The organism is Caulobacter sp. 05L422, assembly GCF_056397765.1.
This window is the reverse complement of sequence record NZ_JBFTOB010000021.1, coordinates 53,689-107,449: the sequence shown is the minus strand read 5'-3', so window position 1 is coordinate 107,449 and position 53,761 is coordinate 53,689. Positions and strand designations below refer to the sequence as shown.

Here is a 53,761-nt window from a genome sequence, read left to right as displayed (position 1 = left end):
CGCCTTCCTGTCGCCGGCCTCCAGCGCCATGGGACCGATGCTGGTGCCGCGCCCGCTGTTGCCGCGCGCCATCGCCTGGAACTCGCTGTCCTGGCAGAGCGCCTCGATCATCGGCCCGGCCCTGGGCGGCCTGCTTTGCGCCGTCTCGCCGGCCACGGCCTTCGGGGCGTCGGTGGGCCTGTTCCTGCTGGGCGGCCTGCTGCTGACCTTCATCCGCCAGTCGACCAAGCCAGTCGTGCAGCCGGGTTCGCGCTGGACCCTGATCAAGGAAGGCCTGGCCTATACGTGGCACAACAAGATCGTCTTCGGCTCGATCTCGCTGGACCTGTTCGCCGTGCTGCTGGGCGGGGCCACGGCCCTGCTGCCGGTGTTCGCCCGCGACGTGCTGCACGTCGGAGCCGAGGGCTTCGGGATCCTGCGCGCAGCCCCTGCCGTGGGCGCGACCCTGGTGGCGATCGTCCTGGCCAGCCACCAGATCCGCCGCCGCGCGGGCCTGCTGATGTTCGGCGCGGTGGCGGTGTTCGGCGCGGCGACGGTGGTGTTCGGCCTGTCGCAATGGGTCTGGCTGTCGGTGGCCGCCCTGGTGGTGCTGGGCGGGGCCGACATGGTCTCGGTCTATATCCGCCAGACCCTGGTGCAGCTGGTCACGCCCGACCCGATGCGCGGTCGCGTGGCCGCCGTCTCGGGCCTGTTCATCAGCGCCTCCAACGAGCTGGGCGAGTTCGAGAGCGGCGTCGCGGCGCGGTTCCTGGGCCCGGTCGGCGCGGCGATATTCGGCGGCGTCGGGGCGCTGATCGTCACCGGCGCGTGGGCCAGGATGTTCCCCGAGCTGCGCAAGGCGGACCGGCTGGAATAGGGCTCAGGCCCCCGCCAGCTTCCGCAACGCCTCGCCCGTCATCCGACGCACGATCCACTCGTCCATCGCCGCGGCGCCCAGGCTGTCGTAGAAGGCGATCGACGGGGTGTTCCAGTCGAGCACGGCCCATTCCAGCCGGCCCAGGTTCTCGTCGACGCAGCGCTTGGCGAGGTTGGCCAGCAGCGCCTTGCCCGCGCCGGAGCCACGCGCGTCGGGCCGCACGAACAGGTCCTCCAGATAGATCCCGTGCCGGCCGACGAAGGTCGAGAAGTTGTAGAACCACAGCGCGAACCCCACCGGCGCGCCGTCGATCTCGGCGATGTCGCAGAAGGCCTTGGGATTCTCGCCGAACAGCGCCACCGTGACGTCGTCTTGCGTCGTCCGCACGTCGTCGAGCATCTTCTCGTACTCGGCCAGGTCGCGGATGAACCGCAGGATCAGGGCGCTGTCCTCGGGGACGGCCGGCCTAACAGAGACATTGGCGGCGACGGGCATATGGCGGTCTCTTCGGACTATCTGGATTTCGTGCTCGAACAGCTGGCCCCGGTCGGGCCGCTGACCTCGCGCAAGATGTTCGGCGGAGTCGGGCTCTACGCCCAAGGCCTGTTCTTCGCCCTGGTCGACGACGACACCCTGTACCTCAAGGGCGACGAGGCGCTGCGGGCCGACTTCGAGGCGGCCGGCAGCACCCAGTTCGCGCCGTTCGGCATGAGCCCCATGGCCTATTGGACCGCCCCGGCCGAGGCCCTGGACGATCCCGACCTGATGGTCGACTGGGCGCGGAAATCGATCGCGGTGGCGGCGGCGCGGAAGGCTCGACCGCCCCGCTGATCGGTCAGCCGATCACCACGCCCGGCGGCGGGACGCTGTCCTCGGGCACGAAGAAGTCCGGCATCAGGGTGGCGGTGGGATCCACGCGGTATTTGTCGAAGTCGCGCTCGCCCTCGCCGTACAGGAACGTGTCGTCGATCACGAACTGGCCGGTGAACTCGCGCGAGGGCTTGAGGAACATCGCGTGGGCCGCGTCGGCCATGATCTCGACCGTGCGGCAGTGCTTGAGGCCTTCCTCGCCGGTCAGCGCGAACTGGATGGCGGCGGTGGCGATGGCGGTGCGCGGCCACAGGGCGTTGCAGGCCACGCCGTCGGCGCGGAACTCCTCGGCCATGCCCAGCATGCACAGGCTCATATTGTACTTGGCCATCGAGTAGGCGACGTGCGGCGCGAACCAGCGGGGCTTGATGTCCAGCGGCGGCGACAGGGCCAGGATGTGCGGATTGGCCGACTTCTTCAGGTGCGGCAGGCAGATCTTCGAGGTCAGGAACGTGCCGCGCCCGTTGATCTGGTGCATCAGGTCATAGCGCTTCATGTCGGTCGACAGCGTGCCCGTGAGCGAGATCGCCGAGGCGTTGTTCACGCAGATGTCGATCCCGCCGAACGTTTCGACCGCCTTGTCGACGGCCGACTGGACGCTGGCTTCCTCGCGCACGTCGACCACCAGCGGCAGGGCCTTGCCGCCGGCCGCCTCGATCTCGGCGGCGGCCGTGTAGATGGTGCCCGGCAGCTTGGGATGGGCCTCGGCGGTTTTGGCGGCGATGACGATGTTGGCCCCGTCGCGGGCCGCGCGCAGGGCGATGGCCAGGCCGATGCCGCGCGAGGCGCCGGTGATGAAGAGGGTCTTGCCAGCTAGGCTGCTCATGCTTCTGCTCTCGATGCGGTTCTGGCCGGAACGGCGCCGGCCCGGGCGATCACACGGTGGACGGGACCCTGATCCTTCGGCGTGGACCCGGCAAGGCGGATGATCGGCGTCAGCCCCCCGCGCCCGTGGTCTCGGCCGACAGGGTCCAGAGGCGGTCGGCGGCCTCGGGGTCCAGGGCGTGGGGCATGACGCCTGACCAGGGATGCTCCTTGCTCCACGGAACGGCCTGGGCCAGGTCCTCCAGATAGAGGCCGCCGGTCCCGTCCAGCTCCGCGCCGACGGCCGCCCAGACGCTGGTCGAAGCGCCCTGGGCGGGGGTCTTGAAGCCCTCGCGGGGATTGCCGTCGTCGTCGAGCCAGCCCATCGCCTTCTGCTCCTCGAGCGGCAGGTGACGCTGCAGCGGCGTGAAGATGCCGCCGGGCATCACGGCGAAGGCGCGCACGCCCTGATCATTGAACCGCTTGTCGAAGCCGACCGCGAACAGAGCGTTGGCGGTCTTGGCCTGGCCGTAGCTCTCCCACTTCTCGTAGGGGTGCGAGCGGAAGTGCGGGTCGTCGAAGTTCATCGGCGCGCGGCGGTGGCCGATCGACGACAGCGACACCAGCCGTGAACCCCAGCCCGACCTGGCCCCAGCCACCAGGTTCGGGGCCAGCAGCACCGACAGCAGGAAGTGGCCGAAATGGTTGGTGCCGATCTGCATCTCCAGCCCGTCCTCGGTGTAGGCGAGCGGGCAGGCCATGACCCCGGCGTTGTTGATCAGCAGGTTCAGCGGTCGGTCGCCCCACCGCTCGGCGAAGGCCCGGATCGACTTGAAGCTGGAAAGGTCCAGCATCGACCACGACACCTTGCCCCCATTTGGGCCCTTGGCGGTCTTGGCGACGTCGGCCACCGCCGCCTCGGCCAGATCGGGCTTGCGGACGGCGATCACCACCTCGGCCCCAGCCTCGGCCAGGGCGCGGGCGGTCTCGATACCGATGCCGGTGGCGCCGCCGGTGACGATGGCGACCTTGCCGGTCAGATCCTGGCCGGCCACGACCTCGCGAGCGTCGGTGTAGGGCCCGAAGGGCGACTTGATGCGATCGGCCATGATGTTTCGCTCCCGTTCGATTTTTATCGTTGTGTCGGACGCTACAGCTGCAGAACCAAAATCCCCGAGGCGATCGCCAGGCACAGCGGCCCGTAGGCGCGGCGATTGAGCGTCGCGAACGGCGTGCCCTCGGCATAGCGGAAGACGGGCGGGACGTAGGTCGCCAAGCCCCGGCCGGAGAAGACCGCGAACAGCAACCAGCGCGCGGCTTTCAGCAGTGGGTCCCAGGGAGTCGAGACCAGGGTCGCGGCGACCAGGGCGCCGCCCACCGCCAACGCCAGGGCGACCCCGACCGAGGCCAGGAGGCCCGGCGCGCGCATGCCGCGGTTGCGCCCCACCACGTGCTCGACCATCGAGGCCTCGTCATGGCCCGGCCAGCGACCACCCAGCCCCCAATAGAGGTGGACGCCCGCCAGGGCGAACAGGGCCGCCGCCACGATCAGGGCCAGGGCCACCTCACCCGACCTTGCTGAAGTCCGGCGCGCGGCGCTCGGCGAAGGCCATGAAGGCTTCCCGCGCCTCGGCGGTTTGCAGGCGCTGGCCGAACAGCTCGCCTTCCCGGTCCATCAGGGCCGCGATCGTCTCGGCGTCGCGCATCAGTGACTTGGTGGCCGTCAGGGCGCCCAGCGGACGCTTGGCCAGCTGGTCGGCGGCGGCGCGGGCCTTGGCGCGCAGGTCGGCCAGCGGCACGCAGGCGTTGGCCAGGCCCCAGGCGACGGCCGTCTCGCCGTTGACCGCCTCGCCCAGGGCGAACATCGCGTAGGCGCGGGCGTGGCCGATGCGGCTGGGCAGCAGCAGGCTGGAGGCGGCTTCGGGCACCAGGGCCAGGTTGACGAACGGCACGGTCAGCTTGGCGTCGGGGCTGGTGAACACCAGGTCGCAGTGCAGCAGCATGGTCGTGCCCACGCCCACGGCCTGGCCCTGGACGGCGGCGACCAGCGGCCGGTTGGCCTTGGCCAGGTTCTTCAGGAACCGCATCACATGGCGCTCGCCGGTGAAGGCGCCGGTGGCCTGGGCGGTGAAGTCCTGCAGGTCGTTGCCGGCGCTGAAGCTGTCGCCGTCGGCCTGGAACACCACCACCCGCACGGCCGGATCGCTCTCGGCCCGCTCGAGGCTGTCGGCCAGCACGCCGTACATGGCGTTGGAGAGCGCGTTCTTCTTGTCCGGACGGGCCAGGGTGATGGTCATCACGCCGGCGTCGACGGCGACCTGAACGTGATCAGTCATGAGGGGTCTCCTTTGGGGAACTTCGATTGCAGGCTGGTCAGCCAGCGCGACACCACGGCGATCTCGTCGTCCGTGAAGCCTTCGGTGAGATGGGCGTTCAGGCCCTCGACCCCGGCCTTGGCCTCCTCGCGGGCCGTCTCGCCATGGGGCGTCAGGTGCAGGCGGAAGGCGCGGCCGTCCTTGGGGTCGGGCCGGCGCTCGACCAGTTCGGCGCGGACCATGCGGTCGACCAGGCCGGTCATGGCCGAGGGGGCCAGGTCCAGCGCCTCGGCGGCCTCGCCGATCAGGGCGCCGTCCTTCTGGCCCAGCACGAACAGGGCCCCGGACTGGGCGGCGGTCAGCCCGCCCTTGGCGGCCATCTTGGCCTCGACATAGCGCTGCACCCTGCGGTGCGCGACGTTGAGCAGGAAGACGAGGCGGCGATCGGGCGGGGTGCTCATGGCGGGCGAGATTATAGTTCGCGCACGAAATATCAAACGATTGTTTTGGCCTCATGGAGAAATCATTCAACCAGACGGTTGACTCTTTGCAGGCCGATCTACACATTCAACCACATGGTTGAATTACTTGCCCCTCAGTTGGACACCGTCTTCCACGCCCTCGGCGACGCCACCCGTCGCCGGATGCTTCGCGAACTGGCGAACGGCGAACGGACGGTGGGCCAGCTCGCCGAGCCCTTCGCGATCTCGCTGGCGGCCGCCTCCAAGCACATCAAGGCCCTGGAGAACGCCGGCCTGATCCAGCGCGAGGTCCGCGGCCGCACGCACCTGTGCCGCCTCGAGCCCGGCCCGCTGGCCGGCGCCCACGAGTGGCTGAACTTCTACGAACACTTCTGGACCAGCCGTCTCGACGTGCTCGACCGGCTCCTCCGCGAGGAGGACGCCCGCAAGACCCCGCCCACCAGACAAGGAGACGACCAATGACGGAACTCGCGACCCTGGACGCCTATGGCGAACTGATCGAGCCGATGACCCTGAAGATCCAGCGCCTGCTGCCCGGGCCCGTCGATCGCGTCTGGGCCTATCTGACCGAGAGCGAACTGCGCCGCCAATGGCTGGCCTCCGGCCAGATGGACGTGAAGGCCGGCGCGCCGTTCACCTTCACCTGGCGCAACGACGAGCTCAGCGACCCGCCCGGCCGCCGCCCCGACGGCTTCTCCGCCGAGCACAGCCTGGAAAGCCGGATCCTCGACCTGGAGCCGGGCCGCAAGCTGACCATCGCCTGGAACGCCGGCGAGGTGTCGTTCGAGCTGGAGCCCGCCGGCGACAAGGTGCTGCTGACCGTCACCCACCGCCGCGCGCCCGACCGCACGACCCTGCTCAACGTCAGCGCGGGCTGGCACACGCACCTGGACGTCCTGGCCACCAAGATCAGCGGCAAGCCGCAGACGGGCTCGTTCTGGGACGCCTGGACCCGCCTCAAGGCCGAGTACGACAAGCGCCTGCCGGCCTGAGGCCGACACAGGTCGGGACTACGAATGGGGACAGGCGCATGCGCCCGTCCCCATTCTAGTGTCCGGCGGACCGGTACCAGTTCACCCCGTCCGCGTCCGCCTCGCGAACCGCCGTCCCCCGCCCGATCAGGCAGTTGAGGTGGGCCAGGGCCTCGCCGGTGGCCATGCCCAGCAGGTCGGGCCCGATCGGCCGCGCGAACAGGGCGCCGAACACGTCGACCGCCCGCTTGGGTTCCGAGAGCTTGCCCTCCAGCCGCCCCAGCCCGCGCTCGTGGCCGCCGATCAGGTGGTCGATGCGGGCGTGCAGCCCCCGGAACGGGTCGTTGTGGGCCGGCAGGACCAGCACCGTGTCCGGCACGGCCGCCTTCACCTTGGCCAGCGAGGTGATCCAATCGGTCAGCGGATCGGCGTCCGGCTCGGTCGGATGCACCGAGACGTTGGACGAGATCCGGGGCAGCACCTGGTCGCCGGAGATCAGCACGTCCAGCTCCGGGCACCACAGGCAGGCGTGGTCGGGCGAATGGCCCTGGCCCGTCACCACCCGCCAGTCGTGGTCGCCGATGCGGAAGGTCTCGCCGTCGGTCATCCGGCGATAGCTGTCGGGCATCTGGTAGATCGCCTTGCCGAAGCCCCCGAACCGGGCCTTGTAGTTCTCGATCGCGTCGTCGTCCCAGCCGGCGGCGTGGAAGAACCGCACCCCGTCCTCGGGCGCCTCGCGGCCGGTGTCGGCCACCAGCATCCGGCACTGGAAGTATTCCAGCCGGGTCATCCACAGCCGGACGTCGAACTTGCGGGCGATCCAGCCGGCCAGGCCCACATGGTCGGGATGGAGGTGGGTGCAGATCACCCGGGTGACCGGCCGGCCGTCCAGCGCGCCGGCGAACGCCGCCCGCCAGGCCTGCGAGGTCTCCTTGGTCTGCAGGCCGGTGTCGACCACCGCCCAGCCCTCGCCGTCGGCGATCGCCCAGACATTGATGAAGCCCAGAGAGCCGCCCAGCGGCTGGCGCAGCCAAAGGACGCCCGGCGCGACCTCGACGGCCTGGCCCGAACCCGTCTCCGGCGCCGTTTCGAACGGATAGACCAGCCGTGGACGGCGTGGTTCGGGCGTTTCGGGCGCGTCTTCCTCGATCCCGTCTCGCATCTGCGTCCTCCGGTCACAGCCATCGTCATGATTGCGCCCCCGTCGGACGACATCTTGACCCTTGATGCAAGCGGGCCTTAAGTCCGCCGCGAGGAATTTACCCCAGGAGACATCCCCCATGAGGCCTATCGCGATCGGCTTGACGGCCGCCCTCGCGCTCGCCGCGCTTATCCCCGCCACCGTGATCTCGGCGGCGAAGGAAAAGGAAAAGCCGGCAGCCGTCGACGCCAAGGCCCGCGAGGCCGGCATGAAGGCCACGCCGGACCTGATCAAGGCCGCCGGCGTCTCGTGCACCGTCACGGACGCGCGCCTGATCGGCAACGACAAGAAGTCGGCCACCGACTACTACGAAGTCGCCTGCCAGCAAGGCATGGGCTTCGCGGTCGTGGCCAAGAAGGACACGCCGCCGCAGACCTACAGCTGCCTGGAAACCGCCGGCGCCGGCGCCGACGGCAAGCCCAGCGCCCTGCTCTGCGTCCTGCCGGGCAACGCCGACCCCAAGGCCGGCCTCGCGCCCTACCTGGCCAAGACCAACACCGCCTGCGAAATCCAGAACGCCCGCGCCATCGGCGCCGGCGCCAAGAACGCCTATTTCGAAGTCGCCTGTAAGGGCGGCGTCGGCTACGTCATCCAGACCGCCAGCCCGGTCAACATCGACCAGGAAGTCGTCGCCAACAGCTGCCTGCTGTACGAAGAAGGCGGCACCGTCAGCTGCAAGCTGACCGACAAGGCGACCCAGCTGGGCATCGTCGACACCTTGAACACCGCGGCCGCCAAGAACTGCGCGATCAAGGACAAGCGCTACATTCTCAGCACCAAGACCGACAACTACTTCGAAGTCGCCTGCCAGGACGGCAAGGGCTACGTCTACCAGCAGACCGCCACCACCGGCGCGTTCGCCAAGGCCATCGACTGCGCCCAAGCCGGCTTCGTCGGCGGCGGTTGCACCCTGAGCGACGCCGTGGCCGCCCAGACCGAGCAGGCCGGCCTCTACACCAAGCTGGCCACCAAGGCCGGCTTCGACTGCAAGGTCGAGAAGTACGGCATGCTGCCCAGCAACGATCCCCGCAAGGAGATCGTCGAACTGAAGTGCTCCAACCGCCCCGACGGCGGCATCGGCATCTTCACCGCCAGCAGCAACATCGTCTACGACTGCATCACCTCGGAAATGAACGGCTATCGTTGCAGCTTCACCAAGCCGGACGCCGCCTTCTCGCGCCTGACGAACGACCTGAAGTCGCTGGGCAAGGGCAGCTGCACCGTCTCTGGCGCTCGCATCATCGGCCAGACCGCCACCGACGGCTATGTCGAAGTGGCCTGCTCGGACGGCCTGCCCGGCTGGGTGATGGCCTATCCGCTGAACACCACCGCGCCGCACGCCAAGGAAGTCCTGTCCTGCCTGCAGGCCAAGGGCGTGGGCGGCGGCTGCAAGTTGCCGACCAACGCGACCAAGAGCTGATCGGGCGCATAGCCTGAACGAAAGAAGCCCGCCGGGAGCAATCCCGGCGGGCTTTTTCTTTGTCGCGAATTCAAAGGCGGCTCAGAGGATCAGAACCCCGCCCCGACCTTCTCCAGGCTCGAGGCCATCTGCTTCAGGCGCTTGTCCAGCTCGGCCATCGTGCGGTTCAGCGCCCCTTCGTCGTCGCGCCAGACCTGCAGGGTGCGGCCCCAGACCGCCGACATCGCGGTCAGCCGAGCCGGCGTGGCGTCGACGCCGGCGGCTTCCAGGACGGCGCGGGCGGTCCGGGGGAAGCGCAGGGCCGAGACCACCAGGCTCTCCGAGCGGCTGATGGCGATCAGGGCGGCGCGGTGCGGCTCCATCGCCTCGATCCGGGCCATGGCGGCGTCGAACAGGCGGTCGTGGGTGGTGGCGTCTTCCGCCGAGGCGGTGGCGAGGGCGGCGCGGTCGAAGCGGGTCGCTAGGTGGTTCAGCACCGCCCCCTTGCCGTCGGCCCGCGAATAGAGCTCGGCGAACGGAACCTCGGCCTTCAGGGCGATGTCGCGCAGGGTGATCTGGGTCCAAGGCCGATCGGCGGCCAGGGACAGGGCCGCGGCGGCGGCGCGATCGAGGATGTCTTCGGCGGCGGTCATGGAGTGGAAATGGCGGGTTCTGGCCCCGCTTACAAGAACCCTCTCCCAGGGGGAGAGGGCACATGTGCCTGTCCCCAATCCGGGCAAGGATTTACCCGCCCAGTTCCACCGACCGCTTCACCGCGGCGTCCAACGCGCGTGGCAGCAGGTCTCCAAACCCGCCCTCGCCCATCAGCACGCCCAGCGCCGCGGCGGTGGTGCCGCCCGGCGAGGTGACCTGCCTGCGCAGTTCGGCCGGCTCTTCGCCGCCCCGGCCCAGCAGGGCCGCCGCGCCGACGATGGTGGCCCGCGCCAGCTGGGCCGAAGCGGCAGGGTCGAGACCCTGGCCCGCGCCCGCCGCCTCCAGCGCCTCGATGAACGCGTAGAGATAGGCCGGGGCCGAGCCCGACACGGCGGTCGCGGCGTGCATCAGTTCCTCGTCGTGGAGATCGACCGTCGTGGCGACCGGGTCGAGCAGGGCGTGGGCGCGCGCCCTGGCCTGAGCCGTTTCGGCGAAGATGCTGGCCGTGCCCAGGCCGATGGCGACGGCGGTGGTCGGCATCACCCGGGCCACGGCCCGGCCGCCGAACGCGGCGGAGATGTCGGCGGCGCGCACCCCGGCGGCGATCGAGACGATCACCGCGTCGGGAGCGAGGTGCGGAACGACGTCGGCCACGGCCTCGCGCCAGATCTGCGGCTTGACGGCCAGCAGCACGGTCTTGGCGACGGACAGGGCTTCGAGCGGCGGATTGACGGTCGCGCCGGGAAAGGCGCCGGCGTCGACATGGGGATCACGGACGATCAGGTCGGCGGCGGCGAAGGCCCCCGCCTTGGCCCAGCCCTCGATCAGGGCCCCGCCCATGCGTCCGGCGCCGAGGAGGAGGATGGGGGTCATGCAGGATCTCCGCTCTACCTGATCCTTCTCCCCCTGCGGGAGAAGGTGGCTTGCGTAGCAGGTCGGATGAGGGGTCGCACCTGCCTATCGGAGGGGGAGGCGAAACGCGGCTGCGTCTCCCATCAACCCCTCATCCGTCGGCTTCGCCGACACCTTCTCCCGCAAGGGGAGAAGGGCTTCGTCTAAGCCTGGCCGACGGTCTCGAACATGCAGGCGGCCATGGCCTCGTCGGGGGTCTTGGCGCCGTGCAGCAGGAAGTCGAAGGCCGGATAGAAGCGGTCGGCGGCTTCCACGGCCGCGTCGATCATCGAGGCGGCCTGGGCCATGGTCGGGCGCTCGCCAGCCGGCAGGGCCAAGGCATGACGGAACACGACCTCGCCGTCGTCGGTCCAGACCTCGAAATGGCCCAGCCAGACGCGCTGATTGATCATCGACAGCAGTTCGTAGGCGGCGGGGCGCTTGGTCTTGGTGGCGCGCAGGTCCAGCGACAGGCACAGCTGCAGGCAGTCGGCCTCGGGCCGCCAGGCGAACCACAGCTCGTAGTCTTTCCAGTCGCCGGTCAGGGCGAAGGCCAGGTCGCCGTCCTCGGTGCGGTCGAACGTCAGGTTCTCGGCCGCAAGGACGTGCTCGACGACCTCGAGGGGATCCATCGCCAGCAGGACGTCGTCTTCTTCTGGTTGGGTGTCCATAAGAACCTTTGGCCCCCGGGGAGGGACAGGCCGTGGGGCCCGTCCAAATCACCCACTCGAGGGACTCTAATCTGCTTCGCGGGCGGCGTCACAACCGCCTTCACGCTGAACGGGAACGAAACTCGCCTATTCGGCCGCGTTATCGCTACCAGCGGCGGCCTTCTTGGCGGGGGCTTTTTTGGCCTTCAGCTCGGCGACTTCGGCGCGCAGCGCCGCCACTTCCGCCTTCAGGGCCTCGAAATCGTCGCGCCGGATCAGGTCGAACTCGGCGGCCAGGCGGTCGGCCTGGGCCCGCATCGCGGTCTTGGCTTCCTCGCCGGCGGTCTGGGCGATGCCCATGGCGGCCTGGGTCAGCTTGGCGAATTCGTCGAGGAAGGGGTTTTGGCTGTGCATCGAGATTCCCAAAGCGCCTCGGGGGCGCGGCGCGGTTCGTCGCTGGCCTTATATGGGAAACGAGGGATGAAAGCGAAGTGGGAACGCGGTAGAGGTGCGACCATCTGTCCGTCCGGAGCGCTCGCGGCGTGATCTTCCCCGACATCGACCCCATCGTTCACATCGGCCCCTGGGCGCTGCAATGGGGCCCGCTGGCCCTGCGCTGGTACGCCCTGGCCTATGTCGCCGGCATCCTGCTGGGCTGGCGCTACGCCGTCGTCCTGGTGCGCGACGCCAAGCTGTGGGGCGGCCACAAGCCCACCGCCACGCCAGTGCAGATCGACGACCTGGTGCTGTGGATCACCCTGGGCATCATCCTGGGCGGGCGGATCGGCTACGTGCTGTTCTACATGCTGATGAACGCCGACCAGCGGGCCGGACTGGCGGCCAACCCGCTGGCTGTCTTCAAGATCTGGGAGGGTGGCATGTCCTTCCACGGCGGCTTCCTGGGGGTGTGCGCGGCGATCGCGCTGTTCGCCCGCCAGCAGAAGATCGACATGCTGAAGCTGGGCGACCTGGTCGCGCCCGTCGTGCCGATCGGCCTGTTCTTCGGCCGCTGCGCCAACTTCATCAACGGCGAGCTGTGGGGCCGGGTCACCGACCATCCGTTCGGCATGATCTTCTGCAACCGCACGATCCAAGCGGCGAACGGCGGCTCGTGTCCCGCCGGTCCGGAACCGCGCCATCCCAGCCAGCTCTATGAGGCGGCGCTGGAAGGCGTGGTGCTGTTCCTGATCCTCAGCTTCGCGGCCTACAAGCTGAAGTGGCTGCAGCGTCGCGGGGCGCTCGTGGCGACCTTCCTGATCTGCTACGGCCTGTTCCGGGCCCTGCTCGAGAACGTGCGCAATCCCGATCACGGCATGCCCGACTTCCCGCTGGGCCTGACCATGGGGATGATCCTGTCGATCCCGATGCTGCTGGTCGGCGCCTGGCTGCTGTGGCGGGCCCTGCGCGAGCCGGCTCCCGTCCCCGTCGCGGAAGATCATGAGCCTGCTTGACCGCCTGCGGGCCCAGATCGCCCAGGACGGCCCGATCAGCGTCGCCGAGTACTTCACCCGCTGCCTGCACGACCCGCGCGACGGCTACTACGCGACGCGCCCGGCGCTGGGCGAGGGCGGCGACTTCCTGACAGCGCCCAGCGTCAGCCAGATGTTCGGCGAGCTGATCGGCCTGTGGATCCTGGAGACCTGGACCCGCATGGGCCGGCCCGCGCCGGTGCGGCTGGTCGAGATGGGCCCCGGCGACGGGACGCTGATTTCCGACATCCTGCGGGCCGCCAGGCTGCTGCCCGAGTTCCTGGACGCCGCCGACCTGTGGCTGGTCGAGGTGTCGCCGCCGCTGCGCGCGGTCCAGGCCGCGAAACTGGCGCCCCTGACGCCCAGCTGGGTCGATCGCCTCGAAGCCGTGCCGGCCGGCGCGCCGCTGATCCTGGTCGCCAACGAGGTGCTGGACTGTTTGCCGGCGTATCAGTTCGTGCGGACGGCCGGCGGCTGGGCGGAGCGGATGGTTGGGCTGGATGAGCAAGGCGAGTTGGCGTTCGGCCTCAAGCCGCTAGGCCCTCCCCCTGTGGGGGAGGCGGCCCGAAGGGTCGGTGAGGGGAACCTGCCGAGCCAGCAAACTCCCCCTTCCGTCGATCTTCGATCGACACCTCCCCCACAAGGTGAGGACCTGGAGCCTGGCGTCGTCGTCGAATCCTCGCCCGCCCAGGCCGCTCTAGGCTCCGAGATCGGCCATCGCGTCGCCCGCGACGGCGGGGCGGCGCTGCTGATCGACTACGGCCGCGACACGCCCGGCTCCGGCGACACGCTGCAGGCCCTGAAAGCCCACGCCAAGGTCTCGCCGCTGGCCGAGCCGGGCCAGGCCGACCTGACCGTCTGGGCCGACTTTCCCGCCGTGCTGGCCGCCGCCGTCGAGGCGGGCGCCGCGACGGGACCCATCCTAAGCCAAGGCGCGTTCCTCCAGGCGCTGGGGATCGAAGCCCGCGCCCAGGCCCTGGCCGCCGCGCGCCCCGATCAGGCCGAAAAGCTGGCCAGGCAGCTTGATCGCCTGACCGGAGCGGCGCAGATGGGTCAGCTGTTCAAGGTCGCCTGCCTGTCCGCGCCCGGCCTTTCTCCTCCGCTTTTCGAGGAACCGTAGACGATGCACGACCTGCCCACCGTCCAGTCGCCGCTGCTGGCCGCCGTCGCGGGGGTCCGGCATGCGTTCTTCACGCGCCAGGGCGGGGTGTCGACCGGGCTCTATTCCAGCCTCAACGTCGGGCGGGGCAGCAAGGACGAGCCGGCCGACGTCGCCGAGAACCGCGCCCGGGCCGCCGCCTGGTTCGGGGCCGCGCCGGAAGACCTCAACACCTGCTTCCAGATCCACTCGACCATCGCCATCGTCGCCGACGGCTCGTGGGGCGACGTTCGCCCCGAGGGCGACGCCGTCGTCACCAAGACCCCGGGCGTGGTCTGCGGAGCCCTGCACGCCGACTGCGCCCCGGTGCTGATCGCCGATCCCGTCGCCCGCATCGTCGCGGCCGCCCACGCCGGCTGGCGCGGGGCGCTGGACGGCGTCGTCCAGGCCGCGGTCGACCAGATGACCGCCCTGGGCGCCCAACCGTCTCGCATGGTCGCCGCCGTCGGCCCCTGCATCGGCCCGCAGTCCTACGAGGTGGGGCTGGAGTTCCTGCACCGCTTCGAGGCCGACAGCCCCGGCTCCGGCCGATTCTTTGCGCCCGGCCAGGCCGACGACAAGCGCCTGTTCGACCTGCCGGCCTTCGTCCTGGACCGGCTGGAGACGGCCGGCGTCGGACAAAGCGAATGGGTCGGCCGCGACACGCGAACCGAGCCGGACCTGTTCTTTTCGAACCGCAGGGCCTTCCTGGCCGGGGAGTCCGACTACGGACGACTTCTCTCGGCGATCGCGTTAGAAGCGTGAGCGCCCGGGACGAAGGGCCGAATAACGAGGCTCAGTGGAAACACGGGGTTGTTCCCACGCCCGAGACTGCTAGAAGCCCCCGCAACGGCGACACCCCTTCCCGAGATAAAATCATGAAGCTGCTGTCCGGCAACTCGAACCGCACCCTGGCCCAGGCCATCGCGGAGTATCTCGACATGCCGCTGACCCGCGCCCAGGTGCGCCGGTTCGCCGACCTCGAGGTGTTCGTCACCATCGACGAGAACGTGCGGGGCGAGGACGTCTTCGTCATCCAGTCGACCAGCTATCCGGCCAACGACAACCTGATGGAGCTGCTGATCTGCATCGACGCCCTGAAGCGCGCGTCGGGCAAGCGGATCACGGCCGTGCTGCCCTACTTCGGCTACGCCCGCCAGGACCGCAAGACCGGCGGCCGCACGCCGATCTCGGCCAAGCTGGTGGCCAACCTGATCACCCGCTCGGGCGCCGACCGCGTCCTGACGATGGATCTGCACGCGGGCCAGATCCAGGGCTTTTTCGACATTCCGACCGACAACCTGCTGCCCTCGCGCCTGCTCGCCGACGACATCCACAAGCGCTACAAGATGGGCGACGACCTGATGGTCGTCTCGCCCGACGTCGGCGGCGTGGTGCGGGCCCGGGCCCTGGCCAAGCGCCTGAACGACGCCGACCTGGCCATCGTCGACAAGCGCCGCTCGGCCCCCGGCGAGAGCGAGGTCATGAACATCATCGGCGACGTGAAGGACCGTCGCTGCATCCTGTTCGACGACATCGTCGATTCCGCCGGCACCCTGTGCAACGCCGCCGCCGCCCTGATGGCGCACGGCGCCAAGTCGGTCTCGGCCTATGTCACCCACGGCGTGCTGTCGGGCGCGGCCGCCGAGCGCGTGGCCAATTCGGTGCTGACCGAACTGGTGGTCACCGACTCGATCGAAGCCTCCGACACCGTCAAGGCCTGCCCGAAGATCCGCTACGTGTCCTGCGCCCCGCTGATCGGCGAGGCCATCCGCCGGATCGCCAACGAGGAATCGGTCTCCAAGCTGTTCGACTAAGCCTCGGAAAAACACCCTGGGCGGGAACTGATCGGGCTACACACGCCTTTTCGACAGCTACGCTTGTCAAGACATGGTTAACGGGCTGACTGTCACAATCTCGCCCGCGCGCCAGTGTTATGGCGGGCGCTCTATATCATTGGGGATGTTCCAGGGATGCTTTCCACCACGCGTACGCGCGCCGCGCTGACGGCCATCGCCGTGGTCGCCGCCACCTTGCTGGCCAGCTGCGAAACGCCGCCGCCGCCGCCGCCGGTGGTCCTCGCCCCGCCCGCCCCGCCGCCGATCACCCTGTCCTCGAGCATCGTCGAGAAGGCCAGCGCCTTCCGCGGCTACATGCAGCGCGCCGGCGCGATCGGCGCCACGTTCGAGAACGGCGACCAGATCCAGGCTTCGCTGAAGGTCGGCGTCGGCTACGAGCCCAAGCAGTTCCTGTCGGGCGCCACGGCCTACGCCGCCGTCCTGGCCCTGCAGGACCCGACCTACGTGGCCTCGGTGCGCGCGTTCGCCGCCGATCCGACCCAGCGCCAGCAGGTCATCAACCAGATCATCTCCGACCCGGCCTACGCCGTCGGCTTCAAGGGCAGCGACACCGCCGCCGGCCGGATCATCGACACGCTCGGCGCCGACGGCGTGAAGCTCTACACCGCCGGCAAGGCCGTGAAGCAGTCGGCCTACGATGTCCAGCGCGCCAAGTGGTCGCTGCTGCCGGTGCTCGACCGCGACGGCCGCCTGGCCTACGCCAAGACCATGTCGGCGACGCCGGCCCTGGCCGACAGCGCCGACGTGGCGGCCCTGCGGCAGGCCTCGATGAGCGGGGCCACGCTGGTGTCCGCTCCCGACGCCTCCGTGACCGCGGTCCCCGCGACCGACACGACCGCCGTTCCGGTCGCCGGCCCCCGGGCCGCGCCGCCGCCGTACAAGCCCCTGGTGATCCGCGGCCTCGCCGTCGCGGCCCTGGCCGCGCTCGGCTACGCGGGCGACGACAAGCTGGCCCTGATCGACGCGGTGATGGCCGAGCCGGCCAGCGCCATGTGCCTGAACATGGCCAAGCTGAACCTCTACCAGTGCCTGGCCGTCTCCAAGCCGCACTACGAGGACGTCTTCTGCCTGGGCCAGCACATCATGATCGACACCGGCATGTGCGTGATCAAGGCGTCGGGCGCGGCGATGCCCTACGAGCCGCCGCCCCCGCCCAAGCCCGAACCGGCGGTCATCAAGAAGAAGCCGGTCGCCAAGAAGGCCCCGGCCACCAAGAAGAAGAGCTAAGCGGCTCTACAGCCTGCCCTTTCGTCGCACTCCAGACGGCCGCCCGTTGCATCGGGCGGCCGTTCTGTGTATGAGGCGCGACCCAAAAACGTCGACCGGGCGAGACAATCCAGTCTTGTGCGGCGGCTTCGCATTTCGAGAGCATGGGGCTCTCCAGAGAGACAAGACATGGCCGAGATCATTCTCAACGTCGAACTTCGTGACCGCGCCGGCACCGGCGGTTCGCGCGAAACCCGCCGCCAGGGCCTGGTCCCCGGCGTGCTGTACGGCGGCAACCAAGCCCCGGTGAACATCGCCGTGAAGGTCAACGAATTCCGCAAGGCGCTCTACACCGGCAAGCTGCTGGGCCACCTGGTGACCCTGCAACACGGCGCCGACAAGCAATCGGTCATCGCCAAGGCCGTGCAATTCCACCCCGTCACCGACGTGCCGCTGCACTTCGACCTGTACCGCGTCGACGAGCACCAGCTGATCAAGATCGAAGTGCCGGTGCACTTCAAGAACCACGAAACCTCGGTCGGCCTGAAGAAGGGCGGCACGCTGGAAGTCATCCGTCACACCGTCGAGCTGGCCTGCCCGGCCGACAAGATCCCCGAAGAGCTGGTCATCGACCTGGCCTCGCACGACATCGGCGACGTCATCCGCATCTCGGAAGTGAAGCTGCCGGAAGGCGTGCGCCCGGCCCAGGACCGCGACTTCGTGATCGCCAACCTGAAGGCCTCGGCCGCTTCGCAATCGAACGAAGGCGACACGGCCACCACCGAAGCCTAAGCGCTTTGGTCGGGTCACCGATCTGATACGTGAGAACGGGCGGGCTTTCAGGCCCGCCCGTTTTTCGTTTTGACGCCCAGTTTAGGTCTTGAGCGATGCTGATCCTCGCCGGCCTCGGCAATCCCGAGCCGAAATACGAGAAGAACCGCCACAATGTCGGGTTCATGGCGGTCGACGCCCTGGCCCGCAAATGGGGCACGTCGCCGTGGCGTTCGCGCTTCCAGGGCCTGGCCTGCGAGGGCCAGATCGGCACGCAGAACGGCCCGGTCAAGCTGCTGCTGCTCAAGCCCAAGACCTTCTACAACGAGAGCGGCCGCGCCGTGGGCGAGGCGATGAAGTTCTTCAAGCTGGCGCCGAGCGACGTCATCGTCTTCCACGACGAGATCGACATGGCCCCCGGCCGCTTCCGGATGAAGGCCGGCGGCGGGGCGGCGGGCAACAACGGCGTGCGCTCCATCACCAGCCAGATCGGCGACACGTTCCGCCGCGGCCGGATCGGCGTGGGCCATCCGGGCCACAAGGACGCGGTCATGCACTACGTGCTGGGCGACTTCCACAAGGTCGAGCACCAGTGGCTGGACCCGATGCTGGACGCCCTGGCCGACGCCCTGCCCTTCGCCGCGGCCGGCGACGACGAACGCTACCAGGCCGAGGTGCTGCGCCTGGCGCCCGCGCCGAAAGCCGATCCGAAGAAGGCCGCGCGCCAGCCCGAGTAAGGGACCGGCCGATTGACGGCGCCGGCTTCCGCCCACACATAACAGCCTAGCCTTGGCCAACGCCAAGCTTGGAGCGCCTCTACCGATGATCCTGATAGGCCTGTCGCTGATCTTCTCGATCGCCCTGTGCGTCCACGTGGTGCGCACGAGCCAGCAGATGTACTGGCTGATGATCATCCTGCTGTTCCAGCCGCTGGGCGGGCTGGTCTACCTGCTGGCTATCGTCGCGCCGGAGTTCCTAGGCGGGGCCAAGGCCCAGAAGGCCCGGCAAGCCGCGCGCCAGGTCCTCGACCCGCAGCGCGAGTACCGCGAGGCGAGCCGGGCCGTCGACGACGCCGCGACCGTCACCAACCGCACCCGCCTGGCCGTCGCCGCCAGCGGCCTGGGCAAGCATGCCGAGGCCGAGCGCCTGTACGCCGAAGCCCTGCAGGGCATGTACGCCGACGATCCGCAGCTGCTGCTGGGCCGCGCCAACGCCCTGATCGAGCTGAACCGCTCGGCCGAGGCGCTGCCTCTGCTGGAAAGCCTGAGCGCCCAGTCGCCCGCCGCCCGCACGCCGAACGTCGCCCTGGCCATGGGCCGCGCCTATCACGCCCAGGGCCGCGAGTCGGAGGCCGACACCGCCCTGCGCTGGGCGGCGGCGCACCTGCCGGGCTTCGAGGGGATGGCGCGCTACGCGGTGTTCCTGGCCGAGACCGGCCGCAAGGACGAGGCCCGCGAGGCCCTGACCGAGATCGACAAGCGCCTGGCCAAGACCCACTCGCACTTCCGCAAGGAAGCCCGCGGCTGGCGCGACCTGGCGGCGGCGGCGGTGGGGACCTAGTTCCGTTCTCCGCCGTCCCCGATCAGCAGGTGGCCCAGCCAGCTGACGGCGCCGACCACCAGCGAGCCGAAGATCCCCGCCCACAGGCCGTCGACCACGAAGCCCTTCAGCATCAGGCCGACCAGGCCCAGCATCGCGGCGTTCACGACCAACAGGAACAAGCCCAGCGTCACCACGGTGATCGGCAGGGTGAGCACGAAGACCACGGGCCGGACGATGGCGTTGACCACGCCCAGCAGCACCGCGGCGATCAGCAGGCTGGTCCAGCCGCCCGGCACGGCGATGCCCGGCACGATCTCGGACGCCAGCCACAGCCCCAGGGCGGCGATCAGGGCACGGATGATGAAGCGCGTCACGGGCAAGCCTCCTTGGCGTCCAAGCGCGACTATTAGATGTGCACTTCCCCTGTCGCAGCAAGGCCTCGCCGCGCCTTGGGTCGCATAGCCGACAGTGAACATGTTCATTGAGAGCTATGGTCTGAGACTCGGCCTTGGCCACGGGAATACAATCGCCTGATGACATCGCCGATCCTCGATCACCTGCGCTCGGCCACCCGTGACCTGCACGACGGCCTGGAAGCTCGGTTGGACGTCTTCGCGCGCGTCGCCGATCCCGTCCGTCGCCGCGAGATGGTCGGCCGGTTCCTGGCCTTCTATCGTCCCGCCGAAGCCGCCCTTGCGCGCGTGCTGGCCGACGAGCCGGACCTGGAGTTCGACGCCCGCCGCAAGGCCCCGGCCCTGGAGCGCGACATCGCGGCCCTGAAAGCCGCGCCGCCGGCCGACGCCCCGCTGGCCGCCCCGACCGGACGCTGCGAGGCCCTGGGCTTCCTCTATGTGCTGGAAGGCTCGACCCTGGGCGGCCGGGTCATCGACAAGCAGCTTCGCCTGCGCGGCCTGTCGCCCGAGGGCCTGAGCTTCTTCCAGGGCTACGGCGAGGCGACCGGCATCCGCTGGAAGGCCTTCTGCGCCGTACTGGAGCGCGCCGACGACAAGGCCGCCGCGGCCCGCGGCGCCCGCTCGGCCTTCGCCCAGATGGAAGCCTGGATGTGCGGGGTTCCGGCATGACCACGCCCGATCCCGTGACGGGCCCCACGGCCGAGCAGATCGCGTCCTGCGACCGCGAGCCGATCCACATTCCCGGCGCGATCCAGCCGCACGGCGTGCTGCTGGTGCTGGACCGCGACACGCTGGAGATCCGCCACGCGGCCGGCGACGTGGCCGGGCTTCTGGGCGCGGAGGCGTGGATCGGGGCGACCGCCGGCGCGGTGCTCGGCGACGCCGTCGCCCGGCGCATCGCCGCCGTCACCGCCTCGGGCAGCGGCGGCGGTTTCGTCGGGGCCCTGCGCGTGGCCGATCGCGCCTTCGACGTCAGCGCCAGCTTCCAGGCCGACAAGGTGCTGGTCGAGGTCGAACCGGGCCTCGACATGGCCCTGACCGGCGCCCAGATCCTGGCCCAGCTGGAGTCTGCGGCCGCCGCGTTCGAGCGCTGCCCGGGCCTGAAGACCCTGTACGACCGCGCGGCCCTGGAGTTCCGCCACCTGACCGGCTTCGACCGGGTGATGGTCTATCGCTTCGGCGAGGACGACGCCGGCGAGGTGGTGGCCGAAAGCCGCGCACCCCACGTCCAGCCCTTCCTCAACCACCGCTTCCCGGCCAGCGACATCCCCAAGCAGGCTCGCGCCCTCTACGTGCGCAACCTCGTGCGGGTGATCCCCGACGCGGTCTACGTCCCCGCCCCGCTGCTGCCGCCGATGGAGCCCCTGCTGGACATGAGCGACTGCGCCCTGCGCAGCGTCTCGCCGGTGCACCTGCAGTATCTGCGCAACATGGGCGTGACCGCCTCGGCCTCGGTGTCGGTCATCAAGGACGGGCGGCTTTGGGGGCTGATCGCCTGCCACCACGAGACGCCGCGCCTGCTGCCCTACGACATCCGCGCCGCCTGCCGCGCCCTGGCCGGGGGCCTGGCCCGCCAGATCAAGGCCAAGGAGGACGCCGAGACCTATCACGAGCGCCTGCGCCTGCGGTCGCTGGGCGACGACATGATCCACGCCCTGGCGCGCGCCGACAACGCCGACCTGGCCCTGGAAGAGCATCTGCGCGACCTGCAGCGCTTGGCCGGCGCCGACGGCGTGGCGGTGTTCCGCGACGAGCGCATCGAGGTGGCGGGCAAGCTGCCGCCCTACCCGGCCCCTGCGATGCTGCGCGACTGGCTGATGGAGAACGCCGCCGACGGGGTGGCCGCCACCGACCAGGCGCCCGCCGAGATTCCCGAAGCCGTCTCGTTCCGCACCCTGGCCTCGGGCCTGATGGGCGTAGTGGTCGAGCGCTCGCCCCTGCTGGCCATCCTGTGGACCCGGGCCGAACAGGTCGAGACCGTGCGCTGGGCGGGCGAGCCGGTGAAGGCGACAACGCCCGACGGGGTCCTGACCCCGCGCGCCTCGTTCGACGCCTGGACCCAGACCGTGCGCGGCCGGTCGCGTCCCTGGACCGCGGTCGAGACCGCCGCCGCCCTGCGGCTGCGCGACGACCTGATCGACCTGCGCCGCGCCCGCCGCACCGCCGAGCTGAACAACCACCTGCGCGCCACCCTGCAGGACAAGGACGAGCTGCTGCGCCAGAAGGACTTCCTGCTGCGCGAGGTGAACCATCGGGTGCAGAACAGCCTGGCCCTGGCCGCCAGCTTCCTGACCATCCAGATGAAGGCCCTCGAGGATCCGGTGGCCCGCGCGCCCCTGGAGGAAGCCAGCCGCCGCCTGACCGCCGTGGGCCTGGTCCACCGGCGGCTCTATCGCGGCGACCAGCTGGAGACCGTGGCGCTGGACCGCTACCTGACCGAACTGGCCGAGGAGATGGTCGGCACGCTGGACGAGGATTGGGGCCGCCACCTGCGGGTCGACGCCGCGCCGGTGACCGTGCCCACCGACAAGGCGGTGATCATCGGCCTGGTGGTCACCGAGCTGTTCATCAACGCGGTCAAGTACGCCTACCACGGCAAGCCCGGCCGGCTGGACATCGGTCTGGTCGAGGACGGTGATCGCCTTCGCCTGATCGTCGCCGACCAGGGCGGCGGCAAGCAAGGTCCGCGCGTCGGCTTCGGCAGCAAGATGATGGATGCCCTGGTCCGTCAGATGGGCGGGACCCTGACCTACCACGACAACGCCCCCGGCGTGCGGGCCGAGCTGTCCGTCGGCCGGCTCTGAAATCCCCTCGGGGAAGGCCCTTTGAAGGTGACGTCGCGTCGCGCGGCATTTTGCGCTTGAAAAAGTGAGAATGAACGTTCATTCTCACTTTCGAAGGGCCAATACCCGAGTCCGGGTGTCGGACATTACAAATACGTTATCGACCTTACCTTAGCCGCAACGCCTTCCTATCTGACCCATTCCGGTGGGGATGGTGGCGCGCGGTTGACGGGCGGGTCCACACCAAGGGGATAGTTTTCCATGGCCGTGAATTCACTATCGGTGATGTCGCCGGACGGCGGCCTGTCGCGTTACCTCACCGAGATCCGCAAGTTCCCGATGCTGGCCAAGGACGAGGAGTTCATGCTCGCCCAACGCTGGAAAGAGCATCAGGACAGCGAAGCCGCCCACAAGATGGTCACCAGCCACCTGCGTCTCGTCGCCAAGATCGCCATGGGCTATCGCGGCTACGGCCTGCCGATCGGCGAGGTGATCTCCGAGGGCAATGTCGGTCTGATGCAGGCCGTCAAGAAGTTCGAGCCCGACAAGGGCTTCCGCCTGGCCACCTACGCCATGTGGTGGATCCGCGCCTCGATCCAGGAATACATCCTGCGCTCGTGGTCGCTGGTGAAGATGGGCACGACCGCCGCGCAGAAGAAGCTGTTCTTCAACCTGCGCAAGGCCAAGAGCCAGATCGAGGCCTTCCAGGACGGCGATCTGCGTCCCGACCAGGTCAGCGCCATCGCCACCAAGCTGGGCGTGCTGGACAGCGAGGTCATCTCGATGAACCGCCGTCTGGGCGGTCCCGACGCCTCGCTGAACGCGCCGCTGCGCGCCGACGGCGAGAGCGAGTGGCAGGACTGGCTGGCCGACGACGATCAGGTTTCGCAGGAGACCGTCGTCGCCGAGAGCCAGGAAAAGTCCATGCGGATGAGCCTGCTCGAGGAGGCCATGGTCGAACTGACCGATCGTGAGCGCCACATCCTCACCGAGCGGCGCCTGAAGGACGACCCGACCACCCTGGAAGACCTGGCCTCGCAGTACGGCGTCAGCCGCGAGCGGGTCCGCCAGATCGAGGTCCGGGCGTTCGAGAAGCTGCAGAAGTCGATGCGCGAAGCCGCCATCGCCAAGAACATGGTCGAAGCCTAAGAAGGCTCTGACCTGAAGAACGGAGCGCCCCGGATCGCAAGGTCCGGGGCGTTTTTCATGACCGCTGCTCTTCCCCAACTGATCCTGCTGCCCGGCCTGCTGAACGACGCCGAGCTGTGGCGCGACCAGGTCAGCGGCCTGGCCGACGTCGTCCGCTGCCAGGTCGCCGACCTGACGCGGGGCGAAAGCCTGCGCGAGCTGGCCGAGCAGGTGCTGGCCGACGCCGAGCCGACCTTCGCCCTGGCCGGGTTCTCGATGGGCGGCTACGTGGCCCAGGAGATCGCCCGGATCGCGCCCGAACGCATCGAGCGCCTGGCCCTGATCGACACCGCCATCCGCGCCGACACCCCCGAACGGGCCGCCCAGCGCCGCGCGGTCAACGCCGCGGCCAGCGGCGAGGGGGCCTTCCTGGGCGTCGCCGACCGGCTGATGGCCAGCTATGTCGACCCGACGCGCCTTTCCGACAAGGACCTGACCGGCCGCATCCAGGCCATGACCCAGCGGCTGGGCCGCGAGGTGTTCCTGCGCCAGAACGGCCTGGCCCGCGAGGACGGCGCGGCCGCCCTGCGGGCCCTGCGCTGCCCGGTGGTCATCATCTGCGGCGAGCACGACGCCATCACCCCGCTGGCCGGCCAGCACGAGATGGCCCACGCGATCGGCTGCTCGCACATGGTGATCATCCCAAACGCCGGCCACATGACGCCGATGGAAGCGCCGGACGCGGTCAACGCCGCCCTGCGCCGCTGGCTAGTACGAGAAGGGCGCTGATTCCGAAACAATCTTGACTTGCATGGGAACCAATGCAGCAAATAGTTGAGTCCCCGGTGCGCCAAGGAGCAGCCGCTTGTCCAACGATATCGCGGTCCTTCCAGCCGCTGCCGGCCTGACCGGCGCCGAGCCACTGCCTGTCTCCCAAGCCAGCACGGACGTGCGCACCACGGTCGACGCCGTTGCGGCGCGCGCGGCCGGGCTCGGTTTCGTGGCCACGGGCGCCACGACCAGTTTCTCGCCGAAGGATCGCGCGCTCATGGCCGCAGTCGACGTCCGCGACTTCGGCGCGGTTTTCGACGACCGCGACAACACCACGGCCATCCAGGCGGCGATCAATCACGCGGCTGCGAGCAGCACGAGAATCGTCCAAATGCCGGCGGGCTTCAGCCGGCTGTCGTCGACGATCACCGTGCCCCATGGCGTGGTTCTGGCCGGCATGGGCTCGATCAATACATTTCTCAAGCGCACGGCGGACTACGGCAACACCTTCGAGTATGCTAGCGGGTACAACGGCGGCGGGGCGCACGGCTTCGCGCTCTATCACGACCACGGCGCGGGTTGGGAAGTCCCGAACACGCCGGGCGCCTACCAGAACCCGATCACCAGGGGCTCCCATTTCGTCCTGCCGCTGGTGGGTCATTCGAACTTCAGCGACCTGCTGGTGAGCGGCCTCGTTCACCAGTTCTACTGCACGGGCGGGCTGCGTAACACGTTCATTGGCGTGGAATGCCTCACCGACGTTTGGGATTGGAGTGATCCGAGCTTCCAGATTGGTCGATCGGCCATCTCGCTGCTTCCTGGCCCCGCTCCCCCCGGCGAGCTACGACCGATCCCGACGGACTGGGAATTCTACGCATGCCGCATCGGCGGAGTGACCTCCCCCAAGCGGCCGATCACCTGGCCGGGCGGTCACGTCACCACCGATGTCATCGATAACATCGGCGCGCTGTACGGCCTCGACATCCAATGCAGCGAGGGCGTGCGCTGGTACGGCGGCTATATGGGCGCTTTTGGCTGGGCGGCTGTCCGCCTGCTCGCCACGCCGGGCGTCATCCTCTCGGCCTTCTCCCTTCGCGACGCCTTCATCGACGCCAATCACCGCGCGGGCCTGCTGATCGACCGCAGCGGCGGAGCGTCCTGCGCCCAGATCACCTGGGCGCCGCACGAGCACAATTTCCAGGGCAACGGCTACCGCGGCGTATCTGACGCGGCTGGCGACATCTACGAGGGCGCGGCGTCGGGCGACGTCTCGGTCACCGGTCTGGACCTACGAGGGCAGTACCGCGCCTTCATCGGCGACGTGGCCTGCCTGGAAGCCGCGCGCAACGTGAACGTCGATATCAACGCCCGAGCCTGGAACCTCCGCGGCTTCTACAACTCCACGCCGCCGCTGGACGCGGCCATCAGCATCGGCCCGGGATGCAGGACCGTGAGCGTCACTGGCGTCCTCGGCGGCGGCCTGGACGGCGCCGGCTCGACCACCGACAGGGTCGGGGTGCGCTACACATTGGCGGGCAATCCCTCCAATGTTTCCGTCACCACGGCGTCCGGCCCGAACACCGCGCCCGCCGGCGATCTCGCGGGGGCGATCATCCCATCGACCTTCTCGCCCACGGTCAGTGCGGCCTTCGGCTCCCTTGGCGGCTACACGGCCGCGGGTCAGATGCGCGTCGAGGGAAAGACCTGCTTTGTCTCGCTATCCGTCGCGATCACGGGCGCCGGGAGCGCCAGCGGCTATCTCGTGATTTCCCTACCGGTGAGCCCCTCCACCTCTTGGCGCCCTCTCGCGGGCGTCGATGGCGCAACGGCGAAGGCTCTGTCGGTCCTGGTGGTCGGCGCGGCTGTGGTCGTACGCGACTACGCTGGCGCCTATATCGGCACGGCCGGGACGAATCTCCTGATCAGCGGCAGCTTCGAATTGGCCTGACCCCCAAGGAAACGCCCCGTCGAGACGGCGGGGCGACAACCTGTACAAATTGGCTGAGCAGTTTCTGGCGAACGCCCTGCGCCGCTGGCTGGCGCGCTAGCGGCCGTCCAGCTTCAGCGCCGCCTTCACCGTCCGCCAGTCGACCAGTTTGAAGTTCTGCCGCTGGCGGTCCGTGGACGGCGTCTCGCCCTCGACGTCGACATCGTCCTGCATGACCACCAGCCCCTCGGCATAGGGCCCGACCACGCCGCCCAGCGCCGCGACGCCGTCGGTGCCGGTCACCCCGTCGACGCCCTTGGCGGCGACCACCGAGAAGCGCCCGGCATAGGTCGGCTGCGCGCCGTCGACCCGCCACAGCGCGAAGGCGCTGTCGCCCTGGCTGGAGGCGATCAGCCAGGTCTTCTGGCCCTCGCGCAGCAGGGTCAGCCCCTCGACGTCGGGCTTCAGCATGTCCGAAGGCGCGCCGGCCACCAGGGTGCGCGCGGCGCCCTTGGCCGGATTCAGATCGTAGCGCCAGATCCCCTTGGCCTCCTCGCCGATGTAGAGCACGCCCCTGGCGTCATCGACGACGCAGCCCTCGGTCTGGCTGCCGACCGCGAAGCGCTGCTCCTCGGTCGCCACGGGCTTGCCGTCGGCCCCCACGGCGATGCGCAGCTGGCGCACCTGGCCGTCGGTGCCGTTGACGATGACGATGAAGGCGTCGCCCCGCCGGCCCATGCACAGGCCGTAGGGCTCGGCCAGGTCGAGCGGCGCCAGGCCCCAGGGTTCGACCTTCAGGGTGGCCGGATCCATCAGGTAGAGCGCCGCGCCGATTCGTCCGCGATCGCTGGCCGCGACCAGCACCCGTTCGCCCTTCGCCGTGGCCAATCCGCCACGAAGATCGACATTGTTGAGCTTGCCGTCGGGAATGAAGCCAGTGACGGCGCCCTTGAGATCGTACGTGTACAGACCAGCCTGCTTGTCGGTTCCGAAGATCACCCCGCGGGACGGATCGCGCGGATCGACCCATATCTCGGGATCGTCGGCCGCGTCGGCGCGCTGGGTGGCGACCGATTGGGTCTCGCCTGCCGCCGGAACGGGCGTTCCCACCCCCACCAGCATCTTGGCCGAGTCCGACTTCGCCTCGGGATCCGCGGGCTTGCAGCCGGCAAGAAGGAGAGAAATTCCCAGCGCTGTCGCAAAATTGAAACAAAACTGTCGAGTAAACATCACTGGCCCCAAGATGACGGCGAATTTATGCCCCGCCGCGTGAAATCACGTGCGAACGGCCGCGTCAACGGCCGCGCCGACGATGGGGGTACTCACAATGAAGAAGACCATGCTGTTCGCCTTGGCCGCGTTCGCGCCCCTGGCCCTGGCCGCCGCGGCTCACGCCGCCGACGCCGACGCGCCGATCGCCACGGCCGCCGAAGCGCCGGCCACCGCCTCCGAACTGGTCGTTCAGGCCCAGATCGCCTATCGCAACCGCACCGACCAGGCCGCCCCGGTCCTCGACTACGGCCTGGATTACTTCCAGCGCTTCGAACCCCTGACCGCCGGCGACGCCCTCAAGCGCGTGCCCAGCGTCGCCTTCCTGTCGGACGTGCTGGAATCGGACGGCGTCCGCCTGCGCGGCCTCGACCCCGCCTACACCCAGATCCTGATCAACGGCGAGAAGGTGCCCGGCGCCGGCTCCGGTTCGGGCGCGTTCGGTTCGGGCGCCGACTCAGCCTTCTTCGTGGACCGCATCCCGGCCGAACTGATCGACCGGATCGAGATCGTCCGCAGCGCCTCGGCCAACCGTAGCGGCGACGCCGTGGCCGGCGCGCTGAACATCGTGCTGCGCGACTCCTATTCGCTGGACGGCGGCTTCATGCGCGTCGGCGCGCTGATGTTCGACGACAAGCGCATCCGCGAGACCGTCGGCGGCGTGTGGGGCGGCCAGGTCGGCCCCGGCCGCCTGCTTGTCGGCGCCAACATCCAGGGCCGCCGCAACCCCAAGAACAAGACCAGCCTGCGCTATGACGAGCCGGGCGCGCCGATCAACAACAGCGAAGTCCAGACGGACGTGCGCAACGGCACCGACTACTCGTTCAACGCCAGCTACCAGACCCCGCTGGCCGGCGGCGACCTCGACCTGAGCGGCTTCTACGTCCACACCGACCGCTACCAGAACGAAGACTCGATCGAGTACAACAAGGACATCCGAAACAACGCCAACCTGTCGACGCTGAACGACAACGACGTCGACATCGAGCAGGACAGCTACTCGCTCAACGGCAAGTACAGCCACGACATGTTCGGCGGCAAAACCAGCGTGAAGCTGGGCTACGCCTCGTTCAAGGACAAGGAAGCCGAGTTCGAGGACGAGACCGAGTACCTGCGCGACGCCACGCCCTATCCGGACGGCGACCGCATCACCCGCGACAAGTCCAAGACCGACCTGGAAGACACCGAATTCTCGGCCAAGCTCGAGCACAAGCGCGACCTGAGCGAAGGCGTGCAGCTGCAGTTCGGCCTGCAGTATGAGAAGAAGCAGCGCGACCTGCTGGTCACCGAGGTTCCGCGCAATCGCTACAACCTGCCCGCCGCCAACCCGCCGCCCTTCGGCCCCTATGCGGTGATCGACGGCGGCGACGCGGCGTTCGAACAGACCCGCCTGGACCCCTACGTGATGCTGGACGGCAAGTCGGGCGCGCTGAAGTGGGAAGCCGGCCTGCGCTACGAGACCACCGACGTCACCCTGCAGGACCGCACGGTCCCCTCGACCACAGACGTCGACTACAACTTCCTGCTGCCGTCGGCCTCGGTGCGCTACAACCTCACCACCGAGGATCAGGTCTACGTGTCGGGCGCGCGCACCATCCGCCGTCCCAGCTTCGACTACCTGTCGCCGGCCCTGCTGACCGCCGAGCTGGGCGACAACGACTTCATCGGCAATCCGGAACTGAAGCCGGAAAGCGCCTGGGGCCTGGACGTCGGCTACGAGCACCGGATGGGCAAGCAGGGCGTGGCCGGGGTCAACGTCTTCTACCGCAAGGTCAAGGACCTGATCGAGCTGAGCAACACCGGCGCGGAAGGCGACGAGGGTCCCGGCACCTTCGTCTACTCGGCCCGCAACACCGGCGACGGCAAGGTCTGGGGCATCGAGTTCGACCTGTCGACGCCGCTGACGGTGATCGGCCTGGAGAACACCGGCGTGTTCCTGAACTACTCCTGGCTGGACAGCGATGTGAACGACGAGTTCGGATCGCGCAAGTTCAACAGCCAGTCGGACTACGTGTTCAATATCGGCTTCATCCAGGACGTGCCGACCTGGGGCGCGGCGTTCGGCGTGACCTATCGCAAGCAGGGCGAGGCCTACAGCCGCGTCGTGGGCGAGGAAGTCACCACCACTTATGACGGCGACCTGGAGATCTTCCTCGAAAAGCGGATCGGCAAGGACCTGACGATCCGCCTGACCGGCTCCAATCTGCTGGACGCCGAGAAGAAGGAAACCTTCAACAAGTTCACCACCATCGAAGACCAGAACGACCGGAGCTTCGACGAGTACGAAATCGAGCGCGAGAACGCCGGTCCGGTGTTCCAGCTGATCGCCCGCCTGGCCTTCTAGGCCGGGACGCCATCCGAGACGAAGAAGGGCGGCGTTCGCGAGAACGCCGCCCTTTTTTGTCAGATCGCCAAAGCGTCAATCACGACTAGTCGCCGACGAACAGCAGAGCCATCATTCTCCAGCCTTGGTCGGTCTTGAGGACCAGGGCGCGATCGGTCCAGGTCCTGCCGGCGGGGGTGCGGAACGACCAGCGGGCGACGCCGATCGAACCGCGGGCATCGACCTTGCGATCGATCTCCACCACCGGATTGTCGGGCGAGGCGACGCGACGCTCGGCGTAGCGCGCCTGCCACTCGGCGACGCTGGCGGCGACCAGTTGGCCATCCTCCACAGTCATGACCAAGGCGCGCGGGTCGATCGACTTGAGCAGAAGATCGGGATCCCAATGACGGTCCGAGGCCAGCTTGGCGTCGATCACGGCCCCGATCGCGGCTTCGGCGACCGGATCGGCCGCCGCGCCAGCCTGGCACAGCTTGCCGACGATCTTCCAGTCACCGCCCAGGCGGGCGAGAAGAAGATAATCGGTGAAGGTTCGGGTTCCCCGCACCGCCGCCGCCCGGGCCACGGCCGTGGTCTGATCGGCGTCCAGCCATTCGATCGTGGTCGACACAGGCGCCTCGGGCAGCGGCGCCGCGCGCAGCCGGGCCTTCCACTGGGATTGATAGGTGGCGCGCACGCCCTCGGGGCCGGTGCAATACATGATGGCGCTGGGCTGGAAGGCGGCGCTCATTTCGGCGACGTTGTTGGTTTCCATCGCGCGCCCATAGGCGGCGATCGCCATTTGCGGGGTTGCGTTGGCGAGGACGAGACTTACGGCCAGGGCCATCATGGGCGCATCTCCAATCGAATGGAGCGCGATCATCCGGCGGCCCGGCTCTTTCGAGAATTCGTAAGTTTCGTCGCCGCCGTTTCGCGAGACGAAACGATCTAGGCCGCGCCGCGGCCGCCGTTGTCGTCCTCGACCATGAAGCCCAACAGGGCGTCCATGCGCTTGACCAGTTCGGTGCGCGCCATGCCGCCGGCCGTGCAGGCCTCCAGGGCGACGGCGGCCTCGATCAGGCGGGTGTCCTTGACCGCTTCCCCGACCTTCTTGAGTTCGACGGCCTGGGCGGCCAGGGCGCGCCGGGCCTGGGCCGGATCGCTATCCAGCGCCTGGGCGGCCGATTTGACGATGCGCAGGGCCTGCGACAGACGCGCCGCCGGCGTGCCGCTGGCGTCGGCCTTGCGCTTGCGCGGTCCCGTATACTCGGCCGAATTGAAGCGGCGGCGGTCGGGCCCGACATATTGCACGGCCTCGACCCAGTCGCGGGGCTTCAGCGTCACCGCCTCGAGCCGGCGCTCCAGATCCTTGATCGTGAACGGCTTGCGCATGAACTCGTGGATGCCCGCGTCGCGCGCGCCGAAGATTGCTTCGGCCGTCGCCTCGGCGGTGCACATGATGATCGGGTTCTCGCGGCAGGCCAGGTCGCTGCGGCGGATCTTCTTGGCCAGGGCCAGACCATCGCAGCCGCTGGAGGCGTGCTCGACGAAGACCAGCATCGGGTCGACCGTGCGGGCCATGCCCCAGCCGGCCTCGATGCTCGCGGCGTTGAAGATCTGGATGTGGCCCACGTGACGCAGCTGGTCGGCCAGCAGGCGCACGGCGGCCGTGTTCGGGTCGACGATCAGCACGCGCTGCATCTTCGCCGCGATACGCTGCAAGGTGCGGATGTTGCCGTCGAACACGGGCCTCGGAAGCTCCAAAAGTCTTTCGCCCGCACAATAGGCGGGCGATGGTAAAAATCCACTTGATGGCGACGGATCGCGACGGAACGTCCGTCAGATGGCCAGGCTGCTGCTCAGGCCGGAGTCGAAATCCGCCAGGATGTCGACCGCGTCGTCCAGATCGGCCATCAGCGGCGTGCCCAGCGGGAACCGATAGCGCCAGAAGGTGGCGATGTGGGCCAGCACCCCGACCCTCTCGCCCAGCGACAGGAACATCTCGGGCGCGCGCAGCAGGAATTCGCGGAATCCCTGGGGCCTGCCGTGGTCGATCAGGCCGTCGAAGGCGCGGTCATAGACGTCCAGCGACCGCATGATCGCCTTGCGCTCGACCAGCAGGCCCTGCCGCACGCGTTTGCGGGTTTCGTCTAGATAGCGCTGGGTGTCGGCGTCGCGATTGCCGCCGGTGACCGTCAGCCGGGCGATCTCGTCGCCCACGGTCTCCAGCTCCGACCACAGCCGGGTCAGGGTCCATTTGTAGTAGAGGAAGCCCTTCCAGCTGAAGACGCCTTCCTTGAAGCTCTCGCCGTCCATGATCAGCGTCTTGCGCAGCGGCTCCAGCCGCTCGTCGACGTCGGTCGACAGCAGGGCCTCGACCAGGCGGGCGGCGTGGGCGCCCGGCGCGGTCCGGTTGGCGTCGCGATAGGCCAGGTCGATCAGGTGCGAGATCTGGACCGACACGAAGCTCTGCATCTGCTCCATGTCCGCGCCCGACAGCGAAAAGTAGCTGGGCGCCACCGACATGCCGTGGCGGCGCAGATGCTCGCGCAGCAGGAAGGGGTCCAGGGACGGAAGCTGGTCGATGAGCTTCAGCGTCGCGATGTCGCGCGCCATGTCGGTGTGTTCGTTGCAGGCCTCGCGCAGCAGGTCGACCCAGCCGCGCTGTCCCACGAAGAACGACTGGCCGCCAAGGCCAAGATCGCTGCGCTCGAACGGGATGATGACCTTGGTGGCGCTCGGGCGCACCTCGTCGAAAAGGAAGATGTCGTCGGCCCGCAGGCGGTGCTTCACCAGCAAGGCCGAGTTGAGGATGCGGTTGCGGAACAGCGGCGCTTCGGCGTGTTCAGGCCGGTGGCCGCTGCGGGTCTCGATGGCCAGCAGGTTGAGCACGCGGCTGGTCGAAGCCTCGCGGTCAAGCGCCCGCAGGCTGCGCGTCAGCCGATCCGCCTTGTTCGCGGACTTCATTAAACGACGCGCAGCGGCCAACGACGGCGAACCTCCCTGGAGAAGCCGCCGTCATAGGCCCAGGCCTGCTAAGCAATCGCTAATCGGCCGTCGAAAACCCGACCGATCAGCCCTGGAACGGATCGCGCATCAGGATGGTGTCGTCGCGCTCGGGACTGGTCGACAGCAGGGCCACCGGGGCGCCGATCAGTTCCTCGACGCGGCGCACATACTTGATAGCGTTGGCGTTGAGGTCCTTGAACGAGCGGGCGCCGGCGGTGCTTTCGCTCCAGCCTTCCATTTCCTCGTAGATCGGCACGGCCGCGGCCTGATCGCGCATGCCGGCCGGCAGATAGTCGACCTCGCGGTCGCCGATCCTGTAGCCCACGCAGATCTTCAGGGTCTTCAGGCCGTCCAGCACGTCCAGCTTGGTCAGGGCGATGCCGTCGATGCCGTTGATGGCCACCGACTGGCGCACCAGCACCGCGTCGAACCAGCCGCAGCGACGCGCCCGGCCGGTGTTGACGCCCACCTCGCGGCCGACGGTCGACAGGTGCTTGGCGACCTCGTCGTCCAGCTCGCAGGCGAACGGGCCTTCACCCACGCGGGTGGTGTAGGCCTTGACGATGCCCAGCACGTAGCCCGGCCCCTTGGGACCCATGCCCGAACCGGCGGCGGCCTGGCCGGCGACGGTGTTGGACGAGGTGACGAACGGATAGGTGCCGTGGTCGACGTCCAGCAGCGCGCCCTGGGCCCCTTCGAACAGGATGCGCTTGCCGGCCTTGTGGGCCTGATCCAGCAGGCGCCAGGCCGGCTGGGCGTAGGCCAGGATCTTCGGCGCGATCTCCATCAGCTGGTCGAACAGCGCCTCGCCGTCGGCCTCGGGCAGGCCCAGGCCCCGGCGCAGGGCGCCGTGGTGGCTGAGCAGGCGCGCGATCTTGGGCTTCAGGGCTTCGGGATCGGCCAGGTCGGCGACGCGGATGGCGCGACGGCCGACCTTGTCCTCGTAGGCCGGGCCGATGCCGCGGCCGGTGGTGCCGATCTTCTGGGTGGAGGCGGCCTCGCGGGCCTGGTCCAGGTCCTTGTGCAGCGGAAGGATCAGGCAGGCATTGTCGGCCAGCACCAGCAGGTCCGGGCCGATGATCACACCCTGCTCGGCGATCTTGGCGATCTCGCCCAGCAGGTGCCAGGGATCGACCACCACGCCGTTGCCGATGACCGAGAGCTTGCCCTGCACCACGCCCGACGGCAGCAGGGCCAGCTTGTAGACCTTGCCGTCGACCACCAGGGTGTGGCCGGCGTTGTGGCCGCCCTGGAAACGAACGACGACATCGGCCCGGTTGGACAGCCAGTCGACGATCTTGCCCTTGCCCTCGTCGCCCCATTGGGCGCCGACAACGGTCACATTGGCCATGTTCAGATATGCCTTATCACCTGCCGAAAGGCGCCCGCGGCCCTTCGACAGGACTCGGCGGCGGACGTTTCATCTCTTGTGATCGGCGTGACGGCCCGCCTTCGAAAGGGGGCCGCCCGGTTCAGAACTTGTAGACCAGCCGGACCCCGACGTCGTCAAGCCCCTGGTTCTTGCCTTGGTGGAAGATCTGGCCGTTCGACAGGTGGGTGTAGCTGAGCTCGGTCGACCAGCTGTCGTTGATGTCGTAGCCCAGAGCCAGTTCCGGCTCGAACAGCACCTGCGAACCGAAGTCGATGCGGGTGTTGTAGAGCACCAGTCGCCGCTGGATCTCCTCGGGGGTCAGGCCCGGGGCGTTGACGGGCGGCAGGCCGGCCTCGCCGTCCGTATAGGCCAGGCCCATGCCCGGGCGCAGATAGAAGCCGCCCGGCTTGCCCAGCTCGATCCGCCAGTCGAAGCCGGCGGCCACGAAGTTGGAGGTGTTCTCGCTGTTGATCGAGACCATGGCGTGGACCTGGGGCTTGCCCAGCCAGCGCAGGCTTTCGATCCTGTTGGTGCGGTAGCCCAGATGGACGTCCACGCCGTCCTCGCGGCCCGCGGCGCCCAGGCCGACGGCCTCGCCCAGGAAGGTCACGTCGTGCTTGTAGACGCCGACAAAGGCTTCGCCGGCGAAAGCGGGCGCGGCGACGGCCACGGCGGCGCAGGCCGCGGCGGCGAACAAGGCTTTCTTCACGGAAGGCTCCCCAGCGAAATCGTGTGTCCTCTTATCCCCTGAACGGCGCAGCTCGCAAAGGGTTTCGGCGACGCTTGGAGGACACTAGATGTTCCTGCATGAGCATTGCCCTATCCGACATCCAAGCCGCCGCCGCCCGCCTCGAAGGTCAGGCGGTCCGCACCCCGCTGATCGAGAGCCCGGCGCTGAACGCGCGCCTGGGCGGCCGGGTGCTGATCAAGCCCGAGACCCTGCAGCGGGCCGGGGCCTTCAAGTTCCGCGGCGCCTACAACCGCCTGTCCCAATTGACCGAGGACGAGCGCAAGCGCGGGGTCGTGGCCTTCTCGTCGGGCAACCACGCCCAGGGCGTGGCCCTGGCGGCCCAACTTCTGGGCTGTCCGGCCCTGATCGTCATGCCGTCCGACTCCCCGGCGGTGAAGGTCGCGGGCACGCGCGGCTTCGGGGCCGAGATCCGATTCTACGACCGGTTCACCGAGGACCGCGTCGCCATCGCCAAGGAGATCGCCGACCAGCGCGGCTGCGTGGTCGTCCCGTCCTACGACGACCCGCACATCATCGCCGGCCAGGGCACGGCCGGACTGGAGATCGTCGAGCAGGCCCGGGCGCTGGGCGTACAGCTGGACAAGGTGCTCAGCCCGGTCGGCGGCGGCGGGCTGATCGGCGGCGTGTCGACGGCGGTCAAGGCGCTGTCGCCCTCGACCGAGGTCTGGGGCGCCGAGCCGGCCGGCTTCGACGAGACCCGGCGTTCGCTGGAGTCCGGACAACGCGAGACCATCGACCCGGACGCCCGCTCGTTCTGCGACGCCCTGCTGACCCCGATCCCCGGCGAGCTGACCTGGGCGATCAACAGCAAGACCCTCAGCGGCATCGTGGCGGTCACCGACGCCGAAGTGGCCGAGGCCATGCGCTACGCCTTCTCGGTGCTGAAGCTGGTCGTCGAACCCGGCGGCTGCGTCGCCCTGACGGCGGCCCTGACCGGCAAGATCGACCTGAAGGGCCAGACGGCGGCGATCGTCTGCTCGGGCGGCAACGTCGACCCGGCGCTCTATGCGCGGATTCTGAACGGCGAGATTTGATGGCCAGGGACATGCGCTCGTCGCGTGTCCCCATCGGCGGCCCCGTCAGTCCTGCAGCTCTATCCACACCGGCGCGTGGTCGCTCGCGCCCTCCTCCCCACGCGGCCAGCGGTCGATGCCGGCGTCGACCAGCCGTTCCGCCAGGTCCGGCGTCAGCAGCAGATGGTCGAGGCGCAGGCCCTTGTCGGCCGGCCAGCGGTTTCGCAGATAGGCCCAGAAGGTCCACAGCGGCCCTTCGGGATGAACCGCGCGCAGGGCGTCGGTCCAGCCCTGGTCGAGCAGGGCGCGATAGGCGGCGCGGACCTCCGGTTGCAGCAGGGCGTCGTCCTTCCAGCTGTGCGGCTGGTAGATGTCGGCCTCGGTCGGCACGACGTTGTAGTCGCCGGCCAGCACCACCGGCGCGCCCGACGCGCGCAGGTCGGCGGCGTGGGCGACCAGCCGCGCGAACCAGGCCAGCTTGTAGTCGAACTTCGGACCGGGCCGAGGATTGCCGTTGGGCAGGTAGAGCGAGGCCACCAGCACCCCGTTGACCGCCGCCTCGATGTACCGGGCCTGACCGTCCTCGCGGTCGCCCGGCAAGGTCGTGCGGGTGACGACCGGCTCCACGCCGCGCGCCAGGATCGCCACGCCGTTCCAGCTGCGCTGGCCCTTCCAGACCGCGTGGTAGCCCATCTGGGCCAGCGGCTCGGCGGGAAACCAGCCCTGTTCGGCCTTCAGCTCCTGCAGACACACCACGTCGGGCTCGGCCTCGGCCAGCCAGGCGATCAGGTTGTCGAGCCGCTTGACGACATTGTTGATGTTGAAGGTGGCGATCTTCACGGGGTCCAAACGCGGCACGGCGCGGGACGGTCCCAGACGACATTTTCAGGCGAAGTCGGAGGATGACGCGCGCGGCGCCTACGGCTAGGGTCCGCGCCAACGACCAAGATCTGCTCCAAAAGAGAGGCCCGATGAAACGCCTGCTGCTCGCGACCGCCCTGATCGCCGCTCCTATGCTGGCTCACGCGGCCGACACGCCAAAGATCGACCCCGCCAAGCTGTCGGCCCACATCAAGGTGCTGTCGTCGGATGAATTCGAGGGCCGCGGCCCCGCGACGGCCGGCGAGACCAAGTCGGTCGACTACATCGTCGGCCAGATGAAGACGATCGGCCTCGAGCCCGCCGGCGATGTCCAGAAGGACGGAACCCGCGCCTGGACCCAGGACGTGCCGCTGGGCAAGTTCGACATCAAGGGCCCGGTCGCGGCCCAGTTCACCGTCGGCGGCAAGGCCGTCCCCCTGGCCCAGGGCGAGCAGATCGCCGTGCGCGCGGCCATGACCAATGTCGACAGCGTCGCCATCAAGGACGCCCCGATCGTGTTCGTCGGCTATGGCGTCAAGGCGCCCGAGCGCACTTGGGACGACTTCAAGGGCCTGGACCTGAAGGGCAAGGTCCTGGTCGTGCTGATCAACGATCCCGACTTCGAGACGGGGCCTAATACGAAAGATGGGGGCGACTTCGGCGGCAAGGCCATGACCTATTACGGTCGCTGGACCTACAAGTTCGAGGAAGCCGCCCGCCAGGGCGCGGCCGGGGTGCTGATCGTCCACGAGACCGCCCCGGCCTCGTACGGCTGGGCCACGGTCAAGAACTCCAACACCAACACGATGTTCGACATCGTCCGCAAGGAGCCGGCCAAGAGCCACCCGGCCCTGGAATCCTGGATCCAGCGCGACGTGGCGGTCGAGCTGTTCAAGTCGGCTGGCCTCGACTTCGACGCTCTGAAGAAGCAGGCCCAGAGCCGCGACTTCAAGCCGGTGGAATTGAAGGGCTCGACCTTCTCGGCCAGCTACGCCGTCGACCATTCGGTGATCGTGTCCAAGAACATAGCCGGCCGCATCAAGGGCTCGGCCCGTCCGGACGAGACCGTGATCTACAGCGCCCACTGGGACCACCTGGGCGTCGGCCAGCCGGACGCCAAGGGCGACAAGATCTACAACGGCGCCATCGACAACGCCGACGGCATCGCCGCCATCCTGGAGCTGGCCCGCGCCTTCAAGAGCCAGCCGGCCCCGCAGCGCTCGATCCTGTTCCTCGCCGTCACCGCCGAGGAGCGCGGTCTGCTGGGTTCGGAATACTACGCGTCGAACCCGCTGTTCCCGCTGTCCAAGACCGTGAGCGACCTGAACATCGACGCCCTGTCGGCGGCCGGCCCGTCCAAGGACGTCACCACCTCCGGCGACGGCAAGGTCGACCTGCAGGACCTGCTGGTCGCCAAGGCCAAGGCCCATGGCCGCTATTTCACGCCAGACCCCTCGCCCCAGGCCGGCCACTTCTACCGCTCGGACCACTTCCCGTTCGCCAAGCGCGGCGTGCCGGCCATCTCGGTCGGCTCGGGCGAGGACCTGGTCAAGGGCGGCAAGGAAGCGGGCCAGAAGGCGGAAGAGGACTACACCGCCAACCGCTACCACCAGCCCGCCGACGAATGGAGCGCCGACTGGGACCTGAGCGGCCAGGCCCAGGACATCGGCCTGTTCTACGAGATCGGCGCCGACCTCGCCAATTCGAAGACCTGGCCGGAATGGCAGGCGGGGTCCGAGTTCAAGGCGCTGCGCGACACGACGAAAGCGGACCGGAAGTAGGTCTATTTTTATCCTGTCATCCCCGACAAGCGAAGCGCCGATCCGGGACCGCCGGAAGCGCGGCGCTCAGGCGGCGGTCCCGGATCTTCGCGCTACGCGCTCGTCCGGGATGACAGGTTTTTGCGTATCTGAATTGGCGCTCCGCCCTCATCGGGTTGAGCGAGGTATCTGAATGACAGCCTCCGTCTTCGATCTGTTCAAGCTGGGCGTCGGCCCGTCGAGCAGCCACACCATGGGGCCGATGACGGCCGCCGGCCTGTTCGTCAGCCGGCTGCGCGACGCCGGCAAGCTGGCGTCCGTCGCCCGGGTCGAGACGCGGCTCTATGCCTCCCTGGCCCTGACCGGCCGCGGCCACGCCACCGACCGCGCCGTGATCCTGGGCCTGATGGGCTTCGTGCCCGCGACGCTGGACCCCGACGCCGGCGAGGCGGCCCTGGTCGAGGCCGCCGCCAGCCAGTGGATCCAGCTGGGCGGCGAGGTTGGGATCAGGTTCGACGCCGAACGCGACATCGTCTGGGCCGGCCATGAGCGCCTGCCCCAGCATCCCAACGGACTGACCTTCACCGCCCACGACAAGGCCGGACAGGTGCTGGCCGAGCGCACCTATTTCTCGATCGGCGGCGGCTTCGTGCGCGACGAGAGCGAGATGGGCCGCAACACCCCGCCCGACGAAGGCCCCGAACTCCCGCACCCGTTCGAAAGCGGCGCCGACCTGCTGCAGCGGGCCGCAGACGCGGGCCTATCGATCGCCGGGGTGATGGGCGCCAACGAGCTGGCGCGGATGGACCAGGCCGAGCTGGACGCGGGCCTGGACCGCATCTTCGAGGCCATGGAGGCCTGCATCGAGCGCGGCATACGCGAGACGGGCGTCCTGCCCGGCGGCCTGGACGTCAAGCGCCGGGCCCGCCAGATCCACCAGACCATCCAGGGCCGCATGGAGCGCCAGATCAGCGACCCGCTGGCGGCCATGGACTTCGTCAACCTGTGGGCCATGGCGGTCAACGAGGAGAACGCGGCCGGCGGCCGGGTGGTCACCGCCCCGACCAACGGCGCGGCGGGCCTGATCCCGGCGGTGCTGCGCTTCTACCACCGCTTCCACAACGGCACGCCGCAGGGGGTGCGGGTGTTCCTGCTGACGGCGGCGGCCATCGGCGCGCTCTACAAGCGCAACGCCTCGATCAGCGGGGCCGAGGTCGGCTGCCAGGGCGAGGTCGGCGTGGCGTGCTCGATGGCGGCGGCGGGCCTGGCGGCGGCGCTCGGCGCGACCAACGACCAGATCGAGAACGCCGCCGAGATCGGCATGGAGCACAATCTGGGCCTGACCTGCGACCCGATCGGCGGCCTGGTCCAGATCCCCTGCATCGAGCGCAACGCCATGGGCGCCATCAAGGCCATCGACGCGGCGAGGCTGGCCCTGCTGGGCGACGGCCAGCACTCGGTGTCGCTGGACAAGGTGATCGCCACCATGAAGCGCACCGGCGAGGACATGAACGAGATCTATAAGGAGACGTCGCTGGGGGGATTGGCGGTGGGGCTTTCCGTTAATCGGGTGGAGTGCTGAGGGCCTGACCGCCGCAGTCCCTCCCCCTGTGGGGGAGGCGGCCGAAGGCCGGTGGGGGGATATTGCGCCCTCGACCACCGGCAGGATCGACAATCCTAGAACTCCCCCCACCGATCGCTGCGCGATCGCCTCCCCCACAGGGGGAGGGACTGTGAACCGGCTGTCGCCCTTGCACGTTAAGCCTCACCATTCCCCACGTCGGAGTTCCCATGCGTATCGCCCTCACCGCCGCCGCCCTGCTGACCCTCGCCGCCGGCTCCGCCCAGGCCTCGACGCCCGGATCCTGGAACGACCTGCGCGTCCGCTCCGACAAGGCCTGCATCGCCGCGGCCCAGGAGCTGCGCAACGTCCGCGTCACCGCCTATGGCGACACCTTCCAGTCGGTGACCGTCTCCAGCCTCGAAGGCGTCTACAAGCCGCGCCACATGAAGGGCGCGCGCGGCAAGGCCACCTGCGTGTTCGACAAGCGCAGCGGCCGCGCCGAGGTCCAGGAGTTGCAGGTCCGCCGCTAGCTTTTTCCGCTTCCGGTTTTCGCGGCCGCTGCTAGGGTGCGCCGCGAGAACAGGAAGGGAACGCCCGATGACCGGAACAATTCGCTGCGGCATTGGCGGCTGGACCTTCGAGCCCTGGCGGGGCGGTCCTTTCTATCCCGACGACCTGAAGCAGAAGGACGAACTGAAATACGCCTCGTCCAAGCTGACCAGCATCGAAATCAACGGCACCTACTATTCCACCTTCAAGCCCAATAGCTGGCAGAAGTGGCGCGACGAGACGCCCGACGACTTCGTGTTCGCGGTCAAGGCCAGCCGGTTCTGCACCAACCGCCGGGTGCTCTCCGAGAACAATGACTCCATGCAGAAATTCCTGACCCAGGGGCTGGAGGAGCTCGGCCCTAAGCTGGGTCCCATCAACTGGCAGTTCATGGCGACCAAGAAGTTCGACCCGGTCGACTTCGAGGGCTTCCTGAAGCTGCTGCCCAAGGAGATCGGCGGCCGGCCGGCGCGCCACGCGCTTGAGGTCCGCAGCCCGACCTTCGCTACCCAGGAATTCTACGACCTGGCCGCCAAGTACGGCGCGGCGATCGTCTACGCCGTCGACGACGAGGAGCCGACCTGGCCCTGCATCGACGCGCCGACCGCCGACTTCACCTATGCCCGCCTGATGTCGAGTAAACCCGACGAGCCGACCGGCATGACCTCGGACGAACTGGACGGCATCGCCAAGCAGGCCCAGGCCTGGGCCAAGCGCGGCGACGTCTTCGCCTACTTCATCGCCGGGGCGAAGGTGAGGAACCCCGCCGCGGCAATGGCCCTGATCGAGAAGCTGAAAGCCTGACTTTCTCCCCCCTCCAAAACCCTCTCCCATGGGGAGAGGGAGGGGCCCAAGCGAAGCTTGGGAGGGTGAGGGGGTAAAACATCAGCCGGCGTGCCGGCAGAGCGCTCGGGACCAATCTGTGAAGGTGTAACCTCTCACCTTCCCACCGCTACGAGGCGGGCCCCGCCCTCTCCCGCTGGGAGAGGGTGATCAAGGCACCCCAGCGCCCGCAGGCTGGACGTGATCGCTGAGTCCAGCGGCGTGTGCGGCACATCCCCCAGGAACGCACGGAGCTTGCGGTCGTCCAGGGCCAGCGGCTCGCGCCACAGGTAGCGCATCTCGGCCATCTCGCGGAACAGCGGCACGACCGGCGACAGCCCCACGACCAGCCACCAGGGGAACCCCATCACCGGCAGCTTCGGCTGGCCGGTCACGCGCCGTACCGAGGCCGCCATCTCGCCCCATGCCAGCAGGTGGCCGCCGAAATGGAAGACCTCGAAAGCCGCCAGGCGATCGGCGCGGTCCAGCAGCCGGGCCATGGTCTCGGCCAGATCCGGCAGATAGGCCCAGGCATGGGCCAGGCCCTTGGCCGAGGGTTCGGTCACCGACTTCACCGGCGTGCCCGGCTTGATCACCATCTGGCCGAACCAGTTGTTGCCGGCGTGGGGCCCGAAGAAGTCGCCGGCCCGGACGATCAGCACCGACGCCCCCTGGGCCGAAGCCGCCTTCAGCCGCCGCTCCATCTCGACCCGGATCTTGCCCTTGCGGGTGGTCGGGGCCTGGGGCGCGGTTTCGTCGATCAGCGGGAAGGCCTCCAGGCCGAAGTTGTAGACCGTGCCCGGCAGCAGGATCCGCGCGCCCTCCGCCTTGGCGGCCGCGATGGTGTTGTCGATCATCGGCAGCACCAGCTTGCCCCAGTTCCGATAGCCGGGCGGATTGGCGGCGTGAACGATCAGCTGGACGCCCTTGGCCGCGCGGGCCACGTCGGCGGTGACCATGGCGTCGCCCTCGATCCACTCGATCCCGGCGCGGGCCGGCTGGGCGCGGCGGGTCAGGGCCCGGACGGTCCAGCCGTGGCGGACCAAGGCCGAGGCGGCTTCGCCGCCGATGCCGCCGGTCGCGCCGATCACCAGGGCTATGCGTCGTTCAGTCGTGGTCATGTCGATCTCCGTCGGTCCGCGAGGCGGGGTTGATGACAGGAAGATCGTTCACGACGGGCCAAACGAGAATTGACGAACCGTCTTGATCTGCCATGCATAAATGCATGAGCGATCCAGACTGGAGCCTGTACCGCGCCTTCCTGGCGGTGATGACCGAGGGCAGCCTGTCGGCCGCCGCCCGGGCGCTGGGCCTGACCCAGCCGACCCTCGGCCGTCAGGTCGCCGAACTGGAGCGCGCCCTGGGCGTGGCCCTGTTCACCCGCTCGCCCCAGGGTCTGAAGCCCACCGACGCCGCGCTCGACCTGCGGCCCCACGCCCAGGCCATGGCCGGCGCCGCCAGCGCTCTGGTCCGCGCGGCGTCCGGAGCCGGCGACACCGCACGCGGCGTGGTCCGCCTGACCGCCAGCGAGATCATCGGCGCCGAGGTGCTGCCCTGCATCCTGGCCGACTTCCGCCCGCTGCATCCCGGCGTGGCCGTCGAGCTGTCGCTGGACAACCAGCAGCAGGACCTGCTGCGCGGCGCGGCCGACATCGCCGTGCGCATGGTCCGCCCCACCCAGGACGCCCTGGTCGCCCGCCGCCTGCCCGACACCCACCTGGGTCTCTACGCCCACCGCCGCTATGTCGAAGCCGAAGGCGCGCCCGCCACCCTGGACAGGCTGAGCGACCACGCGCTGGTCGGCTTCGACAAGGGCACCCCGTTCCTGCGCGGCCTGGTCCAGCGCGTCCCGCTGCCGCCGGGAGGCTTCGCGTTCCGGGCCGACAGCGACCTGGCCCAGTTGGCCGCCGTGCGGGCGGGCTTCGGGATCGGCTTCATCCAGCACGGGGTGGCCCGCCGCGATCCCGACCTGATCCCCGTCTGCCCCGGCCAGATCGGGTTCGACCTGCCCGTCTGGCTGGTCATGCACGAGGACCTGCGCGCCACCCTGCGGATGCGCGCGATGTTCGACCATCTGGTCGAAGGTCTGGCGGCGTTCCTGGCGACGTCGCAGCCGTGACTAGGGACGGCCGCATGCCAACGGGTCTGGAATTCGATCGCAGAATCAGGGCGCTTAGCCCGCCGGAACCGGGGGAAATCTGATGATGAAAGCTTCGAGCGCGATTGCACTGGCGCTGTCGCTGACGGCCGGGTCGGCCTCGGCCTCGGCCCAGGACGCGCCGCCGCCCCAGCTCCCCGCCCAGGTGACGGCCCTCGCCGGCTGCTGGCAAGGGACGGGCGAGGTGATGGGCAAGCCGGTGGCGATCACCCTGACGGCCAGGCCGATCGCCCTGGACGCGATGTTCCTGATCGAGGCGGAAAGCCATGCCACGGCCGATCCCGCCGACCGCTACGCCACCCACCTGATGATCGGGGCCCGCGCGCCCAAGGGGGCCTTTCCGGCGACGCTGACGGGCTACTGGGCCGACAGCTTCGGCGGCGACTACACGGCCACCGGCGCGGGCGCGGGCGCGGTCCGCGAGGACGGCTTCGAGATCGCCTATCCCTATCCGCCCTCCAGCTTCCTTAACCGCTGGACCTTGAAGGGCGACCGGCTGGACTGGCGGATCACAGCCCGCGAGGGCGACAAGGAACAGGTCTTCGCCCACTACGAGACGGCGCGCGTGGCGTGCCCCTCGGCCGGGAAACGTGGTTAACCAAACCTCAACGGCGAGCGGCTAGACCAAGCCCATGCGCCGCGCTCTTGCCTGCCTGCTGATCCTCGCCGCCCTGACCGGCTCGGCCGTCGCCCAGACGGCCAAGCCGGCGCGCCTGTCGTCCGGGTCCAGCAGCGCCTCGATCCAGAGCGACAGCCCCGCCCTGCCGCCGCCGCTGATCCCGCTGACCGGCGCGTCCCAGGGGCGCGATCCGGACCAGTGCCGGTCGTCCTGCAACCGCACCTACTTCTTCTGCCGGGCCAACGGCGACGACGACGGCTGCCCGACTCAGTGGGCCCAGTGCAAGACACGCTGCACGGCCACCTATTCACCGCGCCCGCTCGGCGGCTGACCGCGCTGACCCAACGGCAGTTTGACGGCTCGCATAACGCTGATACGCTCACCTGAACAACGATAAGTCAGGGAGCAGGCGATGACCTCAGCATTGCCTAAGGCGTGCATCATCGGCGCGGGCTGCAGCGGCTTCACCACCGCCAAGCGGCTGAAGGACGCCGGCGTCCCGTATGACTGCTTCGAGGCCTCCGACGACATTGGCGGCAACTGGTACTACCGCAACCCCAACGGCCTGTCGGCCTGCTACGAGAGCCTGCACATCGACACCTCCAAGTGGCGGCTGGCTTTCGAGGACTTCCCGGTCCCGCCCGACTGGCCCGACTTCCCGCACCACAGCCAGGTCCTGGCGTACTTCAAGGACTACGTCGCCCATTTCGGGCTGCGCGAGACCATCACCTTCAACACCAAGGTGTTGCGCGCCGAACGCACCCAGGAGGGCCTGTGGTCGGTGGCCCTGTCGACCGGCGAGACCCGGCTCTACGACGCGCTGATCGTCGCCAACGGCCACCACTGGGACCCGCGCGTTCCGGAGTATCCCGGGACCTTCGACGGCGTCGCCTTCCACGCCCACACCTATAGCGATCCGTTCGACCCGGTCGATATGCGCGGCAAGACCGTCGTGGTGGTCGGCATGGGCAATTCGGCCATGGATATCGCCAGCGAGCTGGCCCAGCGCCCGATCGCCGGCAAGCTGATCGTCTCGGCCCGGCGCGGGGTCTGGGTCTTCCCGAAATATCTGAACGGCAAGCCGTCGGACAAGTCGGCCATGCCGCCGTGGATGCCGCGCGGGCTGAGCCTGAAGATCGTCCGCTCGCTGATCCGCAAGCACGTGGGCCGGATGGAGGACTACGGCCTGCCCAAGCCCGACCACGAGCCGCTGGAGGCCCACCCCTCGGTCAGCGGCGAGTTCCTGACGAGGGCCGGCTGCGGCGACATCACCTTCAAGCCGGCGATCAAGGCGCTGGAGGGGAAGAACGTCCGTTTCGCCGACGACAGCGTCGAGCCCGTGGACGTGATCGTCTTCGCCACCGGCTACAAGATCAGTTTCCCGTTCCTGGACGATCCGGCCCTGGTCCCCGACGCAAACCACCGGCTGCCGCTGTTCAAGCGGATGATGAAACCCGGCGTGCCGGACCTCTTCTACATGGGCCTGGCCCAGGCCCTGCCGACCCTGGTCAATTTCGCCGAGCAGCAGTCCAAGCTGGTCGCCGCCTATCTGACCGGCCGCTACGCCCCGCCGCCGGTCGCCGAGATGGAGAAGATCACCGCCAAGGACGAGGAGCGCCACACCGGCCAGTATTACGCCTCGGCCCGCCACACCATCCAGGTCGATTTCGGCGTCTATTGCGCCGATCTGAAGAAAGAGATCGCGGCCGGCGAGAAGCGGGCGCGGGGGTCGCGCGGCGCCCTGCCGGTGGCGGCGCGCGCGTCGCGATCCTTGCCACTCGCGGCGGAATGAGGCTGAAATCATGACGGGGCGTCATCTGGGCCTCGCCACGAGTCGCGTCCGATGTCGAACATCGCCTATTTCCCCGCCCGCCCGGTCCTGGAAGACAACAAGCCGGGCAAGCGCGAACGCACCAAGGTCGCCAACCGCCAGTCGATCCTCGACGCGGCGCGCGCGGTGTTCGGCGAGCTGGGCTACGAGGCCGCCACGGTCCGCGACATCATCCGCCGCACGGGTTTGGCCTCGGGCACCTTCTACAACTACTACAAGTCCAAGGAAGAGGTGTTCGACGCCCTGGCCGACGACGGCGCGCGGCGCTTCCGGCCTATCCTGCGGGCCGAGTCCGAGCGGGCGACCGACTTCGAAAGCTTCCTGCGCGGCGCCATCCGGGCCTATTTCGACTTCCTCGAGGGCGAGCACGAGAGCTGGCGGATCAACCGGCCGGCCGGCGAGGTGTTTCCCCACGCCCGGGCCACGCCCGAGATCCAGGCGGTGTTCGACGAGGTCCACGCGGCCTTCGCCAAGGTGCTGGAGCACGACCACGCCCCGGCCGTCGATCTCGACTACTTCGCCGCCGCCTGCATCGCCGTGGCGCGCGAGGTCGGCGACAAGATGCTGGAGCGCCGACCGATCGACGTCGCGGGCGCCACCGACTTCGCTGTCCGGATGATCCTCGGCGGCCTGCCCGCCCTGCCCCGCCCCTGACCAGCCTCTATACCCGCGACAAGAAAGAGCCCGAATGGCCGACCCCGCCGTCCAGAAATTCATCCTCAAGGTCCTGATGTCGCTGCCCAGCCCGGTGCTGCGGGCGATGTCGGGCGGCGGGAGCGTCTATCGCGGCGGGCGGACCCTCGATCCGCGCTTCCAGTTCCTGGCCGCGGCCGCCGCCAAGATGCCGTCCCTGACCGGCCTGGCGCCCGACGAGGCCCGCGCCGCCAGCGCCCGGGGCCTGACCGCGATGAGCGGTCCGCCCGAGCCCGGCGTGCGCAACGAGAGCCTGTCGATCGACGGCCCGGGAGGTCCGATCAAGGCGCGCGCCTATCGCCCGGCCGACCAGGACAGCAGCGCGCCGCTGATCGTCTTCGCCCACTTCGGCGGCGGGGTGATCGGCGACCTGGAGACCTGCCACGCCTTCTGCGGGATCCTGGCGCGGATCGCCCGCACGGCGGTGATCTCGATCGACTACCGCCTGGCGCCGGACCACCGCTTCCCGGCCGGGCTGGACGACGTTTTGGCCGCCTTCCGCTGGTCCCGCGACAACGCCGCCCGCTTCGGGGCCGCGCCCGGCGCGGCGGCGATCGGCGGCGACTCGATGGGCGGCAACTTCTCGGCGATCGTCGCCCAGGAGATGAAGCGCCTGGGCGAGGCCCAGCCGGCCCTGCAGCTGCTCATCTACCCCGCCGTCGACGTGGCCAGCGAGACAGCCTCGATGACCACCTACGGCGACGCCTATCCGCTGAGCCGGCCGATCATGGACTGGTTCATGGGCCACTATATGGGCCCCGACGCCGACCCGGCCGATCCGCGCCTGTCGCCGGACAAGACCAAGGACCTGTCGGGCCTGGCTCCCGCCGTGGTGATCACCGCCGGCTTCGACCCGCTGGTCGACCAGGGCGAGGCCTACGCCAAGCGGCTGATCGCGGCGGGCGTGCCGACCACCTACCGCTGCTACGACAGCCTGGCCCACGGCTTCACGGCGTTCACCGGCGCGGTGCCGGCGGCCGACGCGGCGTGCCGGGAGATCGCGCGACTGGTGCGGGCGGCGTTCGACGCGCGGGGCTAGCGCCATGCGCGCCCTCGTCGTCGAGACCCTGAGCGAGGACTTTTCGGGCTGCGCGGTCCGCGATGTTCCGACCCCGACGCCCGGCCCGGGCGAGGTGCTGGTCCGCGTGCGGGCCGCCAGCGTCAACTTCCCCGACCTGCTGATGACCCGGGGCGAGTACCAGTTCAAGCCGCCCCTGCCCTTCACGCCCGGCCTGGACCTGGCCGGCGAGGTCGCGGCGCTGGGCGAGGGCGTGACCAGCTGGAACCTTGGCGACGCCGTGGTCGGCGGGGCGCGGCTGGGCGGGTTCGCGGAGTACGCGGTGCTGTCGGCCGAAGCGCTAAAGCCCAAGCCCGCCCGGCTGTCGTTCGCGGAAGGCGCGGCCTATGGCGCGGCCTATCTGACGGCCTATGTCGCCCTGGTGCGCCGGGCGCGGCTGGAGCCCGGCGAGTGGGTGCTGGTGCACGGCGCGGCCGGCGGGGTGGGGCTGGCGGCCGTGGACCTGGCCAAGGCCCTGGGCGCGCGGGTGATCGCCGCTTCGGCCTCCGACGCCAAGCTGGCTGAGATCCAACACCTCTACGCGCCCGACGCGGTGGTCAACGTGGCGGGCGGCTTCAAGGACAAGGTCAAGGCGATCACCGGCGGGCGGGGCGCCGACGTGATCTACGACCCCGTGGGCGGCGACGTGTTCGACGAGAGCGTGCGCTGCATCGCCTTCGACGGCCGGCAGCTGGTGATCGGCTTCACCTCCGGCCGCATCCCGAACGTCTCGGTCAACATGCCGCTGATCAAGGGCTTCTCGGTGATGGGCGTGCGGGCGGGGGAGTACGGACGGCAGTTTCCGGAGAAAGGGCGCGAGAACGCGCAGGCTGTGTGGCGGATGGCGGACGAGGGCGTCATCCGGCCTCATGTGCATGTGGAGCTGCCGCTGGAGCGCTGGCGAGAGGCGTTCGACCTGCTGGCGAACCGGCGGGTGGTGGGCAAGGCGATAGTTCGGCCGGATTTGTAGCGGCGAACACTTGCCACCTACGGGCCTTCGGCCGTCTTCCCCCAGAGGGGGAAGAGGACGCCGCGTTCTCGGACAGGCGGCGCAGCCGCCAGGTGGGGGCAAGTTCCGACAACCCCTTGGTTCGACTCATGTTGACAGCGCCCGCCCCTTCCCTTATCCACCGCCCCTCACTCGCGGCGGCCATCTGGCTTCCGCGTCCCATTATTATCGGAGCCACCTCGTGAAGCGGACATTCCAGCCGTCGAAGCTCGTGCGAGCCCGCCGTCACGGCTACCGCGCGCGTATGGCCACCAAGAACGGCCAAAAGATCGTCGCGCGTCGCCGCGCCAAGGGCCGTAAGCGCCTGACGGCCTAACAGCCTTATCTCCCGTCTCCAATTCGGCGGGAACTATACCATGATGAAAGCCGCCCCCTCCTCGAACCAGGTTTCGTGCCTGCGCCGGAAGGGGCGGCTTTTTTCATGACCGAAGCCCAGGTCACCGCTTCCAAGCCCGTGAAGATCGAGCGCCTCAAGAAGCGTCCGGACTTCCTGAAGGCCGCCAAGGCGCCCAATCTGGCGCGCGGCGCGGTGTTCATGCAGATGCGTCCCCGCCATGACGACGACCCGCTGATCCGGGTCGGATTCACCGCCACCAAGAAAATCGGCGGCTCGGTCGAGCGAAATCGCGCCAAAAGACGCCTGCGGGAGGCCGCAAGGCTGCTTCTCCCCCTTCATGGCCGCCCCTCTTGCGACTATGTGTTCATCGCCCGCGGCGGAACAGGCCAGCGGCCATGGGGGCGTTTGCTTGACGATGTTAAAACCGCGCTGATAAGCCTCGCCGCCGACCTCGATCGCGCGGGTCCGGGCCAAGCGCCCGCTCCGCACGCCCCCGCCGCGTCCGATTCCTCCGTTTCTGGTTAAGTCCAACCCATGCAGAACGACTCCAACAAAAACACGCTGATGTTCCTCGTCTGCGCGTTCGCGATCCTGATCGGCTACCAGTTCTTCGTCATGGGCCCTCAGCAGAAGCGGCAGGAAGCCGAGATCCGCGCCAAGAAGATCGCCGAGGCGCAGATCGCCGCCCAGCCGGGCATGACCATCGGCGCGGACGGACTGCCCCAGCCGCTGAAGCTGTCGCGCGAGGCCGCCAAGGCCCAGAGCCCGCGCATCGCCGTCGACACCCCGGCCCTGTCGGGCTCGATCGCCCTGAAGGGCGCGCGGATCGACGACCTGTGGCTCAAGCGCTTCACCCAGACGGCCGACAAGAATTCGCCGCCGGTCGAGCTGTTCCGCCCCGAGGGCGCCGAGCACGCCTGGTTCGCCGACTTCGGCTGGGCCGGGATCGCCGGCATGACCGGCCTGCCCACGCCCCAGACCGTGTGGACCGCCGCGCCCGGCCAGGTGCTGCGCCCGACCACCCCGGTCGTGCTGACCTATGACAACGGCCAGGGCCTGGTGTTCACCCGCACCATCTCGGTCGACGCCGACGCCATGTTCACGGTGGCCGACACCGTCCGCAACCAGAGCGGCGCGGCCGTGGCCCTGGCCCCCTACGCCTCGGTCCAGCGCCAGGGCATCCCGACCGAAGGCCCGCACGGCCTGGGCAAGACCCAGATCGTCTACGAAGGCGGCATCGGCGTCCTGGGCGGCATCGACGGCGTCAAGGACGGCAAGTACCTGCTGCAGGACCAGGCCAAGTACCCCAAGTGGAAGAAGGACAAGCCGCTCCAGAACGATCTGGCCTCCAAGGGCGGCTGGATCGGCATGACCGACAAGTACTGGCTGGCGGCGCTGATCCCGGAACAGTCGGAACTGATCAAGGGCCGCTTCCAGGTCCAGCCGGTCAAGGGCGTCGACGTCTATGAATCGGCCTTCACCGGCACGCCGCAGTCGCTGGCGGCCGGCGCCACGGTGACCAACACCACCCGCCTGTTCGCCGGCGCCAAGACCGTGCCGCTGCTGACCCGCTATCAGTACGGCGGCAAGCCGGTGGTCTGGTGGCAGTTCTGGAACCGTCCCGCCGAGGTGGTGCCCAGCTTCGACAAGGCCGTCGACTGGGGCATGTTCTGGTTCTTCACCCGCCCGATCTTCAACATCCTGGAGATCTTCTACAAGCTGGTGGGCAACTTCGGCGTGGCCATCATGCTGCTGACCGTGGCCCTGAAGCTCATCCTCTTCCCGCTGGCCGACAAGAGCTACGAGTCGATGGCGAAGATGAAGAAGATCGCCCCCGACGTCGAAAAGCTGAAGGCCAAGTTCAAGGACGATCCGGCCAAGCTGCAGCAGGAGACGATGGGCCTGTACGCCAAGGAGAAGATCAATCCGATGATGGGGTGCGTCCCCATGCTGATCCAGATCCCGATCTTCTACTCGCTGTACAAGGTGCTGACGGTGACCATCGAGATGCGGCACGCGCCGTTCTTCGGCTGGATCACCGACCTGTCGGCCCCGGAACCGACCACCCTGTTCAACCTGTTCGGCGCGATCCACTGGGATCCGGCCACCCTGCCGCTGCTGGGCGCCTCGATCGCCCACCTGGGCGTCTGGCCGCTGCTGTACGGCTTCACCATGTGGCTGACCACGGCGATGAACCCGCCGGCCGGCGACCCGATCCAGCAGAAGATCTTCCAGTTCTTCCCGATCATCTTCACCTTCACGCTGTCGGGCTTCGCCGTCGGCCTGGTGATCTACTGGTGCTGGAGCAACGTGCTGACGATCATCCAGCAGTACATCATCATGCACCGCTACAAGGTCGACAACCCGATCGACCAGATCATCAACCGCCTGCGCGGCAAGACCGTCGAGGCCACCTGATGGACGAACTGGCCTATAGCGAAGAGGACATCGAGGCCGCCCGCGTGCTGTTCGCCCAACCGGCGACCTTTATGATGGGCGCGGTCAAGATGGACGGCATGCCCGCTCCGTCGCTGCCTGAGGTCGCCTTCGCCGGTCGCTCGAACGTCGGCAAGTCCAGCCTGATCAACGGGCTGGTCGGTCAGAACCACCTGGCGCGCGCCTCGAACTCGCCGGGGCGCACGCGGGAGGTCAACTTCTTCGTGCTGGCCGAGAAGCTGCGCCTGGTCGACCTGCCAGGCTACGGCTTCGCGCGGGTGTCCAAGAGCGTGGCCGACAAGTTCCAGGACCTGGGCCGGGCCTATCTGCGCGGCCGGGTGAACCTCAAGCGGGTCTATCTGCTGATCGACGCCCGCCACGGGCTGAAGTCGGTGGACACCGAGGCCCTGGACGCCCTGGACATCGCGGCGGTCTCCTACCAGATCGTTCTGACCAAGGCCGACAAGATCAAGCAGGCCGAGCTGGACGCCACGGTCGAAAAGACCCTCAAGGCCATCGCCAAGCGTCCGGCGGCCTTCCCGAAGGTCCTGGCGACCTCGTCGGAGAAGGGCTACGGCCTGCCCGAACTGCGCGCCGAGATCGCGCGGACCTGCCTGACCTGAGGGTACCGCCCTCGTCCTTCGACAGGCTCAGGATGAGGGCTACTTTTGACCTCGAAGCGGCTGTAGAAATCCTCATCCTGAGCTTGTCGAAGGACGAGGATTTCAGCACCGTCGGCTCAATCCGATCCACAACATTCCATCCAGGCCTTAACCTTCCGGCCAGAACCGCCGGCTAAGGCCACGCCTCCCGTTTCCGAGAATTCCCCATGACCCGTCACGAACTGAAGACCTGGCCCCAGTATTTCGCCGCCGTGCGCTCGGGCAAGAAGCGCTTCGAGATCCGCCGCAACGACCGCGAGTTCGCGGTGGGCGACGTGCTGGTGCTGCGCGAGTTCGATCCGGAGCAGGACCTCTATACCGGCCAGGTCGAGGAACGGCAGATCACCTTCCTGCTGTCGGAAGAGGACTACGGCGTCATTCACGGCTTCGTGGCCATCGGCTTCGGCGAAGTGGTCCATCACGGCGACCTGCCGGCCGACGGAGCCCTGACGGCCGAGCAGCTGGCCCACTGGCACGAGACGGTCTCCAACAACGCCGCCCTGCGCGCCCAGGACGCCCGCAAGGTGGCCCAGAGCTACGCCGCCCCGACCACCGGCCGCGCGCCCATGTCGGTCGCCGCCGACCGCCACAACGCCGTGGCCGCCGCCGCCGAGGCCGAGGCCGCCTTCCACGCCGCGGCGGTGAAGATCGTGCTGCGGAAGTAGATCGGTTGGGGACGGGCCCATGGGCCTGTCCCCAGTCCGGGGCGCTGAATCAAAAAGGGCGGACCTGCTGGTCCGCCCTTTTTCGTTTCGCGCTGAAGCGTGGCTTACGCCGCCTGGCTGACCTGGGCCGGGAAGACGTCGTCCATGCGCAGATAGGTGATCAGGCGGCTGTCCAGCGAGATGATCGCCTGGATGAAGCGCAGCTCGTCGGCGCCAAGGTCCGGGGTCGGCTGCAGGTGGTCGCGCGACACGGTGAAGGTCTCGCTGACCGCGTCGACCAGGATGCCGGCCAGGCGGTCCTGGCACTCGACCACGACGATGACGTGGCGGGTTTCCGGAACGGTGACGCCCAGGCCCAGGCGGTTGCGCAGGTCGATGACCGGCATGATCGCGCCACGCAGGTTGATCACGCCCTTAAGGAAGGCCGGGGCGTGCGGGATCGGGGTGGCCGGGGTCCAGCCGCGGATCTCGCGGACCGTCTTCACGTCGATGCAGAACTCCTGCTCGCCGATGCAGAACGAGATCAGCTCCAGGGCGGGTTCGGCGTGGTCGGTCATGGTCGGGTCCCGAGGCTCAAAAGTCTTCTGGCGAAGGCCGAAATCCGGTTTCGCGTCGTCCGCCAGAAGAGCCCGAGCGCCGTTTAATAACGGTTAATGCAAAGCTTATGGCGCGGCGTCGAATTGTCGCTGGTCCTCCCCCTGTGGGGGAGGGTCAGGGCTCCGACGCCCCGATGTCGCCCTCGTCGGTCAGGTTGAACTCGTACCAGACGCCGTTCAGCACCCCGAAGGCCAGCGCCAGGCCCAGGCCGAGGATCCAGGTGAAATACCACATCGTCGGGTCTCCTCAGTAAAGGGCGGGATCGGTCTTCAGGGCGGCCGTGCTGGTCCGCCCCCACAGCACC

Annotated in this window: 59 protein-coding genes and 1 pseudogene (2 of these 60 running past the window's edge); 36 read left to right on the top strand and 24 right to left on the bottom strand. The window is 68.8% G+C overall.

Going from position 1 to position 53,761, the window contains the following annotated elements:
• Positions 1-856 carry the 3' portion of an MFS transporter gene (locus AC1DMQ_RS19530; RefSeq protein ID WP_477035219.1) on the top strand. Its footprint begins 431 nt before the window's first position, so only the last 856 of its 1,287 coding nucleotides appear in the window; its start codon lies off the left edge, out of view; it ends in the stop codon at positions 854-856.
• Between the two features lie 3 nt (positions 857-859).
• On the opposite strand, the gene AC1DMQ_RS19525 is transcribed toward AC1DMQ_RS19530, so the two are convergent.
• The gene (locus tag AC1DMQ_RS19525) at positions 860-1,351 is read right to left on the bottom strand and encodes an N-acetyltransferase family protein (protein ID WP_477035218.1); all 492 of its coding nucleotides are present in this window, start codon (positions 1,349-1,351) and stop codon (positions 860-862) included.
• Here AC1DMQ_RS19525 and AC1DMQ_RS19520 point away from each other — a divergent pair, their 5' ends adjacent.
• Positions 1,352-1,687: a TfoX/Sxy family protein gene (locus AC1DMQ_RS19520; protein WP_477035217.1), complete on the top strand. Its 336-nt coding sequence runs from the start codon at positions 1,352-1,354 to the stop codon at positions 1,685-1,687. It abuts the gene before it with no gap.
• A 4-nt stretch (positions 1,688-1,691) separates the two neighbouring features.
• Here AC1DMQ_RS19520 and AC1DMQ_RS19515 read toward each other — a convergent pair whose 3' ends face one another.
• From AC1DMQ_RS19515 to AC1DMQ_RS19495, 5 genes are all read right to left on the bottom strand, one after another.
• A complete protein-coding gene (locus AC1DMQ_RS19515) occupies positions 1,692-2,552 on the bottom strand; it encodes an SDR family oxidoreductase (RefSeq protein ID WP_477035216.1) in 861 nt (286 codons plus the stop codon).
• Positions 2,553-2,661: 109 nt separating this feature from the next.
• Positions 2,662-3,639, bottom strand: coding sequence for an SDR family NAD(P)-dependent oxidoreductase (locus AC1DMQ_RS19510; RefSeq protein ID WP_477035215.1), 978 nt, complete (start codon positions 3,637-3,639; stop codon positions 2,662-2,664).
• A 41-nt stretch (positions 3,640-3,680) separates the two neighbouring features.
• The gene (locus AC1DMQ_RS19505; RefSeq protein WP_477035214.1) at positions 3,681-4,094 is read right to left on the bottom strand and encodes a DUF3995 domain-containing protein; all 414 of its coding nucleotides are present in this window, start codon (positions 4,092-4,094) and stop codon (positions 3,681-3,683) included.
• 1 nt (position 4,095) lies between these two features.
• Positions 4,096-4,866, bottom strand: coding sequence for an enoyl-CoA hydratase (locus tag AC1DMQ_RS19500; protein WP_477035213.1), 771 nt, complete (start codon positions 4,864-4,866; stop codon positions 4,096-4,098).
• A complete protein-coding gene (locus AC1DMQ_RS19495; RefSeq protein ID WP_477035212.1) occupies positions 4,863-5,306 on the bottom strand; it encodes a MarR family winged helix-turn-helix transcriptional regulator in 444 nt (147 codons plus the stop codon). Before AC1DMQ_RS19495 ends, AC1DMQ_RS19500 begins: the two co-directional genes overlap by 4 nt.
• A 138-nt stretch (positions 5,307-5,444) precedes the next feature.
• Between AC1DMQ_RS19495 and AC1DMQ_RS19490 the strand changes: the two genes are divergently transcribed.
• Together AC1DMQ_RS19490 and AC1DMQ_RS19485 are read left to right on the top strand one after the other, a co-directional pair.
• Positions 5,445-5,789 carry an ArsR/SmtB family transcription factor gene (locus AC1DMQ_RS19490; RefSeq protein ID WP_477035211.1) on the top strand — a complete coding sequence of 115 codons (345 nt, stop codon included), beginning with the start codon at positions 5,445-5,447 and terminating at the stop codon, positions 5,787-5,789.
• A complete protein-coding gene (locus AC1DMQ_RS19485) occupies positions 5,786-6,319 on the top strand; it encodes an SRPBCC family protein (protein ID WP_477035210.1) in 534 nt (177 codons plus the stop codon). Before AC1DMQ_RS19490 ends, AC1DMQ_RS19485 begins: the two co-directional genes overlap by 4 nt.
• A gap of 55 nt (positions 6,320-6,374) precedes the next feature.
• Here AC1DMQ_RS19485 and AC1DMQ_RS19480 read toward each other — a convergent pair whose 3' ends face one another.
• Positions 6,375-7,460 (bottom strand): MBL fold metallo-hydrolase, encoded by a 1,086-nt coding sequence (locus AC1DMQ_RS19480; protein WP_477035209.1) that lies wholly within the window; start codon positions 7,458-7,460, stop codon positions 6,375-6,377.
• A gap of 118 nt (positions 7,461-7,578) precedes the next feature.
• Between AC1DMQ_RS19480 and AC1DMQ_RS19475 the strand changes: the two genes are divergently transcribed.
• Positions 7,579-8,919: a hypothetical protein gene (locus AC1DMQ_RS19475; RefSeq protein WP_477035208.1), complete on the top strand. Its 1,341-nt coding sequence runs from the start codon at positions 7,579-7,581 to the stop codon at positions 8,917-8,919.
• Between the two features lie 89 nt (positions 8,920-9,008).
• On the opposite strand, the gene AC1DMQ_RS19470 is transcribed toward AC1DMQ_RS19475, so the two are convergent.
• The 4 genes from AC1DMQ_RS19470 to AC1DMQ_RS19455 form a co-directional block, all read right to left on the bottom strand.
• Positions 9,009-9,551 carry a TetR family transcriptional regulator gene (locus tag AC1DMQ_RS19470; protein WP_477035207.1) on the bottom strand — a complete coding sequence of 181 codons (543 nt, stop codon included), beginning with the start codon at positions 9,549-9,551 and terminating at the stop codon, positions 9,009-9,011.
• 91 nt (positions 9,552-9,642) lie between these two features.
• On the bottom strand, positions 9,643-10,425 hold the full coding sequence (gene proC, locus AC1DMQ_RS19465; RefSeq protein ID WP_477035206.1) for a pyrroline-5-carboxylate reductase: 783 nt from the start codon (positions 10,423-10,425) through the stop codon (positions 9,643-9,645).
• Between the two features lie 182 nt (positions 10,426-10,607).
• A complete protein-coding gene (locus tag AC1DMQ_RS19460; protein ID WP_477035205.1) occupies positions 10,608-11,114 on the bottom strand; it encodes a type III secretion system chaperone family protein in 507 nt (168 codons plus the stop codon).
• Positions 11,115-11,240: 126 nt separating this feature from the next.
• On the bottom strand, positions 11,241-11,507 hold the full coding sequence (locus tag AC1DMQ_RS19455) for an accessory factor UbiK family protein (protein WP_477035204.1): 267 nt from the start codon (positions 11,505-11,507) through the stop codon (positions 11,241-11,243).
• Between the two features lie 128 nt (positions 11,508-11,635).
• Between AC1DMQ_RS19455 and lgt the strand changes: the two genes are divergently transcribed.
• The 8 genes from lgt to AC1DMQ_RS19415 all read left to right on the top strand — a co-directional run bounded on the left by lgt (position 11,636) and on the right by AC1DMQ_RS19415 (position 19,096).
• Complete coding sequence (gene lgt / locus AC1DMQ_RS19450) at positions 11,636-12,544, top strand: prolipoprotein diacylglyceryl transferase (protein ID WP_477035203.1); 909 nt, start codon at positions 11,636-11,638, stop codon at positions 12,542-12,544.
• Positions 12,531-13,682 carry a class I SAM-dependent methyltransferase gene (locus tag AC1DMQ_RS19445; RefSeq protein ID WP_477035202.1) on the top strand — a complete coding sequence of 384 codons (1,152 nt, stop codon included), beginning with the start codon at positions 12,531-12,533 and terminating at the stop codon, positions 13,680-13,682. The genes lgt and AC1DMQ_RS19445 overlap by 14 nt, the downstream gene beginning before the upstream one ends.
• A 3-nt stretch (positions 13,683-13,685) precedes the next feature.
• The gene (gene pgeF / locus AC1DMQ_RS19440; RefSeq protein ID WP_477035201.1) at positions 13,686-14,465 is read left to right on the top strand and encodes a peptidoglycan editing factor PgeF; all 780 of its coding nucleotides are present in this window, start codon (positions 13,686-13,688) and stop codon (positions 14,463-14,465) included.
• Between the two features lie 113 nt (positions 14,466-14,578).
• On the top strand, positions 14,579-15,517 hold the full coding sequence (locus AC1DMQ_RS19435) for a ribose-phosphate pyrophosphokinase (RefSeq protein ID WP_477035200.1): 939 nt from the start codon (positions 14,579-14,581) through the stop codon (positions 15,515-15,517).
• Positions 15,518-15,673: 156 nt separating this feature from the next.
• A complete protein-coding gene (locus AC1DMQ_RS19430; RefSeq protein ID WP_477035199.1) occupies positions 15,674-16,786 on the top strand; it encodes a hypothetical protein in 1,113 nt (370 codons plus the stop codon).
• Between the two features lie 168 nt (positions 16,787-16,954).
• Positions 16,955-17,557, top strand: a complete 603-nt coding sequence (locus AC1DMQ_RS19425) for a 50S ribosomal protein L25/general stress protein Ctc (RefSeq protein ID WP_477035198.1) — start codon at positions 16,955-16,957, stop codon at positions 17,555-17,557.
• Positions 17,558-17,652: 95 nt separating this feature from the next.
• The gene (gene pth / locus AC1DMQ_RS19420; protein WP_477035197.1) at positions 17,653-18,273 is read left to right on the top strand and encodes an aminoacyl-tRNA hydrolase; all 621 of its coding nucleotides are present in this window, start codon (positions 17,653-17,655) and stop codon (positions 18,271-18,273) included.
• 85 nt (positions 18,274-18,358) lie between these two features.
• Positions 18,359-19,096 (top strand): tetratricopeptide repeat protein, encoded by a 738-nt coding sequence (locus AC1DMQ_RS19415; RefSeq protein ID WP_477035196.1) that lies wholly within the window; start codon positions 18,359-18,361, stop codon positions 19,094-19,096.
• Here the strand turns inward: AC1DMQ_RS19415 and AC1DMQ_RS19410 are convergent.
• Entirely contained in the window at positions 19,093-19,452 is a 360-nt protein-coding gene (locus tag AC1DMQ_RS19410; RefSeq protein ID WP_477035195.1) for a phage holin family protein, read from the bottom strand. The genes AC1DMQ_RS19415 and AC1DMQ_RS19410 overlap by 4 nt on opposite strands.
• Before the next feature lie 159 nt (positions 19,453-19,611).
• Here AC1DMQ_RS19410 and AC1DMQ_RS19405 point away from each other — a divergent pair, with 159 nt between their 5' ends.
• The 5 genes from AC1DMQ_RS19405 (at position 19,612) to AC1DMQ_RS19385 (ending at position 26,121) form a co-directional block, all read left to right on the top strand.
• A complete protein-coding gene (locus AC1DMQ_RS19405; protein ID WP_477035194.1) occupies positions 19,612-20,160 on the top strand; it encodes a biliverdin-producing heme oxygenase in 549 nt (182 codons plus the stop codon).
• On the top strand, positions 20,157-22,295 hold the full coding sequence (locus AC1DMQ_RS19400) for a histidine kinase dimerization/phosphoacceptor domain -containing protein (protein WP_477035193.1): 2,139 nt from the start codon (positions 20,157-20,159) through the stop codon (positions 22,293-22,295). Before AC1DMQ_RS19405 ends, AC1DMQ_RS19400 begins: the two co-directional genes overlap by 4 nt.
• Before the next feature lie 240 nt (positions 22,296-22,535).
• A complete protein-coding gene (rpoH, locus tag AC1DMQ_RS19395) occupies positions 22,536-23,423 on the top strand; it encodes an RNA polymerase sigma factor RpoH (RefSeq protein WP_477035192.1) in 888 nt (295 codons plus the stop codon).
• A 57-nt stretch (positions 23,424-23,480) separates the two neighbouring features.
• Positions 23,481-24,191 (top strand): alpha/beta fold hydrolase, encoded by a 711-nt coding sequence (locus tag AC1DMQ_RS19390; protein WP_477035191.1) that lies wholly within the window; start codon positions 23,481-23,483, stop codon positions 24,189-24,191.
• A gap of 76 nt (positions 24,192-24,267) precedes the next feature.
• On the top strand, positions 24,268-26,121 hold the full coding sequence (locus tag AC1DMQ_RS19385) for a glycosyl hydrolase family 28-related protein (RefSeq protein WP_477035190.1): 1,854 nt from the start codon (positions 24,268-24,270) through the stop codon (positions 26,119-26,121).
• Positions 26,122-26,217: 96 nt separating this feature from the next.
• Here AC1DMQ_RS19385 and AC1DMQ_RS19380 read toward each other — a convergent pair whose 3' ends face one another.
• Positions 26,218-27,222 (bottom strand): phytase, encoded by a 1,005-nt coding sequence (locus tag AC1DMQ_RS19380; protein WP_477035189.1) that lies wholly within the window; start codon positions 27,220-27,222, stop codon positions 26,218-26,220.
• 205 nt (positions 27,223-27,427) lie between these two features.
• Here AC1DMQ_RS19380 and AC1DMQ_RS19375 point away from each other — a divergent pair, with 205 nt between their 5' ends.
• Entirely contained in the window at positions 27,428-29,713 is a 2,286-nt protein-coding gene (locus AC1DMQ_RS19375) for a TonB-dependent receptor plug domain-containing protein (RefSeq protein ID WP_477035188.1), read from the top strand.
• 85 nt (positions 29,714-29,798) lie between these two features.
• Here the strand turns inward: AC1DMQ_RS19375 and AC1DMQ_RS19370 are convergent, their stop codons facing one another.
• The 5 genes from AC1DMQ_RS19370 to AC1DMQ_RS19350 all read right to left on the bottom strand — a co-directional run bounded on the left by AC1DMQ_RS19370 (position 29,799) and on the right by AC1DMQ_RS19350 (position 34,782).
• On the bottom strand, positions 29,799-30,542 hold the full coding sequence (locus AC1DMQ_RS19370; protein WP_477035187.1) for a nuclear transport factor 2 family protein: 744 nt from the start codon (positions 30,540-30,542) through the stop codon (positions 29,799-29,801).
• Positions 30,543-30,640: 98 nt separating this feature from the next.
• The gene (locus AC1DMQ_RS19365; RefSeq protein ID WP_477035186.1) at positions 30,641-31,438 is read right to left on the bottom strand and encodes a response regulator transcription factor; all 798 of its coding nucleotides are present in this window, start codon (positions 31,436-31,438) and stop codon (positions 30,641-30,643) included.
• Between the two features lie 93 nt (positions 31,439-31,531).
• Complete coding sequence (locus AC1DMQ_RS19360; protein ID WP_477035185.1) at positions 31,532-32,659, bottom strand: hypothetical protein; 1,128 nt, start codon at positions 32,657-32,659, stop codon at positions 31,532-31,534.
• Positions 32,660-32,765: 106 nt separating this feature from the next.
• Positions 32,766-34,052: an adenylosuccinate synthase gene (locus AC1DMQ_RS19355; protein WP_477035184.1), complete on the bottom strand. Its 1,287-nt coding sequence runs from the start codon at positions 34,050-34,052 to the stop codon at positions 32,766-32,768.
• A gap of 121 nt (positions 34,053-34,173) precedes the next feature.
• Positions 34,174-34,782 carry an acyloxyacyl hydrolase gene (locus AC1DMQ_RS19350; RefSeq protein WP_477035183.1) on the bottom strand — a complete coding sequence of 203 codons (609 nt, stop codon included), beginning with the start codon at positions 34,780-34,782 and terminating at the stop codon, positions 34,174-34,176.
• 98 nt (positions 34,783-34,880) lie between these two features.
• On the opposite strand from AC1DMQ_RS19350, the gene AC1DMQ_RS19345 reads away from it, so the two are divergent.
• Positions 34,881-35,858: a threonine ammonia-lyase gene (locus AC1DMQ_RS19345; RefSeq protein WP_477035182.1), complete on the top strand. Its 978-nt coding sequence runs from the start codon at positions 34,881-34,883 to the stop codon at positions 35,856-35,858.
• 45 nt (positions 35,859-35,903) lie between these two features.
• Here AC1DMQ_RS19345 and xth read toward each other — a convergent pair whose 3' ends face one another.
• The gene (gene xth, locus AC1DMQ_RS19340) at positions 35,904-36,695 is read right to left on the bottom strand and encodes an exodeoxyribonuclease III (RefSeq protein ID WP_477035181.1); all 792 of its coding nucleotides are present in this window, start codon (positions 36,693-36,695) and stop codon (positions 35,904-35,906) included.
• 113 nt (positions 36,696-36,808) lie between these two features.
• Here xth and AC1DMQ_RS19335 point away from each other — a divergent pair, with 113 nt between their 5' ends.
• From AC1DMQ_RS19335 to AC1DMQ_RS19320, 4 genes are all read left to right on the top strand, one after another.
• A complete protein-coding gene (locus AC1DMQ_RS19335) occupies positions 36,809-38,479 on the top strand; it encodes a M28 family metallopeptidase (RefSeq protein WP_477035180.1) in 1,671 nt (556 codons plus the stop codon).
• Positions 38,480-38,651: 172 nt separating this feature from the next.
• Positions 38,652-40,040 (top strand): L-serine ammonia-lyase, encoded by a 1,389-nt coding sequence (locus tag AC1DMQ_RS19330; protein ID WP_477035179.1) that lies wholly within the window; start codon positions 38,652-38,654, stop codon positions 40,038-40,040.
• A gap of 209 nt (positions 40,041-40,249) precedes the next feature.
• Positions 40,250-40,552 (top strand): hypothetical protein, encoded by a 303-nt coding sequence (locus tag AC1DMQ_RS19325; protein ID WP_477035178.1) that lies wholly within the window; start codon positions 40,250-40,252, stop codon positions 40,550-40,552.
• Between the two features lie 67 nt (positions 40,553-40,619).
• Complete coding sequence (locus tag AC1DMQ_RS19320; protein ID WP_477035177.1) at positions 40,620-41,375, top strand: DUF72 domain-containing protein; 756 nt, start codon at positions 40,620-40,622, stop codon at positions 41,373-41,375.
• A 134-nt stretch (positions 41,376-41,509) separates the two neighbouring features.
• Here the strand turns inward: AC1DMQ_RS19320 and AC1DMQ_RS19315 are convergent, their stop codons facing one another.
• Positions 41,510-42,514, bottom strand: a complete 1,005-nt coding sequence (locus AC1DMQ_RS19315; RefSeq protein WP_477035176.1) for an NAD-dependent epimerase/dehydratase family protein — start codon at positions 42,512-42,514, stop codon at positions 41,510-41,512.
• Positions 42,515-42,618: 104 nt separating this feature from the next.
• Here AC1DMQ_RS19315 and AC1DMQ_RS19310 point away from each other — a divergent pair, with 104 nt between their 5' ends.
• The 11 genes from AC1DMQ_RS19310 to yihA all read left to right on the top strand — a co-directional run bounded on the left by AC1DMQ_RS19310 (position 42,619) and on the right by yihA (position 52,156).
• Positions 42,619-43,512, top strand: a complete 894-nt coding sequence (locus AC1DMQ_RS19310; RefSeq protein WP_477035175.1) for a LysR family transcriptional regulator — start codon at positions 42,619-42,621, stop codon at positions 43,510-43,512.
• A gap of 85 nt (positions 43,513-43,597) precedes the next feature.
• Positions 43,598-44,149, top strand: coding sequence for a hypothetical protein (locus AC1DMQ_RS19305; RefSeq protein ID WP_477035174.1), 552 nt, complete (start codon positions 43,598-43,600; stop codon positions 44,147-44,149).
• A gap of 34 nt (positions 44,150-44,183) precedes the next feature.
• Complete coding sequence (locus AC1DMQ_RS19300) at positions 44,184-44,501, top strand: hypothetical protein (RefSeq protein ID WP_477035173.1); 318 nt, start codon at positions 44,184-44,186, stop codon at positions 44,499-44,501.
• Positions 44,502-44,582: 81 nt separating this feature from the next.
• Positions 44,583-45,962 carry a flavin-containing monooxygenase gene (locus AC1DMQ_RS19295; RefSeq protein ID WP_477035172.1) on the top strand — a complete coding sequence of 460 codons (1,380 nt, stop codon included), beginning with the start codon at positions 44,583-44,585 and terminating at the stop codon, positions 45,960-45,962.
• Positions 45,963-46,013: 51 nt separating this feature from the next.
• Positions 46,014-46,655, top strand: coding sequence for a TetR/AcrR family transcriptional regulator (locus AC1DMQ_RS19290; protein ID WP_477035171.1), 642 nt, complete (start codon positions 46,014-46,016; stop codon positions 46,653-46,655).
• 34 nt (positions 46,656-46,689) lie between these two features.
• A complete protein-coding gene (locus AC1DMQ_RS19285; RefSeq protein WP_477035170.1) occupies positions 46,690-47,733 on the top strand; it encodes an alpha/beta hydrolase in 1,044 nt (347 codons plus the stop codon).
• A gap of 4 nt (positions 47,734-47,737) precedes the next feature.
• Positions 47,738-48,721, top strand: coding sequence for an NADPH:quinone oxidoreductase family protein (locus AC1DMQ_RS19280; protein WP_477035169.1), 984 nt, complete (start codon positions 47,738-47,740; stop codon positions 48,719-48,721).
• A 220-nt stretch (positions 48,722-48,941) separates the two neighbouring features.
• Positions 48,942-49,076: a 50S ribosomal protein L34 gene (rpmH, locus tag AC1DMQ_RS19275; protein WP_012284717.1), complete on the top strand. Its 135-nt coding sequence runs from the start codon at positions 48,942-48,944 to the stop codon at positions 49,074-49,076.
• 105 nt (positions 49,077-49,181) lie between these two features.
• Positions 49,182-49,622: a ribonuclease P protein component gene (rnpA, locus tag AC1DMQ_RS19270; protein WP_477035168.1), complete on the top strand. Its 441-nt coding sequence runs from the start codon at positions 49,182-49,184 to the stop codon at positions 49,620-49,622.
• A 9-nt stretch (positions 49,623-49,631) separates the two neighbouring features.
• On the top strand, positions 49,632-51,515 hold the full coding sequence (gene yidC / locus AC1DMQ_RS19265) for a membrane protein insertase YidC (protein ID WP_477035167.1): 1,884 nt from the start codon (positions 49,632-49,634) through the stop codon (positions 51,513-51,515).
• On the top strand, positions 51,515-52,156 hold the full coding sequence (yihA, locus tag AC1DMQ_RS19260; RefSeq protein WP_477035166.1) for a ribosome biogenesis GTP-binding protein YihA/YsxC: 642 nt from the start codon (positions 51,515-51,517) through the stop codon (positions 52,154-52,156). The genes yidC and yihA overlap by 1 nt, the downstream gene beginning before the upstream one ends.
• Before the next feature lie 5 nt (positions 52,157-52,161).
• Here yihA and AC1DMQ_RS19255 read toward each other — a convergent pair.
• Positions 52,162-52,257: pseudogene (locus AC1DMQ_RS19255) on the bottom strand (hypothetical protein); the annotation flags it as partial.
• A gap of 105 nt (positions 52,258-52,362) precedes the next feature.
• On the opposite strand from AC1DMQ_RS19255, the gene AC1DMQ_RS19250 reads away from it, so the two are divergent.
• Positions 52,363-52,860, top strand: coding sequence for an ASCH/PUA domain-containing protein (locus tag AC1DMQ_RS19250; RefSeq protein WP_477035165.1), 498 nt, complete (start codon positions 52,363-52,365; stop codon positions 52,858-52,860).
• A 104-nt stretch (positions 52,861-52,964) separates the two neighbouring features.
• Here the strand turns inward: AC1DMQ_RS19250 and AC1DMQ_RS19245 are convergent, their stop codons facing one another.
• From AC1DMQ_RS19245 to cydB, 3 genes are all read right to left on the bottom strand, one after another.
• On the bottom strand, positions 52,965-53,417 hold the full coding sequence (locus AC1DMQ_RS19245; protein ID WP_477035164.1) for a chemotaxis protein CheW: 453 nt from the start codon (positions 53,415-53,417) through the stop codon (positions 52,965-52,967).
• A gap of 154 nt (positions 53,418-53,571) precedes the next feature.
• Positions 53,572-53,691, bottom strand: coding sequence for a cytochrome bd-I oxidase subunit CydX (cydX, locus tag AC1DMQ_RS19240; RefSeq protein ID WP_029911985.1), 120 nt, complete (start codon positions 53,689-53,691; stop codon positions 53,572-53,574).
• 12 nt (positions 53,692-53,703) lie between these two features.
• On the bottom strand, positions 53,704-53,761 hold the end of the coding sequence (gene cydB, locus AC1DMQ_RS19235; protein ID WP_477035163.1) for a cytochrome d ubiquinol oxidase subunit II. 1,088 nt of this gene lie beyond the right edge of the window; the window shows 58 of its 1,146 coding nt (coding positions 1,089-1,146); its start codon lies beyond the right edge, outside the window; the stop codon is at positions 53,704-53,706.

What these genes read in the sequence shown, in the direction of transcription:
- AC1DMQ_RS19525 (WP_477035218.1), bottom strand. Translation starts at nt 1,351, where the DNA reads ATGCCCGTCGCCGCCAATGTCTCTGTTAGGCCGGCCGTCCCCGAGGAC.
- AC1DMQ_RS19520 (WP_477035217.1), top strand. Translation starts at nt 1,352, where the DNA reads ATGGCGGTCTCTTCGGACTATCTGGATTTCGTGCTCGAACAGCTGGCC.
- AC1DMQ_RS19515 (WP_477035216.1), bottom strand. Translation starts at nt 2,552, where the DNA reads ATGAGCAGCCTAGCTGGCAAGACCCTCTTCATCACCGGCGCCTCGCGC.
- AC1DMQ_RS19510 (WP_477035215.1), bottom strand. Translation starts at nt 3,639, where the DNA reads ATGGCCGATCGCATCAAGTCGCCCTTCGGGCCCTACACCGACGCTCGC.
- AC1DMQ_RS19500 (WP_477035213.1), bottom strand. Translation starts at nt 4,866, where the DNA reads ATGACTGATCACGTTCAGGTCGCCGTCGACGCCGGCGTGATGACCATC.
- AC1DMQ_RS19495 (WP_477035212.1), bottom strand. Translation starts at nt 5,306, where the DNA reads ATGAGCACCCCGCCCGATCGCCGCCTCGTCTTCCTGCTCAACGTCGCG.
- AC1DMQ_RS19485 (WP_477035210.1), top strand. Translation starts at nt 5,786, where the DNA reads ATGACGGAACTCGCGACCCTGGACGCCTATGGCGAACTGATCGAGCCG.
- AC1DMQ_RS19480 (WP_477035209.1), bottom strand. Translation starts at nt 7,460, where the DNA reads ATGCGAGACGGGATCGAGGAAGACGCGCCCGAAACGCCCGAACCACGC.
- AC1DMQ_RS19475 (WP_477035208.1), top strand. Translation starts at nt 7,579, where the DNA reads ATGAGGCCTATCGCGATCGGCTTGACGGCCGCCCTCGCGCTCGCCGCG.
- AC1DMQ_RS19470 (WP_477035207.1), bottom strand. Translation starts at nt 9,551, where the DNA reads ATGACCGCCGCCGAAGACATCCTCGATCGCGCCGCCGCCGCGGCCCTG.
- proC (WP_477035206.1), bottom strand. Translation starts at nt 10,425, where the DNA reads ATGACCCCCATCCTCCTCCTCGGCGCCGGACGCATGGGCGGGGCCCTG.
- AC1DMQ_RS19460 (WP_477035205.1), bottom strand. Translation starts at nt 11,114, where the DNA reads ATGGACACCCAACCAGAAGAAGACGACGTCCTGCTGGCGATGGATCCC.
- AC1DMQ_RS19455 (WP_477035204.1), bottom strand. Translation starts at nt 11,507, where the DNA reads ATGCACAGCCAAAACCCCTTCCTCGACGAATTCGCCAAGCTGACCCAG.
- AC1DMQ_RS19445 (WP_477035202.1), top strand. Translation starts at nt 12,531, where the DNA reads ATGAGCCTGCTTGACCGCCTGCGGGCCCAGATCGCCCAGGACGGCCCG.
- pgeF (WP_477035201.1), top strand. Translation starts at nt 13,686, where the DNA reads ATGCACGACCTGCCCACCGTCCAGTCGCCGCTGCTGGCCGCCGTCGCG.
- AC1DMQ_RS19435 (WP_477035200.1), top strand. Translation starts at nt 14,579, where the DNA reads ATGAAGCTGCTGTCCGGCAACTCGAACCGCACCCTGGCCCAGGCCATC.
- AC1DMQ_RS19430 (WP_477035199.1), top strand. Translation starts at nt 15,674, where the DNA reads ATGCTTTCCACCACGCGTACGCGCGCCGCGCTGACGGCCATCGCCGTG.
- AC1DMQ_RS19425 (WP_477035198.1), top strand. Translation starts at nt 16,955, where the DNA reads ATGGCCGAGATCATTCTCAACGTCGAACTTCGTGACCGCGCCGGCACC.
- pth (WP_477035197.1), top strand. Translation starts at nt 17,653, where the DNA reads ATGCTGATCCTCGCCGGCCTCGGCAATCCCGAGCCGAAATACGAGAAG.
- AC1DMQ_RS19415 (WP_477035196.1), top strand. Translation starts at nt 18,359, where the DNA reads ATGATCCTGATAGGCCTGTCGCTGATCTTCTCGATCGCCCTGTGCGTC.
- AC1DMQ_RS19405 (WP_477035194.1), top strand. Translation starts at nt 19,612, where the DNA reads ATGACATCGCCGATCCTCGATCACCTGCGCTCGGCCACCCGTGACCTG.
- AC1DMQ_RS19400 (WP_477035193.1), top strand. Translation starts at nt 20,157, where the DNA reads ATGACCACGCCCGATCCCGTGACGGGCCCCACGGCCGAGCAGATCGCG.
- rpoH (WP_477035192.1), top strand. Translation starts at nt 22,536, where the DNA reads ATGGCCGTGAATTCACTATCGGTGATGTCGCCGGACGGCGGCCTGTCG.
- AC1DMQ_RS19390 (WP_477035191.1), top strand. Translation starts at nt 23,481, where the DNA reads ATGACCGCTGCTCTTCCCCAACTGATCCTGCTGCCCGGCCTGCTGAAC.
- AC1DMQ_RS19380 (WP_477035189.1), bottom strand. Translation starts at nt 27,222, where the DNA reads ATGCTGGTGGGGGTGGGAACGCCCGTTCCGGCGGCAGGCGAGACCCAA.
- AC1DMQ_RS19375 (WP_477035188.1), top strand. Translation starts at nt 27,428, where the DNA reads ATGAAGAAGACCATGCTGTTCGCCTTGGCCGCGTTCGCGCCCCTGGCC.
- AC1DMQ_RS19370 (WP_477035187.1), bottom strand. Translation starts at nt 30,542, where the DNA reads ATGATGGCCCTGGCCGTAAGTCTCGTCCTCGCCAACGCAACCCCGCAA.
- AC1DMQ_RS19360 (WP_477035185.1), bottom strand. Translation starts at nt 32,659, where the DNA reads ATGAAGTCCGCGAACAAGGCGGATCGGCTGACGCGCAGCCTGCGGGCG.
- AC1DMQ_RS19355 (WP_477035184.1), bottom strand. Translation starts at nt 34,052, where the DNA reads ATGGCCAATGTGACCGTTGTCGGCGCCCAATGGGGCGACGAGGGCAAG.
- AC1DMQ_RS19345 (WP_477035182.1), top strand. Translation starts at nt 34,881, where the DNA reads ATGAGCATTGCCCTATCCGACATCCAAGCCGCCGCCGCCCGCCTCGAA.
- AC1DMQ_RS19335 (WP_477035180.1), top strand. Translation starts at nt 36,809, where the DNA reads ATGAAACGCCTGCTGCTCGCGACCGCCCTGATCGCCGCTCCTATGCTG.
- AC1DMQ_RS19330 (WP_477035179.1), top strand. Translation starts at nt 38,652, where the DNA reads ATGACAGCCTCCGTCTTCGATCTGTTCAAGCTGGGCGTCGGCCCGTCG.
- AC1DMQ_RS19325 (WP_477035178.1), top strand. Translation starts at nt 40,250, where the DNA reads ATGCGTATCGCCCTCACCGCCGCCGCCCTGCTGACCCTCGCCGCCGGC.
- AC1DMQ_RS19320 (WP_477035177.1), top strand. Translation starts at nt 40,620, where the DNA reads ATGACCGGAACAATTCGCTGCGGCATTGGCGGCTGGACCTTCGAGCCC.
- AC1DMQ_RS19315 (WP_477035176.1), bottom strand. Translation starts at nt 42,514, where the DNA reads ATGACCACGACTGAACGACGCATAGCCCTGGTGATCGGCGCGACCGGC.
- AC1DMQ_RS19310 (WP_477035175.1), top strand. Translation starts at nt 42,619, where the DNA reads ATGAGCGATCCAGACTGGAGCCTGTACCGCGCCTTCCTGGCGGTGATG.
- AC1DMQ_RS19305 (WP_477035174.1), top strand. Translation starts at nt 43,598, where the DNA reads ATGAAAGCTTCGAGCGCGATTGCACTGGCGCTGTCGCTGACGGCCGGG.
- AC1DMQ_RS19300 (WP_477035173.1), top strand. Translation starts at nt 44,184, where the DNA reads ATGCGCCGCGCTCTTGCCTGCCTGCTGATCCTCGCCGCCCTGACCGGC.
- AC1DMQ_RS19295 (WP_477035172.1), top strand. Translation starts at nt 44,583, where the DNA reads ATGACCTCAGCATTGCCTAAGGCGTGCATCATCGGCGCGGGCTGCAGC.
- AC1DMQ_RS19290 (WP_477035171.1), top strand. Translation starts at nt 46,014, where the DNA reads ATGTCGAACATCGCCTATTTCCCCGCCCGCCCGGTCCTGGAAGACAAC.
- AC1DMQ_RS19285 (WP_477035170.1), top strand. Translation starts at nt 46,690, where the DNA reads ATGGCCGACCCCGCCGTCCAGAAATTCATCCTCAAGGTCCTGATGTCG.
- AC1DMQ_RS19280 (WP_477035169.1), top strand. Translation starts at nt 47,738, where the DNA reads ATGCGCGCCCTCGTCGTCGAGACCCTGAGCGAGGACTTTTCGGGCTGC.
- rnpA (WP_477035168.1), top strand. Translation starts at nt 49,182, where the DNA reads ATGACCGAAGCCCAGGTCACCGCTTCCAAGCCCGTGAAGATCGAGCGC.
- yidC (WP_477035167.1), top strand. Translation starts at nt 49,632, where the DNA reads ATGCAGAACGACTCCAACAAAAACACGCTGATGTTCCTCGTCTGCGCG.
- yihA (WP_477035166.1), top strand. Translation starts at nt 51,515, where the DNA reads ATGGACGAACTGGCCTATAGCGAAGAGGACATCGAGGCCGCCCGCGTG.
- AC1DMQ_RS19250 (WP_477035165.1), top strand. Translation starts at nt 52,363, where the DNA reads ATGACCCGTCACGAACTGAAGACCTGGCCCCAGTATTTCGCCGCCGTG.
- AC1DMQ_RS19245 (WP_477035164.1), bottom strand. Translation starts at nt 53,417, where the DNA reads ATGACCGACCACGCCGAACCCGCCCTGGAGCTGATCTCGTTCTGCATC.
- cydX (WP_029911985.1), bottom strand. Translation starts at nt 53,691, where the DNA reads ATGTGGTATTTCACCTGGATCCTCGGCCTGGGCCTGGCGCTGGCCTTC.